This is a genomic window from uncultured Thomasclavelia sp. (assembly GCF_944324745.1).
In the GTDB taxonomy this organism is placed as follows: domain Bacteria; phylum Bacillota_I; class Bacilli_A; order Erysipelotrichales; family Coprobacillaceae; genus Thomasclavelia.
In genome coordinates this window covers 1-47,113 of record NZ_CALUXO010000011.1, presented here as the reverse complement: position 1 = coordinate 47,113, position 47,113 = coordinate 1, and the positions used below count along the sequence as shown (strand labels likewise).

40 protein-coding genes are annotated in these 47,113 nt (G+C 30.8%); 30 read left to right on the top strand and 10 right to left on the bottom strand.

The genetic code is table 11. The features are described from left to right. Positions 1-173 precede the first annotated feature (173 nt). From Q0K54_RS01070 to Q0K54_RS01020, 11 genes are all read left to right on the top strand, one after another. Positions 174-1,790, top strand: coding sequence for a glycoside hydrolase family 1 protein (locus Q0K54_RS01070; RefSeq protein ID WP_294577993.1), 1,617 nt, complete (start codon positions 174-176; stop codon positions 1,788-1,790). A gap of 111 nt (positions 1,791-1,901) precedes the next feature. Continuing rightward, positions 1,902-4,016, top strand: coding sequence for a glycerophosphodiester phosphodiesterase family protein (locus Q0K54_RS01065; RefSeq protein WP_294577992.1), 2,115 nt, complete (start codon positions 1,902-1,904; stop codon positions 4,014-4,016). 118 nt (positions 4,017-4,134) lie between these two features. Continuing rightward, the gene (locus tag Q0K54_RS01060) at positions 4,135-4,806 is read left to right on the top strand and encodes a response regulator transcription factor (protein ID WP_294577991.1); all 672 of its coding nucleotides are present in this window, start codon (positions 4,135-4,137) and stop codon (positions 4,804-4,806) included. Next, positions 4,799-5,794 carry a HAMP domain-containing sensor histidine kinase gene (locus Q0K54_RS01055; protein ID WP_294577990.1) on the top strand — a complete coding sequence of 332 codons (996 nt, stop codon included), beginning with the start codon at positions 4,799-4,801 and terminating at the stop codon, positions 5,792-5,794. The genes Q0K54_RS01060 and Q0K54_RS01055 overlap by 8 nt, the downstream gene beginning before the upstream one ends. A 96-nt stretch (positions 5,795-5,890) precedes the next feature. Continuing rightward, positions 5,891-6,646 carry an ABC transporter ATP-binding protein gene (locus Q0K54_RS01050; protein WP_294577989.1) on the top strand — a complete coding sequence of 252 codons (756 nt, stop codon included), beginning with the start codon at positions 5,891-5,893 and terminating at the stop codon, positions 6,644-6,646. Beyond that, the gene (locus Q0K54_RS01045; RefSeq protein WP_294577988.1) at positions 6,643-8,541 is read left to right on the top strand and encodes an FtsX-like permease family protein; all 1,899 of its coding nucleotides are present in this window, start codon (positions 6,643-6,645) and stop codon (positions 8,539-8,541) included. Before Q0K54_RS01050 ends, Q0K54_RS01045 begins: the two co-directional genes overlap by 4 nt. Positions 8,542-8,646: 105 nt before the next feature. Further along, the gene (locus tag Q0K54_RS01040; protein WP_294577987.1) at positions 8,647-9,903 is read left to right on the top strand and encodes an HAD hydrolase family protein; all 1,257 of its coding nucleotides are present in this window, start codon (positions 8,647-8,649) and stop codon (positions 9,901-9,903) included. A gap of 74 nt (positions 9,904-9,977) precedes the next feature. Beyond that, entirely contained in the window at positions 9,978-10,418 is a 441-nt protein-coding gene (mscL, locus tag Q0K54_RS01035) for a large conductance mechanosensitive channel protein MscL (protein ID WP_294577986.1), read from the top strand. 178 nt (positions 10,419-10,596) lie between these two features. Continuing rightward, positions 10,597-11,370, top strand: coding sequence for a ZIP family metal transporter (locus Q0K54_RS01030; RefSeq protein WP_294577985.1), 774 nt, complete (start codon positions 10,597-10,599; stop codon positions 11,368-11,370). Between the two features lie 79 nt (positions 11,371-11,449). After that, positions 11,450-11,629 (top strand): hypothetical protein, encoded by a 180-nt coding sequence (locus Q0K54_RS01025; protein ID WP_294577984.1) that lies wholly within the window; start codon positions 11,450-11,452, stop codon positions 11,627-11,629. Positions 11,630-11,915: 286 nt separating this feature from the next. Continuing rightward, positions 11,916-12,086 carry a hypothetical protein gene (locus tag Q0K54_RS01020; protein WP_294577983.1) on the top strand — a complete coding sequence of 57 codons (171 nt, stop codon included), beginning with the start codon at positions 11,916-11,918 and terminating at the stop codon, positions 12,084-12,086. Positions 12,087-12,105: 19 nt separating this feature from the next. Here Q0K54_RS01020 and Q0K54_RS01015 read toward each other — a convergent pair whose 3' ends face one another. Then, positions 12,106-12,837: a bifunctional 2-polyprenyl-6-hydroxyphenol methylase/3-demethylubiquinol 3-O-methyltransferase UbiG gene (locus Q0K54_RS01015; protein ID WP_294577982.1), complete on the bottom strand. Its 732-nt coding sequence runs from the start codon at positions 12,835-12,837 to the stop codon at positions 12,106-12,108. An 11-nt stretch (positions 12,838-12,848) separates the two neighbouring features. Next, on the bottom strand, positions 12,849-14,033 hold the full coding sequence (locus tag Q0K54_RS01010) for an O-antigen ligase (RefSeq protein WP_294577981.1): 1,185 nt from the start codon (positions 14,031-14,033) through the stop codon (positions 12,849-12,851). A gap of 63 nt (positions 14,034-14,096) precedes the next feature. Between Q0K54_RS01010 and Q0K54_RS01005 the strand changes: the two genes are divergently transcribed. From Q0K54_RS01005 to Q0K54_RS00990, 4 genes are all read left to right on the top strand, one after another. After that, on the top strand, positions 14,097-15,032 hold the full coding sequence (locus Q0K54_RS01005) for a TRM11 family methyltransferase (protein WP_294577980.1): 936 nt from the start codon (positions 14,097-14,099) through the stop codon (positions 15,030-15,032). 63 nt (positions 15,033-15,095) lie between these two features. Continuing rightward, the gene (locus tag Q0K54_RS01000) at positions 15,096-16,814 is read left to right on the top strand and encodes an ABC transporter ATP-binding protein (protein ID WP_294577979.1); all 1,719 of its coding nucleotides are present in this window, start codon (positions 15,096-15,098) and stop codon (positions 16,812-16,814) included. Beyond that, complete coding sequence (locus Q0K54_RS00995) at positions 16,807-18,549, top strand: ABC transporter ATP-binding protein (RefSeq protein WP_294577978.1); 1,743 nt, start codon at positions 16,807-16,809, stop codon at positions 18,547-18,549. Before Q0K54_RS01000 ends, Q0K54_RS00995 begins: the two co-directional genes overlap by 8 nt. 166 nt (positions 18,550-18,715) lie before the next feature. Continuing rightward, positions 18,716-20,431, top strand: a complete 1,716-nt coding sequence (locus Q0K54_RS00990) for a carbon starvation protein A (protein WP_294577977.1) — start codon at positions 18,716-18,718, stop codon at positions 20,429-20,431. Between the two features lie 27 nt (positions 20,432-20,458). Here the strand turns inward: Q0K54_RS00990 and Q0K54_RS00985 are convergent, their stop codons facing one another. Beyond that, on the bottom strand, positions 20,459-20,983 hold the full coding sequence (locus tag Q0K54_RS00985; protein ID WP_294577976.1) for a TetR/AcrR family transcriptional regulator: 525 nt from the start codon (positions 20,981-20,983) through the stop codon (positions 20,459-20,461). Positions 20,984-21,118: 135 nt separating this feature from the next. Here Q0K54_RS00985 and Q0K54_RS00980 point away from each other — a divergent pair, with 135 nt between their 5' ends. After that, a complete protein-coding gene (locus tag Q0K54_RS00980) occupies positions 21,119-21,754 on the top strand; it encodes a hypothetical protein (protein ID WP_294577975.1) in 636 nt (211 codons plus the stop codon). 46 nt (positions 21,755-21,800) lie between these two features. Here the strand turns inward: Q0K54_RS00980 and Q0K54_RS00975 are convergent, their stop codons facing one another. Both Q0K54_RS00975 and Q0K54_RS00970 read right to left on the bottom strand, forming a co-directional pair. Then, positions 21,801-23,021, bottom strand: a complete 1,221-nt coding sequence (locus tag Q0K54_RS00975; RefSeq protein ID WP_294577974.1) for an OFA family MFS transporter — start codon at positions 23,019-23,021, stop codon at positions 21,801-21,803. Positions 23,022-23,035: 14 nt separating this feature from the next. Further along, positions 23,036-23,812 carry an SDR family NAD(P)-dependent oxidoreductase gene (locus Q0K54_RS00970; RefSeq protein ID WP_294577973.1) on the bottom strand — a complete coding sequence of 259 codons (777 nt, stop codon included), beginning with the start codon at positions 23,810-23,812 and terminating at the stop codon, positions 23,036-23,038. A 160-nt stretch (positions 23,813-23,972) separates the two neighbouring features. Here Q0K54_RS00970 and Q0K54_RS00965 point away from each other — a divergent pair, with 160 nt between their 5' ends. Further along, entirely contained in the window at positions 23,973-24,782 is an 810-nt protein-coding gene (locus tag Q0K54_RS00965; RefSeq protein ID WP_294577972.1) for a MerR family transcriptional regulator, read from the top strand. 337 nt (positions 24,783-25,119) lie between these two features. Here the strand turns inward: Q0K54_RS00965 and Q0K54_RS00960 are convergent, their stop codons facing one another. The 4 genes from Q0K54_RS00960 to Q0K54_RS00945 are packed head-to-tail and all read right to left on the bottom strand — an operon-like array spanning position 25,120 to position 27,960. Next, positions 25,120-26,235 (bottom strand): hypothetical protein, encoded by a 1,116-nt coding sequence (locus Q0K54_RS00960; protein WP_294577971.1) that lies wholly within the window; start codon positions 26,233-26,235, stop codon positions 25,120-25,122. Then, on the bottom strand, positions 26,235-27,233 hold the full coding sequence (locus tag Q0K54_RS00955) for a hypothetical protein (protein ID WP_294577970.1): 999 nt from the start codon (positions 27,231-27,233) through the stop codon (positions 26,235-26,237). Before Q0K54_RS00955 ends, Q0K54_RS00960 begins: the two co-directional genes overlap by 1 nt. Positions 27,234-27,245: 12 nt before the next feature. Continuing rightward, positions 27,246-27,725 carry a phosphatase PAP2 family protein gene (locus Q0K54_RS00950; protein ID WP_294577969.1) on the bottom strand — a complete coding sequence of 160 codons (480 nt, stop codon included), beginning with the start codon at positions 27,723-27,725 and terminating at the stop codon, positions 27,246-27,248. A gap of 10 nt (positions 27,726-27,735) precedes the next feature. Next, a complete protein-coding gene (locus tag Q0K54_RS00945) occupies positions 27,736-27,960 on the bottom strand; it encodes a Smr/MutS family protein (protein ID WP_294577968.1) in 225 nt (74 codons plus the stop codon). 105 nt (positions 27,961-28,065) lie between these two features. Between Q0K54_RS00945 and ychF the strand changes: the two genes are divergently transcribed. From ychF to Q0K54_RS00910, 7 genes are all read left to right on the top strand, one after another. Further along, positions 28,066-29,166, top strand: a complete 1,101-nt coding sequence (gene ychF, locus Q0K54_RS00940; protein ID WP_294577967.1) for a redox-regulated ATPase YchF — start codon at positions 28,066-28,068, stop codon at positions 29,164-29,166. Beyond that, positions 29,166-29,969 carry a class B sortase gene (gene srtB / locus Q0K54_RS00935; protein ID WP_294577966.1) on the top strand — a complete coding sequence of 268 codons (804 nt, stop codon included), beginning with the start codon at positions 29,166-29,168 and terminating at the stop codon, positions 29,967-29,969. Before ychF ends, srtB begins: the two co-directional genes overlap by 1 nt. Before the next feature lie 672 nt (positions 29,970-30,641). Continuing rightward, positions 30,642-31,181: a DUF4405 domain-containing protein gene (locus Q0K54_RS00930; RefSeq protein ID WP_294577965.1), complete on the top strand. Its 540-nt coding sequence runs from the start codon at positions 30,642-30,644 to the stop codon at positions 31,179-31,181. A 305-nt stretch (positions 31,182-31,486) separates the two neighbouring features. Beyond that, positions 31,487-32,839 carry an O-antigen ligase gene (locus tag Q0K54_RS00925; RefSeq protein WP_294577964.1) on the top strand — a complete coding sequence of 451 codons (1,353 nt, stop codon included), beginning with the start codon at positions 31,487-31,489 and terminating at the stop codon, positions 32,837-32,839. 165 nt (positions 32,840-33,004) lie between these two features. Further along, complete coding sequence (locus Q0K54_RS00920) at positions 33,005-33,436, top strand: MarR family winged helix-turn-helix transcriptional regulator (RefSeq protein ID WP_294577963.1); 432 nt, start codon at positions 33,005-33,007, stop codon at positions 33,434-33,436. Positions 33,437-33,445: 9 nt separating this feature from the next. Further along, a complete protein-coding gene (locus Q0K54_RS00915; protein WP_294577962.1) occupies positions 33,446-37,690 on the top strand; it encodes a 2-hydroxyacyl-CoA dehydratase in 4,245 nt (1,414 codons plus the stop codon). Positions 37,691-38,061: 371 nt separating this feature from the next. Next, the gene (locus Q0K54_RS00910; protein ID WP_294577961.1) at positions 38,062-38,814 is read left to right on the top strand and encodes a helix-turn-helix domain-containing protein; all 753 of its coding nucleotides are present in this window, start codon (positions 38,062-38,064) and stop codon (positions 38,812-38,814) included. Positions 38,815-38,864: 50 nt separating this feature from the next. Here Q0K54_RS00910 and Q0K54_RS00905 read toward each other — a convergent pair whose 3' ends face one another. Further along, positions 38,865-40,853 carry an FAD-dependent oxidoreductase gene (locus Q0K54_RS00905; protein ID WP_294577960.1) on the bottom strand — a complete coding sequence of 663 codons (1,989 nt, stop codon included), beginning with the start codon at positions 40,851-40,853 and terminating at the stop codon, positions 38,865-38,867. A gap of 106 nt (positions 40,854-40,959) precedes the next feature. Between Q0K54_RS00905 and Q0K54_RS00900 the strand changes: the two genes are divergently transcribed. From Q0K54_RS00900 to Q0K54_RS00875, 6 genes are all read left to right on the top strand, one after another. Then, on the top strand, positions 40,960-41,514 hold the full coding sequence (locus Q0K54_RS00900; RefSeq protein ID WP_294577959.1) for a TetR/AcrR family transcriptional regulator: 555 nt from the start codon (positions 40,960-40,962) through the stop codon (positions 41,512-41,514). Positions 41,515-41,526: 12 nt separating this feature from the next. Then, positions 41,527-42,609 (top strand): metallophosphoesterase, encoded by a 1,083-nt coding sequence (locus Q0K54_RS00895; protein ID WP_294577958.1) that lies wholly within the window; start codon positions 41,527-41,529, stop codon positions 42,607-42,609. A 105-nt stretch (positions 42,610-42,714) separates the two neighbouring features. Continuing rightward, the gene (locus tag Q0K54_RS00890) at positions 42,715-43,671 is read left to right on the top strand and encodes a sugar ABC transporter substrate-binding protein (protein WP_294577957.1); all 957 of its coding nucleotides are present in this window, start codon (positions 42,715-42,717) and stop codon (positions 43,669-43,671) included. Beyond that, complete coding sequence (locus Q0K54_RS00885; RefSeq protein WP_294577956.1) at positions 43,671-44,984, top strand: sensor histidine kinase; 1,314 nt, start codon at positions 43,671-43,673, stop codon at positions 44,982-44,984. Before Q0K54_RS00890 ends, Q0K54_RS00885 begins: the two co-directional genes overlap by 1 nt. Continuing rightward, the gene (locus tag Q0K54_RS00880) at positions 44,977-45,651 is read left to right on the top strand and encodes a response regulator transcription factor (RefSeq protein ID WP_294577955.1); all 675 of its coding nucleotides are present in this window, start codon (positions 44,977-44,979) and stop codon (positions 45,649-45,651) included. Before Q0K54_RS00885 ends, Q0K54_RS00880 begins: the two co-directional genes overlap by 8 nt. Continuing rightward, a complete protein-coding gene (locus tag Q0K54_RS00875) occupies positions 45,644-46,936 on the top strand; it encodes an ABC transporter substrate-binding protein (RefSeq protein ID WP_294577954.1) in 1,293 nt (430 codons plus the stop codon). Before Q0K54_RS00880 ends, Q0K54_RS00875 begins: the two co-directional genes overlap by 8 nt. The last annotated feature ends 177 nt before the right edge of the window (positions 46,937-47,113 follow it).

Here is a 47,113-nt window from a genome sequence, read left to right as displayed (position 1 = left end):
AAACAAGTATAGCACGGAATCTTCATCTTTTTTAGTAAAATCATAAAAAAGATGATCAAAGAAATATAATCAGTGATCATTTTTACTGTTTATATATACAAATTGATATGGGAGTGTATTTGTATCGCTTAACCGATTTTTGACACTACCATATAAGATTAGAGGTGAAAAGTATGAGACAAGATTTTTTATGGGGTGGTGCTTTAGCGGCAAATCAATGTGAAGGTGCTTATAATGAAGATGGTAAAGGTTTAAGTGTTAGTGATTTACTTTTAGGAGGTAGCAAAAATAAAAAACGAGTAAAAACTGATAAAATAGATGCTAATAAGTATTACCCAAGTCACCAGGCAATTGATTTCTATCATACATATAAAGATGATATCAAGTATTTTAAAGAAATGGGTTTTAATTGCTTACGAGTCTCAATTGCTTGGAGTCGTATTTATCCTAATGGCAATGATAAAAAGCCTAATGAAAAAGGACTTCAATTTTATGATGATTTATTTGATGAGTTATTGAAAAGTGGAATTGAGCCAATCGTGACATTATCACATTATGAAATGCCTTATTATTTAAGTAAATGGTATAATGGGTTTTATAGTCGCAAGTGTATCAAGCTTTTTGAACAATATGCCATTACCTGTTTTAAAAGATATCGAAATAAAGTTAAGTATTGGCTGACTTTCAATGAAATAAATGGAATGTTGCTTAATCCATATACCGGTGGTGGTGTCGAAGTTGCAAAAGATAATAATTATTTGAAAAAAGTTTTAACTGCCTGTCATCACATGTTTGTTGCTAGTGCCAAGGCCGTAATTGCTGGTCATCAAATTATTCCAAAAGCTAAGATCGGTTGTATGATTGCTTTTACAACTTCATATAGTGATACTTGTAAGCCCAAAGATGTTTTACTTAATAATAGTTTTATGGATATTAACATGTTCTTTAGTGATGTTCAAGTGCGCGGATATTATTCAAGTAAAGCAATTTCCTGGATGAATCGTTATGGGATAAAGTTACCAATTAAAGATGAAGATCTGCAAATTTTAAAAGAAGGTACGGTTGATTATATTGGGTTTAGTTATTATCAAAGTATTGTCGTTTCCAGTGATATTTTAACTAAAATTAAAGACAGTAATAATATTTATGAGGCAATTAAAAATCCGTATTTAAAAAGCAGTAAGTGGAATTGGCAAATAGATCCTCAAGGCTTACGATATGCTTTGAATTATTTATATGATCGTTATCAAATGCCAGTCTTTGTAGTTGAAAATGGTTTGGGAGCTAAAGATAAGGTTAGAGATAATCATCGAATTTATGATACTTATCGCAGTGATTATTTAAAGCAGCATGTTTTACAAGTAAAAAAAGCCGTGGAAGTTGATGGAGTCGATGTCATGGGATATACCTGGTGGGGACCAATTGATATTGTTAGTTATTCAACCGGTGAAATGGAAAAACGCTATGGTTTTGTCTATGTTGATAAAGATGATCAAGGTAATGGAACATTACAAAGATATGTAAAAGATTCTTTCTATGTTTATCAGCGAATCATTAAAACTAATGCTCGTTGTTTAAAAGAATTACCTAAATATACTCTCGATACGCAAATTAAAGATTTAATGAAAATTGATGGTTTAAAAGAAACTATTAAAATGATCACCGATGGAAGGGTTAATGATCTGCAGTTAAGATTGATCGGTCGCTGGAAACTAGGCCATTTATTAGATAAAATTGGAGTTGATGATAATAATCGGTTATTGATCGTTGATTTATTAAATCGTTTATAATTTAAAGAAGAAGGAACTTCCTTCTTTTTAGTTTCTTTAAGAAATTTTTAAAGAATATTAATTAAAAAAAGGTGGTAATAATGATAGAATATCATTATTGGAGGCGATTTGATGATTAAAAAGATTAAAAGATTTTGGTTACTGTTTATCAAAATATTGAAATTCGAATTTGTTTATAAACTAGGTATCATCATTATTATCACGCCATTATTCAATAAAATAATCCAAATTTATTTAAATGAAAAGTCACATGGTGGTGCGTTTAATTTAAATATCGTTTTTGATTTTTTGAATCTTCAGGGAATTTTAATAATATTACTACTATTTATTGGAACATTAATAGTAGTTGGCTATGAAATAAGTGTACTAATTAATATCGTTACTTTAAGTTACCGAAAAATTGAATTTCGAATCTATGAAGTCATGAAATCATCGCTTTTAAATCTTAAATGTTTAAAAAACCCCAGTTTTATTTTGGCTGGATTATATTTTTTACTCTTATTGCCATTAGTGCATATTGGTTATCTTAATTCCTTTGTTCCTAGTCTTTCAATTCCAAATTTTGTTACGGGAGAATTGCAGTTGACAATTGGTGGAAATATTTTAATTATTATTTTTTATTTATTTTGTTATGGCTTATATTTGTTGCTGTTATTTGTTCCAGTAATTATGATTTTAAAACATGAAAGCTTTATTAAAGCCTTTAAAACTAATTTGGATATTCATCGTCATCTGACAATTAAACAACGATTGATATTATTAGTAAATGTTGGTGGCTTTGTTTTAATTGAATGGGGACTAGGAAAATTGTTGTCAAATGCCATCATTAAAAATAGTGATTTTAATCGATTCTTTTTAAGAAATCTAATCATATCATCACGTTTTCGAATTTATTTATTACAATACTTAATTACATGTATTGCTTTAATCGTACTTATGATAGTTTTTTATCTGGTGATTATTAAAATTGTCGATGATTATGATTCAGCGATTGTCACGGTCAACATCGATAATAGTTTTAATCAGGCTTTTGATGAGACGGTGTTAGAAGCTAAAATACATGGAAATATTATTTATCAGTCACTGGATAAATATATTTTTCAAAATAATTTTTATCAAAAGCATTGGGGAGTTATTAATATTGTTTTCTGGAGTGTATTGTTGCTGGTAATTACGTATCTTTTCCCTAATTCAATCTATATTTTATGTATGATTTTAATTGTAGTGATTATTATGTATTGTATTGCCAGTATAATTAATCACTATGAACAAAATAAGAATAAACAAACGATCAAAGAGAGTAAGTCATGGTTGTTTTTACCCTATCGGATAATTAATAATATTTTAAATCGTTCTAAAATTTATAATCGCTATCCCCGGTTAGTCTCTTTTGTTTTGATTGGTATTTCATTGTTGATTATCGTTGCTTATCTAGAACCGGCGACAATGCTGCACCAACCTTGGGTAATTGGACATCGGGGCAGTCGTTATGGTGTTGAAAATACATATAGCGCAATTGCTGCTGCTGATGAAAATGGTGCCGATTATGCCGAAATCGATGTTCAGCTTTCCAGTGATGATCAAGTCATGGTTGTTCATGACAATGATTTATCGCGCTTAGCAGGTGTCAATCTTAAAGTAAATGAAACGCCAGCTAAACAGTTGACAGATATTGAAGTATCGCAAAATGGTTATACTGATAAAATTAATACCCTTGATCAAATTATTGAGAAAATGAAGGATGATGATTTAGAAGTAGGTTTATTAGTAGAATTAAAGACTGAAAATTGTGATGGTGAAATATTAGCACAAACAGTTATTGAGATAATTGAAGAAAATGATTTTGAAGAGCAAGCTATTTTCATGTCATTAGATTATGATGTTGTTTCTTATTTGCAGCAAGTTCATCCAGAATGGTGGGTCGGTTATTGTATTTATGGTAGTGCCGGTGATTTAGATATTTCATTATGGAATCTAAATATTGATTTTTTGGCAATTGAAGAAAATCGGGCTACTGTCAACTTCATTGAAAAAGCAAATTATAATATAACACCAGTATATGTCTGGACAGTTGATACAACTGATAAAATGTTACAATATCTTGATATGGGAGTTAGTGGTATTATAACTAATTATCCTAATCGTGGTAAAACAGCAGTTAATCAATTTTTGGACAAGAAGTATCGATATTATTATTATCAAGATAGTGGTTATCCAAAATACTAAGCAGACGCTTAGTATTTTTATATAATTATCATAAATTTTTTTGCTTAAGAGATAGCGCTGTTTTGATATTATTTTATCAAATTATTAGCTATAATAAATACATAAGGAAGTGATGACAATGAAAATAATGATTGTTGAAGATGACAGTACCTTAGCTCATGAATTAGAATTATTATTAGAAAAATGGGATTTTCAAACAAAAATAATTAATGATTTTAAACATGTCGATCGTGAGTGTTTTGAATATCTTCCCGATTTAATTTTATTAGATATTAATTTGCCATTTTATGATGGTTTTTACTGGTGTCAAAAAATTAGAGCTAATTCGACTGTACCCATCCTATTTATTTCTAGTCGAGAACAAAATGCTGATAAAATTATGGCTTTATCTAGCGGCGGTGATGATTATATTGAAAAGCCATTTGATTTAGAAGTTTTATTATTTAAAATCAAAGCTATCTTAAGAAGAACTTATGAATATAAACAGACGGAAAAAGAGTATTTAGATGACAATACAAGTTATGACATTTTAAGTGGCCGTTTGATTCATAATAACCAGATCATTGAATTGACAAAATCAGAAAGTAAAATTATGTCAACTTTACTAGAACATCGAGGTAGCTGTGTATCTAGGGAACAATTAATGATGGTTTTATGGAATACTGATGAATTCGTTACTGATGCCACTTTATCAGTTCATGTCTCACGATTACGAAATAAATTGAAGGAATTGTTGCAGGGCCAGGAAGTAATTAAAACAAAAAAAGGAGTTGGTTATTATATTGATTAATTATATAAAGCAATCCGGTTTGAAGATTCTAGCTGGAATCTTGATCATTATTTTTATAAATATTTATTTTTTAGTTTTATGTGCCAGTCGTTTATATTTGGTTGATTTGATTTATCTAGATGTGATCCTTATTTTTGTTTTACTTTTAGCGATTGGCTATGATTTCTATAAATTTTATCGGCTGACAAAACAAGTAGAGGCATTGCAACATATTGAAGTGGCAGAATTGACGAATTTAGTTACTCCACCAATAATTAATTTAATCGAAAAAAATAATCAATACTATGATCATCAGCTTAATTATTTAACTAATCAGATTCAGGATTTAGTTGATTATATTTCTAAATGGGTTCATGAAGTAAAATTGCCATTAGCTGCCCTTAGGTTAATGAATGAACGCCTCCAAGATCAGGGACTAAAAAAAGATATGCGGGCAACTATTGAAAAAATACAGCAGCTGTTAAATACAATGTTAATGAGCAGTAAATTAAGAAATCCCGAAAATGATTTTAAAATCGAAAGAATTCGCTTGAATCAGGTAATCAAGGAAGCAGTTAAGCATCAATCTTATTTTTTGATCAATCAACATTTTGAAATTATTTTAGACATGGATGATATCTATGTATATTGTGATCGACGCTGGTTAACTTATATGCTAGATCAGTTTATCTCCAATTCAATCAAATATCGTAGCAGTAAACAACCACGGTTAATTTTTAAAGTAGCCGATAATCAAAAAAATACTTTAATTATTGAAGATAATGGAATAGGGATCAAAGAAATAGATTTACCTTATATTTTTGATCGTGGCTTTGTCGGTAGTAATCTTCGCGATGGTGATTATCGTTCTACCGGAATGGGTTTATATTTTGTCAAAGACATTGCCAAAAGATTAAATATCGATGTTAAAGTAGATGCAACTTATAATAACGGGACGCGTTTTTTGCTTATTTTTAACGACAACCGTGAGTATTTCATCCTAGATTAAGAAAATGTAAGATTAGCAGGTTAACTGTTATTTAGACGTTAGGATTTTTTAGATTATAATTGATAGAATTTAGTTGTAATCTAAGGAGGGCTTGAAATGAAAAAAGTTGTCGAAATTCAAAATTTAGTTAAAACATATGGTGGTAAAGATTATCAAACTAAAGTTTTAAAAAATATTAATTTAGATATTTATGAAGATGATTTTATTGCCATTATGGGACCATCAGGAGCAGGTAAATCAACGTTATTAAATTTAATTTCTACGTTAGATAAACCGACTCATGGCCAAATCATTATTGATGGTGAAGATGTGACTAATGTCAATAATAAGCGTCTATCAAAAATCAGACAAGAAAAAATAGGATTTATTTTTCAAGATTATAATTTGTTAGATAATATGACATTAGCTGATAACATTGCTTTGCCACTTAGTTTAAATGGAGTCAAGAGTAAAGAAGTAATGCGGCGAACTAAGGAAATGGCTGATTTGTTTGGTTTGAGTGGTCATTTAAACAAATATCCCTACCAGTTATCAGGAGGTCAAAAGCAAAGGGGAGCTAGTGCTCGTGCTTTAATTACTAGACCACGTATAATATTTGCCGATGAACCGACCGGAGCGCTAGATTCAAAGTCAAGTACAGATTTATTGATGTCATTAAAAAATGCTAATGAACATAATCATGCAACAATTCTAATGGTTACTCATGATGCATATAGTGCCAGTTATGCTAAACAGGTCTACTTGCTTCGTGATGGGATGATTCAATGTCGTTTAAATCATACTGGTAGTCGTCAGCAGTTTTATGATGAAATCTTAAGCTTACTTGCAACGATGGGAAGTGAACAAGGATGAGTTTGGTTAAATTAGCTTATTCTAATTTTAAGCGCAGTTTAAAAAATTATCTTTCATTAATAATTTCATTGTCTTTTTCTATCTTTGTGTTCTTTAATTTTCAAAATATTGCTTTTTCTAGTGCGATGGACACTTTAAAAGATAAAAACAGTGATTATATTACAATTATTATTGAAGTTATTTCGATTGTTTTTGTTATCTTTGTTTTCTTCTTTATCTGGTATGCTACTAATGTTTTTCTAGCTCAAAGAAAAAAGGAAATTGGAATCTATACTTTTATGGGATTAGATAATGGTAAAATTGGTCGCATGTATGTTTTAGAAATATCAATGATGGCTTTATTATCATTAGTTATTGGAATTGGCTGTGGTGTGATTTTTTCAAAACTATTTACAATGTTGTTACTATCAATATCTAGCACCAGTGTTGATGTTGGTTTTGAATTATCAGTAACTCCTTTTATCTTGACGATTGGTATTTTTGTTTTAATTTTTGCAATTATGATTATAAAAGGATATGTTAATATTGTTAGAAGCAGCGTTTTGGAAATGTTATCAGCTTCAAAACAAAATGAACTGCAAATTCCTAAAGGATGGTGGTCAACACTTAAGGCCATTATTGGTGTTGTATTGTTAGGAACTGGTTACTATTTTGCTTTGCAAGTTGGTGATATGTCTTCATTTATGTATATTTTATATGCAGTTGTTTTAGTTATTGTCGGTATCTATTTTCTTTATGATGGGGTCATCCCTTATGTGATTTATAAATTAACTCAAAATAAAAAATATTTATACCAAAAACAACGTGTCTTATGGATAAATAATTTAGCGTTTCGTCTAAAGAAGAATTATCGAACTTATGCAATGGTTACGATCTTGATGATTTGCTCAGTTACCGTTTTGGCCACAGCTTTTGCCATGAAACAGCGTTATGACAATATTGCTCATTTTCGAGATACTTATACCTATACTATTATGTCTAATGGGAGTTTAAATCAAAAGGAAATCAAAGATGAAATTGCCAAAACTAATCAGATTGATTATGCCAATAGTTATCAAATGCTTTCAATCAATAGTCAGGATGTTAGGTCACAAAGTATTTATAGTAGTTATGGAATAATCTCTTATAGCCAATTACAACAGCTGGCAAGTGCTGCGGGATTAAGCTTTGATTTACCAGCATTAAATAATGATCAAGTTATTCAATTGACTAGAGTATATTTATTAGATATTTCTGATCCGGATCCGAATCCATCAGTAGTTATTAATGATCAAGAATATCAAATCGTTGAAGAAACAAATGTATCATATTTAGGAATAGTTCAGGAAAATATAAATACTTATGTTGTTAATGATGAAATATATGATCAATTAAAGCCAATTGGCAATGAATACTATATGTATAATTTTAAAATTAACGATCCAGCTAATTACCAGGCTTCAATTAGTTATTTAGATAGTATTGTAAATGATACAACTAGCTATGTAGCTGTTGATCCTGAATATAGTGATATTGCCTGGGTGCGGATATTATATTCTATTTGTGTCTTTTTATTCGTTGTCTTTATATTAGCTAGTGGCAGTATCATTTTTATGAAAGTAAGTAATGAAGCGTATGAAGATCGTCAGCGCTATCAAGTGTTAAAGAAACTGGGAATTAATGATAGAGTGTTATCAAAATCAATTCGCAATGAAATTAGATTTGCTTATTATTGCCCATTTATTCTAATGGTCATTACCTCATATTTTTCAGTATCAGCTTTAGCGCATACAATGAAAACAGAATTATATAGTATCAATATTATTAGTGCGGTGGTAATTTTAGTTATCTTCTATTTAGCATATCAAATATCAGTAATAGCTTTCAAAAAGAAATGTTTTAGCATCTATATTTAAGCAGTAAGTTCCTAGCTTACTGCTTTTTTAGTGTTATTCTTGACAGAATAATTATAGCACGATAAGATAGTTTCAACTTAATAAATAATTATTGATGGAGGGAATATGAAAAAAATACCATTACCAGGACTAAGGATAATTAAATCGAGCGTTGCGGTTATTTTATGTTTTGTCATTTATGTTATTAGAGGGGAAACTGGAACCCCATTTTATAGTGCTATTGCAGCTTTATGGTGTATGCGACCATTTGTAGCTAACAGCTATCAAATGGCACGGCAAAGGATTTTAGGTACTTTTATTGGTGCGATATATGGATTATTAGTTGTAGCTATGAAGATATATCTAGGTTTGTTTAATGAAGTAACATATTATTTTATTTCAGCAGTATTAATTATTGCGGTTTTATATACTACGATTTTAATTAATAAAAAAGAAGCGTCCTATTTTTCATGTGTCGTATTTTTAAGTATTACAATTAATCATATTACTGATGTTAACCCGTTGATTTTTGTGTTTAACCGTGTTCTAGATACTATTATTGGAATTGTGGTTGCTGTTTTAGTTAATCGGTTTCGAATCCCTTATCATAAAAGAAATGATATCTTGTTTATATCAGGATTAGATGAAACACTACTTACTATAAGTGAAACATTAACACCATATAGTCAAATAGAATTAAAAAGAATGTTAGATGATGGTATTAAGTTCACGGTATCTTCTTTAAGAACCCCGGCTAGTATTATGGAAGTATTAGGTGGCATTAAGTTAAATTTACCAGTTATCGCAATGGATGGGGCGGTTTTATATAATATCAATGAAAATCATTTTGAATATGTTATTGCCATTAAACCGCAAACAGCTAAGCAATTAAAATCATTCTTGATGCAATATGAAGTTAATTATTTTAGTAATGAAATTATTGATGATCGTTTAATAATCTATTATGGTGATTTTAAAAATGAAGCTGAATTAAACATATATCAGCAATTAAAAAAGAATCCTTATCGAAATTATATTAAACAACACTCTAATAATAATGATAATGTTGTTTATATAATGTTAATTGATCATCAAGAAATAATTGATCAAATAGAAATGGCATTGAAAAAAGAATTTGACGATTTAAAGATCTTAAAATATCCATCAACTGATTATCCTGGTTATTATTATCTAAAAATCTATGATATTAATGCTACTAGAGCTAATATGAATGAGTATTTAAAGCAACAGATCAATGCCAGCAAGATCGTTACTTTTGGAAGTATTCCTGGTAAATACGATGTTTTAATTGCTAAGGATGATAGTAATAAAGTCGTCAGAACTTTAAAACGAATGTATGAACCATATTTTTTTGAAAAATGAATAATAAATGAAAAATAGTAAGAATCATGTTATAATTTTTTCTAGCTTTATTTAAAGAAAGAGAGTGGGACAGCATGAAAAAAAGAAAAGCATTTATCGAAGAATTCAAGAAGTTTATTACACGAGGCAATGTGATTGACATGGCTGTTGGGGTTATAATTGGGGGCTCATTTACGACAATAGTTACCTCATTAAACAATGATATTATTGCACCAATCTTAGGAATATTTGGTGGTGTTGATTTTTCTAACTTAAAATTAAAATTAGGAAGTGGTAGCAATGCTCCAATACTAGCTTATGGAAATTTTATTACTGCCGTTATTAATTTCTTGATAATTGCACTGGTGATTTTTGTACTTGTTAAAGTAATAAATTCAATTAACGATAGCATTAAAGCTAAAATCAGTAATGAAAGTGAAGAAAAAGTTATTAAAGTTAAAGTTTGTCCTTATTGTAAAGAAGAGATAGCCAACGAAGCAACTAGATGTCCGCACTGTACATCGATATTAGAGTAAATTTTTGGATGCGTATAACGTATCCTTTTTATTTTTTAGAATTATTATCATATTATTTGCTGCTATAAATTTATTACGATAGAATAGTTCAAAAATATAACTATGTTATATTAAGTTGTCTAAAACAGTAATTAGTAATAATTTAATTAATAAAAAATAAATGAAAGGAAGTGGAAATATGGAAATATTTTGGGGAATAATTACACCATTTATTGGAACAACTTTAGGAGCAGGTTGTGTTTATTTTATGAAAGATAAGATGAATACTTATATTCAAAAAGTATTATTAGGCTTTGCCTCAGGGGTAATGGTCGCTGCTTCTGTCTGGTCATTGTTGATACCAGCAATGGATATGTCAGCCTCAATGGGAAAATTAGCCTTTATTCCAGCAGCTGTTGGTTTCATGTTAGGCATTTTATTTTTATTATTTTTAGATCGGATGGTACCCCACATGCATTTAGATAATAAATCTGAAGGTCCTAAAAGTAATCTAAAGAAAACAACAATGTTAGTATTAGCGGTGACCATGCATAATATTCCTGAAGGAATGGCGGTAGGTGTCTTGTTTGCCGGTCTGATTTCTGGAAGTCAGGGGGTTACTTTTGCCGGGGCAATTGCTTTATCATTAGGAATTGCTATCCAAAACTTTCCTGAAGGAGCGATTATTTCGCTGCCGTTAAAGGCAAATGGATTATCTAAAAATCGTTCTTTTTTATATGGCACATTATCAGGAATTGTGGAACCGATTGGAGCTGGAGTTACTATCTTGCTTTCATCATTTGTTGTTCCATTTTTACCTTATTTATTAGCATTTGCAGCTGGGGCTATGATCTATGTTGTCGTAGAAGAGTTGATTCCTGAAGCTTCTCAAGGAGCGCATAGTAATGTTGCGACGATTGGATTTGCCGTTGGTTTTGTTGTAATGATGATCTTAGATGTTGCTTTAGGCTAATATTTACATAATCTTAATTATCTTTGTCTATTTACTTTATGGTATTTGATTATAATAAAAACCATAGAAGGTGAAAAAGATGATAAAAAGAGTAGTAATGGTTGTATTAGTCCAGCTAATGTTTTTAAGTTTAAGTGTTTCTAATGTTTTTGCATTAACAAGTAGTGAAAATACTAATTTACCTAGTGGGGTATTGATTTTGTTAGTACCGTTTATGTTAGGGGTTATTTATGTGGCATTGAAAAATGAAACAAAGTAAATAAAACTTAACATAGAATTAAGGAAAATTAGCTATTTGCAGAATTTAAAAGTTGTAAAATTAAAGCAGGTATAAAAGATAATGTTTTTAGTCCTTTTATGCAAATTTTATACCTATTTGTTTTTGAATAACTTTCCAATATAGAAAATGGTAGCTAATTAGCTACCATTTTCTATTTACCCATAAAATTAACATATTATTAATACATTGATGATATTATTATTGCATATAATAATAGATAAAGAAGGTAAGTTAAACATATTGATAATTTAATAAGGAGGCTTATATGAACAAAATAGCTTTGGTTACATTGAGCTTGTTTGCTATAATAGAAATATTAATCAGTAATATTTCTATTTATGAAGTTCCACTTTGGTTAATTGGTTTGATGATATTTACAGTAATATGGATGGCAATTTTGAAATTGGCCGAAATGAAACATTTTCAAGATTTTTAAAAAAGCATGAAAATTAACTTCATGCTTTTTTGGCGCTTACCAGCAACATCATTGGTCGTCGCATCTCATCTTGCATCCCAGGTAAATCCATCATATCTTCAGGTGGCATCGGTTCAATGACATTGGTAATTGTAAAATTATATTTTAATAGTGTTTGTAAATATGAAGTAAGGGTTCGATGATATTTGGTTACTTTTTCATCTAGGAAAATAGCTTCACGTTTACCTTCATAATAATAATTATCAACAGGAAAATGTTGAATGTTGCCATTATCATCGTATATCCAGTCCTGGTTTCCAGCAGCCGTAAAAACCGGATGTTCAACTGAGAAAATAAAGTCCCCGTTTGTATTTAACCAGGAATAAATATTTTTCACTAAGGTATCAAAGTCTTCAACATAATGAAAGGCTAGTGAACTAAAAACAATATCAAAACTATTATTGGCAAAAGATAAATCTTCCATTGCCTGATGAAAGTATTTAATATTAGCAGCTGCATTGATCTGTTGCGCTTTTTCTAACATCCTCTTTGATATATCAGTTCCTAAAACTTCTTTGGCACCGTGATCACTGGCATATTTACAATGCCAGCCCATACCACAACCTAAATCTAATACTTTTTTGTCTTTAAAATCAGGTAAAATCTTTTTTAGTGCTGACCATTCGCCGGCGCCGGCTAAACCGTTAATTGAACGATTCATTTGTTGATATTTTTCAAAAAATTCTATTTGATCATATTTGTTTTCTTTCATGTCTAACCTTCCTATAAACGAATGATTTGTTGATTGTTTTCATAAATACCAAAAGATGATGCGATTAGTAAAAATAAAATACCAGTATGAACCCAGAAAATAGTATAGTCAAAAATACCGTGTAATAAAATTACTGTGATACATGAAATAACTAAGGCAACATAACGATTGTTTAGTTTTTGACGATAAACTTTGATTAAACGTTTAAAGTTATCAAAAACATAAGGGACTAATGAAGCCAGTCCAACGATTCCAAAAGATAAAATCGGATCTAAATAAACACTATGAGCATGCTGGGTAACGTGACCACCATATTTTTCATAAATCATCATATATGTCATTGGACCTTGACCAAACAGGGGATGGGCTTTAATACCAGCGATAGCGGCTCGCCAGATTTTTAATCTAACCGTAAAATTCTTAACGATACGCTCGATACGTGGAAATTGTTCCGGATTGAAAATAAAATAAATTCCAGCTAGAACACAGCCAATTCCAATTACAGTACAGATACGATAATTTTTATTTACAATTAAAAAAACAAGCATCGCACCAGCAGTAGCAATTAAAGCGGTACGACAGCCAGTCATATATAATAGGAAAAAATTGATAATTGCCACAATGAAATAATAAACTTGTTTTTTGAAATTTTTAGTTCCAAAAATCTTGTATCCAATCATCATAATAATAAATTCAATCATCATTGCATAATAATTGGCGTTATAAAAGACGGAGTTTAAACGATTCTCACGGCGACTAAATACTTTTAAAGTGAAATGGTCATAGCCTAAACGCGATAATATCTGTGTTTGTTCATATAAACCATATAATGCCCATAAAACTGACAAAGCAATCAACAAATCAAGAATTAATTCAAAGACTTCCTGATTTATATGTTGACGATAAAATAGCATTAATGAAACAGCTATAAAGATTAAAGCCAGACAGCCAACCCCGATCCAGTTTTGATAAAATAGCGATACGATTAAAGAAATAGTCATAAAGATTAAGAGATATTTAGATTTTGGACTATTTTTATATGCATAAATGATTTTTTTAGTATACAATAAATATATTGTTTCTATTAGTAGAATCGGAACACAAATATAAAAAGGAGTCGATAAACTTAAGGCACTAATAATAATAAGTAATTGCTCTTGAGAAAATCGATTTTTTAGTGAATTTATTAGTTGCATAACAAACCTCCAAGTAGAACTAATATATCACATATTTAATCTAGTTACAAATAAGGAGACAGTATGAAGAAATATTTATATGTATTTAATTATCCACCAGAAGATCAAGAATTATGTGCTTTAGAATTTGAAGCGTTGTTTAATGATCGCTATTCAGGTAAGATATATCTTTCAAATCTAGATTATAGTGTTAATCAGAGTGTTTTTATGAAAGCTAAGGTTGATTTATGGGGTGAAAGTGAAGATTTTAAACAATTGATTCATAAAATTACCAAGTTAAAGAAAAGCTATGTAGATTTTAAAGTTATCTATTTAAAAAATGAACAGACACATGTCGATTATCAGGAAACTTTAGATAAATGCCGTGATATTTCCTGGGGAATTGGTGGTAGTGTTAATATGAATAAACCTAAACACATCATTGCAATTACAAAATTAGATCATAAATGGTATTGTGGCTATTATCACCATGGAATTCCTGATTGGAAAAAACATGATAATAAACCCTATACTTTTTCGAATTCACTAGATATTCGTTTAGCTAGGACCTTGGTCAATCTGGCAGCTAAGGGTGATAAAAGTGTTTCAATTGTCGATCCATGTTGTGGAGTAGGAACAGTGGTATTAGAAGGATTAGCATTAAAGTTAAAGATTGTCGGCTTTGATATTTCTCGAGATACTTCATGGCATGCTCGGAAAAATTTAGAATTTTATGGTTATGATGGTCATTTGATCAATAAGAAAAGTATACATGATCTAGTTGATCATTACGATGTAGCTATTATTGACTTACCCTATAATTTATATACGCCAATAACCTATGAAGAACAAGTAGCAATAATTACTTCATCACGAAAAATATGTCAACAGTTAGTACTGGTAACTTATGAAACTATGGATGAGGAATTGAAAAATAGTGGTTATCAAATTGATCGTAAAGTTTTTCGAAGAAAGAGCGAGAAAAGTAAATTTGGTCGCTATATTTACTTATGTCATTAAAATAGGGTTTCTAAATTATTAAGAGATAGGGTATAATAATTCCAGAATTTGGGGGGTTAGGTAATGAAATTATTAAAATATATTAAAGCGTATCGCTTCCCGGCAATTGTCGGTTTTATTTTCAAGATAGCCGAAGCAGCGCTAGAATTAATGGTTCCTTTAGTAATGAGTGATATTATCGATATTGGTATTATCAATAAAGACCAAAATTATATTTTATCACGAGGATTGATTTTAGTAGCTTTAGCAGTATTTGGTTATATGTTTGCTTTGGTTTGTCAATATTATGCTTCAGTCACTTCACAAAGTGTCGGAACAGAATTAAGAAGAGATATGTATCATCAAATAAACAGTTATGATCATCGGAATCTAGATAAATTAAGTGCACCAACATTAGTTACTCGGTTAGTTAACGATGTTGTTCAAATTCAATTGGCAATAGCCATGACTATCAGACTAACATCGCGAGCTCCCTTTATTATGTTAGGTTCTTTATTTTTAGCATTTTTTATCAGTGGTTCTTTGGCTTCTATTTTTGTCTTAGGCGCAATTGTGCTTGCAGGAGTTATGTTGGCAATTACAATTGTATCGATGCCTTACTTTAATCGTATCCAACAAAAGCTTGATAAAATTAGTTTGATTGTTAGAGAGAATCTTAATGGGATTAGAGTAATTCGGGCTTTTGCTTCTCAAGATAAAGAAATTAATAAGTTTAAACAAGAAACAAAGAGTCAAAAAGAAATCCAAGTTAAAGTTGGAAGAATACAGGCATTATCAAATCCACTAACTTATTTAGTTGTAAATATTGCCATTGTTTTAATTGTTTATTGTGGTGGGTTTCAAGTCAATATTGGCGGTTTATCCCAAGGGGAAATTATCGCTTTAGTTAACTATATGAATTCGATTTTACAGGCCTTAATTGTTTTTGCCAATGTTTTGTCAATTTATAATAAAGCCGGGGCTAGTTATACTCGAATTTTTGAAGTTTTGGAAACGACTCCTGAAGTGGTAAACATTAATGATGATAAACAATGGCATCAAACACCGGTTTGTCTAGAGTTTAAGAATGTTGATTTTGCTTATGATAAGAAAAATGTTTTAAATCAAATTAATTTTAAGATTTATTCTGGACAAACAATTGGGATTATTGGTGGAACCGGGGCTGGTAAAAGTTCTTTAGTTAATTTAATTGCGCGGTTTTATGATACAACTAGTGGTGAAATCTTATTGAATGGAAAATCAATCAAAGATTATGATTTATCAACGCTTAGAAGTTTTATTGGAATTGTTCCGCAATATGCTTCACTTTTTTCTGGAACAATTAGAGAAAATTTACAGTTGGGTAATCAACAAGCCAGTGATGAAGAATTAATGCAGGCTTTGGAAGTTGCTCAAGGAACTGAATTAATTAGTGATAAAGCCGCAGGATTGGATACAATGATTGAACAGGGTGGTAAAAACCTTTCCGGTGGTCAAAAGCAACGTTTGACGATTGCCAGAGCATTAGTTAAAAAGCCAAAGATACTAATTCTTGATGATAGCTCTAGTGCTTTAGATTATGCAACTGATTATCGTTTAAGACAGGCATTGAAACAATTAAAGATGACAAAAATTATTATTTCACAACGTACGGCTTCAATTGAACAGGCTGATAAAATTATTGTTTTGTATCATGGTGAGTTAGTTGGTTTTGATACCCATCAAAATTTAATGAAGAATTGTCAGATTTATCAAGAAATCTATGCTTCACAACATAATAAGGATGGTGATCGTCATGAATAGTAAAACAATTAAACGATTGATGGCTTATTGTCAGCCATACCGATTGATATTAGTGGGTATTTTAGTATTATCTTTTATAAGTGTTTGTTTAACTTTATTAACACCAATCTTATTAGGATGGGCGATTGATTTACTTGTTGGAAAGGGAAAAGTTGATTTTAACGCCTTAGCTAGTCAATTATTATTTATTGCTTTGATTATTGTAATTGAATCACTAGTTCAATGGTTATCAGGCCAGCTAACAAACAAGATTACATATAGTATTACTAATGATTTGAGAGACCGGGTATTTGAAAAGATTCATTTATTACCATTAAAATACATTGATGGTCATCTTCATGGAGATATTATTGGTCGCGTTATTAATGATATTGATTTAATTGGTAATGGACTATTGCAAAGCTTTACTAGTTTATTTACTGGGGTAGCGACGATTGTCGGAACGATTGCAATTATGTGTACTATTAATATAACTATTGCAGTTGTAGTCATTGTTTTAACACCACTTTCATTATTAGTAGCCTCATTAATCGTTCGTAGAACTAGTATCTATTTTAGAGAACAATTGGATATTCGTGGTGATATGAATGGTTATATTGAAGAAATGATTGGAAATCAGCGGCTGATCAAAGCTTTTAATTATGAAGCTATTAATGAACAGCGATTTGATGATATTAATCAGCGTATGCATGTCAGTGGAGTCAAATCACAGTTTTATGGCGCCTTGATCAATCCAACTACTAGAATCGTTAATAGTTTAGTTTATGCAGCAGTAGGGGTCTTTGGAGCTTTGAGTGTGTTAAATGGTCAATTTAGTGTTGGGCTATTATCAAGTTTTTTGACTTATGCTAACCAGTATACAAAACCATTTAATGAGATATCTTCAGTAATGTCAGAAATGCAAACAGCATTAGCTGCCAGTCAGCGAGTTTTTGATCTTTTAGATGAACCAATTGAAGTACCAGTGGCCAATCCTAAAACGATTGAAAATGTCACTGGTAAAGTAAGTTTGAAAAACATTTGTTTTAGTTATGATCCTAAAGTTAAATTAATCGAAGATTTAAATTTAGAGGCTAAACCGGGTCAGACAGTGGCGATTGTTGGTAAAACAGGTTGTGGTAAAACGACGTTAATTAATTTACTGATGCGTTTTTATGATCAAAATCAAGGAACGATTGCTATTGATGATGTTAATACTTTAGAAATGGAACGTGATTATTTACGTAAATTATATGGAATGGTTTTACAGGAATCATGGATTTTCAAAGGAACTATTAAAGAAAATATTACTTATGGTAAAGACAATGCCACTGATGAAGAAATAATTGCAGCGGCGAAAAAAGCTCGGGTTCATAAGTTTATCATGAAGTTACCAGCAGGTTATGATACCATGGTAGAAGAAGATGGTGGCAATTTATCTCAAGGTCAAAAGCAATTATTGTGTATTGCTAGAATTATGTTGACCAAACCACCGATGCTTATTTTAGATGAAGCAACTAGTTCAATTGATACCCGGACGGAATTACAAATTCAAGAAGCTTTTGATGCGATGATGGAAGGACGGACGACCTTTATTGTAGCGCATCGTTTATCAACGATTCAAAATGCTGACTTGATCTTAGTTATGGATAAGGGAAGAATTTTAGAGCAGGGTACCCATCAATCATTATTAGAAAAACATGGTTATTATTATCAGCTATATAATAGTCAGTTTAATTTAGGAGAAGATCAGTAAGCTGATCTTCTTTTTATATGTTTAGCTTTTTAATAAAATTTAAGTACTTTTTTACTTTTTGACTAAAAAAAGATAAATATTTTTAGTTACAAATAAATTATTATATTGACAAACAACAATTACAATAGTATTTTAATAGAGATTAATAATTTAAGGGGGAAGAAAAATGAATGGTTTAATCTTATTAGTTCTAGCCATGGTAGTTTTAGTCCTTGCCTATGTAATATATGGACGCTACTTGGAAAGAACTTGGGGAGTCGATCCAAATGCTAAAACCCCTGCAGTTGAACAAGATGATGGTGTTGATTTTGTACCTAGTAATAAATGGAACGTTTTCGCCCATCAATTCTCTTCTATTGCAGGTGCGGGACCAGTTACTGGACCAGTCATGGCATTGATGTTTGGATGGGTTCCAACAGTATTATGGATTTTAGTTGGAGGTATTTTCTTTGGTGCTGTCCAAGACTTTGGATCACTTTATGCTTCTGTAAAATCTAATGGTAAATCTATGGGTGGAATCATCGAAGAGTATATTGGAAAAACAGGAAGAAAATTATTCTTCTTATTCTGCTGGTTATTTACTTTATTAGTTATTGCAGCATTTGCCGATATGGTTGCTGGTACATTTAATGGTATTGCTGCTGATGGTTCACATGTTGCTGCCAATGGGTCAGCAGCTTCAATTTCAATGTTATATATTGTAGTTGCAATTGCTTTTGGCTTCTTCTTAAGAAAAACAAAAATTAGCGGTAAATTACAAGCAGTTATTGGTATTGTTTTAATTATTTTAATGTTAGCTGCTGGTATTGCTTGCCCAATTTTCTTTAGCAAAACAACTTGGATTTATATTGTTTTTGTTTATATTTTCTTTGCATCAATCACACCAATGTGGTTATTAAAACAACCTCGTGATTATTTAACTACTTTCTTATTTGTTGGTATGATTATTGCTGCTGTTGTTGGGGTATTAATTTATAACCCTACTATTTCAACTCCAGCTTTTACTGGATTTGTAACTGAAAGTGGAAGTTATTTATTCCCAACATTATTCGTTACTATTGCCTGTGGTGCTGTTTCTGGTTTCCACTCTTTGGTTTCTTCTGAAACTAGTAGTAAACAAATTGAAAACGAAAAAGATATGTTACAAGTAGGATATGGTTCAATGTTATTAGAATCATTATTAGCTATCTTAGTAGTAGTTGTTGTTGGTTCATTATCTTCATTAATTGCTGATGGAACTTTAATAGATCAATTAGCTGCAATGGTTACAGTAGAAGGTGGTGCTACTCCATTTACTCAATTTGCAGTTGGAGTTACTGGTTTTGTTTCTCAATTAGGGTTACCACAAGAATGGGGAATTTGTATCATGACAATGTTCGTTTCTGCTTTGGCATTAACTTCATTGGATGCCGTTGCTAGAATCAGTCGTTTATCATTCCAAGAATTCTTTGAAGTAGAAGCTGGACAAGAACAATCTGGATTGAATAAATTCTTAACAAATAAATATGTAGCAACATTAATTTCATTGTTCTGTGGATACTTATTATCTTTAGGTGGTTATAATAATATCTGGCCATTATTCGGTTCTGCTAACCAATTATTGGCTGCAATGGTATTAATCAGTATTTCAGTATTCTTAAAAGTTACTGGAAGAAAAGGATTTATGTTATATATTCCAATGTGCATTATGTTAGTTGTAACATTAACTTCATTAGGAATGTCTATTTATAACATTGTATTTGCTTGGATGACTACAGGATCAATTGATTTCTTAACATCTGGATTACAATTAATTGTAGCAGTATTATTAGTTGCTCTAGGTATTTCAGTGGCATTCTTTGATTTCAAAAAATTATTTGAATCTAAAAAGGCTACTGCATAGTTAAAGATAAAGTGCTAATTATTAAAATTAGCACTTTTTTTTACTAATTAAATATGGAACAAAATTATCAGGTAAAATTTCTAAACTAATTTGAGCCATTTTTTCTGGGGTATCGATCATATTTCTAGAAAACCACAGTAGTGAACAATTAAAAATACCACCAATATGATAAGCGTTTAGGTATGCTTGATGACTGGAAATATCTAGATTTTTATTTAAAGCAGTTAAATAAAAAAGTGATAGTTTGTTTTGACAAAGTAATAGAAATTCTTTTTGGTATTTTTTTAAATGGCTAAACAGTTGGAGTAAATAATGATATAAATCAATATTAGTTGAGATTGTCTTAGAAAATTCATCAAGTACTTGTTCAACAAAATAATAAACTATTTCTTCTTTACTGTTAAAGTGTCGATAGTATGTCGAACGATTAACCCCAGCTTTTTTGGCAATATCACTAATAGTGATGGCTGTAAAAGGCTGATGTTCCATTAGTAAAAATAAACTGGTAACCATATATGTTTTTGTCATTTTAGTTGTAGCATTACGTTTCATAAGCGACAATTTCCTTTCTTTGTTGCATTTAAAGTTTGAAAACTTGAAAAATTGATGAAGTTAATTATAATTTTATCAGAATATATTATTAAATGTTAATTATATTGAAAAGATAGATAAAATTAGGAGGTCATGATGAAACAAATAATAAGTGATTTATATCAGTTTACAACTCATATTAAACCGATTGATTTTTCAATTAATCAATATTTATTAGCTAGTAATCCAGCCATATTATTTGCTACTGGGACTAAAATTATGGCTCTTGATAATTTACCAAAAATTAAACAGATTCTAAAAGACCAGCCTTTAAAATATTTATTTATTTCGCATTTGGAATCTGATGAATGTGGTGGTTTATCAATTTTTAAAGAAGAATATCCAGATTTACAAATTATTTGTTCAAATTTGGCTAGTCGTGAATTACCTGGTTATGGATTTTGTGATAATTTGATGCCAGTTTATGGTGGTTTTGAATTAGAAGATGGTAATTTATGTTTACAAATAATAGATTATCCTTCAGAGGTTCATTTACAAAATGGAATTATTTGTTTTGAAAGTAATCGAAAGATCATCTATAGCTCAGATTTAATGCAAGAAAAAAGAATTAGTAAAGTAATTAATGGTAATTGGCAACAAGAAGTTGCTGCTATTGATGATAAACGAGTTTGTAATCAGGATTTATTAAATAAATTAAAGACTGATTTAGCAAAGCTAGAGCCTGAATTTGTGGCCACAGGTCATGGTTCTTTTATTAAATGTCAAAGTTAAAATAAATAAAAAAATCATCGAAAGTAAAATTTCGATGATTTTAATTTTAAGCATTCAGCATTTTATCAGCCATTTTTTTAGCGATTATTACCAAGGCGATAGCTAAGGCTGCTAAGATTGCTGAACCAAGATATCCCATAACATATGATCCAGTTGCATCATAGAAGCTGGCCGAAATTTTTGGTCCGACAAAAGCTCCGATACCATAACCAATAAAAATTAAACCATAGTTACGATTATAGTATTTTGATCCAAAAATTATTTTAACCATTGGGGCAAAAACAACTAATAGACCACCAAATGAAAAGCCAACCAAAGCGATACACAAGATAAAGTAAATATATGAATTAGCAATCGTTAGCATCAACATAGAAATACCGTTGATCACTAAAACCAATAGTAATGAATTCCATCCTTTTAACTTATCATAGATAAAACCAAAGACAATCCGTCCAAACATATTAAATAACGTCATTAAGCTTACACATAAAGCAGCATCCATTGCTGATAGACCAATTTGATTTTGAGCAATTGGTGATGTGGCACTAACCATCATTGTTCCTGCAGCATTGGCAAAAATAAACATAACTAATAAAACCCAGAAAATAGGCTTTTTGACCATTTGTGGAATATTATAATCTTTAGTGTTTAATTCCTTGCTTTGTTGAGTTGAAGGAACCCAACCTTCAGGTGTCCAGCCATCAGGGCAAGGAACGATCATCCAGGCTACGACACCAACTCCAATTAAAAAGATCACCCCTAAAATCTTACAAGCACTTTGAGCTCCAAAGTTATCAATTAACATTTGAGCAATCGGTGACATGATAAAAGGACCACAAGCAGCTCCAGCTTGAACTAAACCAGAAATAGAACCACTTTTATCAGGGAACCATTTTAAAGCTGTCGGTAAACAAGCTGGATAAATCATTCCAGCGCCAGCCCCGGCAATGAAACCATAGGCAATATAAAGAAATGGAATTGTATTGGCAAAGCCAGTTAAAATCCAGCCACCAGCGAATAATACTAAGCCGATATAAATTGCTACCCGCGGTTGTAATTTTTCAGCTAAAATACCACCTAAAAAACCAACTGCACAATAAATAAACATATAAATGGTATAAGCCATGGAAAAGTCAGAACTGCTCCAGCCAAATTGATCACATAATGGTAATGCAAATAAACTAAAGAAAGCAGTAGCTGATGTAAATAAACTTTGAATCCAAACACCGGCAAAAACACGCCAGCGAGTTGCTTTAGTAATTTTCATTTTTTTAACCCCCATTATTGTAAAGTTCCTAGATCTAATGGGATATCACGACCATTGAATTTACCAGCTTCGCGACTAGTTCCCATCCAATATACCATATCAGTGATGTCTTCAACATCTAAAAATGGTACTCCAGCGTACATTTGAGCAACTGATGTAAAGTTATTACCAGTTAGATCATTAATAAACTCAACGTAATCCATTGTCTCACACATTGGAGTTTTTACTTTCGTTGGACACAATGCATTTACAATAATACCTTTAGGACCAACTTCTTTAGCTAAAGTTCTGGTAAGTCCAATAATTCCCCATTTAGACATACAATATGTAGCTAGTTTTGGTGTTCCATATAATCCTGAAGTTGAAGAAATATTAATAATTCGTCCAAATCCTTGTTTTAACATATATTTGGCAGCATATTTGTCAGTTCTCCAAGTTCCAATCAAATTAATATTAATAACTTTTTCAACTTGCTCATCAGTTAATTCCCAAGTATAACCAAAGTTAATAACTCCGGCATTTGCAATGACAACATCTAAACGCCCAAAAGTTTTCCAGGCTTCACTAAATAATTTTTCCATATCATCATTATTAGTGATATCACAGCGCATTGCTAGTACTTTAGCTCCTTTGTTTTGACATTCTTGAATAGTTTCTTGAAAACTTTCATTTTCTGGTTCCAGCATATCGCCTAAAACTACATCAAAATTATTTTCAGCATATTTATAGGCATGACCACGCCCTTGTCCCATTGCTCCTCCGGTAATTAGGACAACTTTTTTATCGTTCATATTAATCCTCCCTTGTTATTTTTTTCACGTAATAAGTATAATCCTTCAAATTATTATAAAGTCAATTAGCTATTTTGTTGGGATATTTAGTAATTTTCAGCAAAAATATGCTAAAATAACGATGTTAACTTTAAAATAATTTGAAAGTTGAGGAATGTGAATGTATAAAACTTATACGATTGGGGAATTAGCTAAAATATTAGGAATTACTGCTGAAACGATTCGTTATTATGAAAGAAAAAAGATTATTACGCCGATTCATGATGAAAATAGTGGATATCGTTACTATACCGCCTGGGATTTACATATGATTATACGAGCTCGGTGTTATTTAGGATTTGGTTTTACTATTGAACAAGTTTCTAACTTATTACAAAAAGATAATATTGAACAAATTGATGATATTTTAGCCAGCCAGGAACAAGTTTTACAAGAAAATATTATTTATCAAATGAATGTTTTGAAGAAATTAAGAATTAATCGGATGTTAATTAATGATTCTAAAAACAATGATCATAATCTTACAATAAGAAGTCGTCCTGGTATTTATCGAATTGATACCCAAAAATGTTACAATTTGGTTTTATCTAAAGAGGAACAAGAAGAATTGAAACAATTCTGTCAAAAAGTACCTTTCATTTTTTCAACAGCATTATTTCCTAAAGAACATGTTATAAATGGCAATACTGATTTTTATTTTGGCGTTGGAATTGAAGAACAGTTTGCTTTGGGGTTAGATATTCATGAAACCGAATATATCAAATATTATCCTCCGTGTAATTGTCTTTATATGTCAGTTCCATCACGTTCAAGTCAATTTTTAACTTATCAAGTTTTGCAGCCAGCCTTTGATTATATGAAAGAACATAACTTGCAATTAGCTGGTGATATAATTACTCAAATAGTTTCGATGTGTAAGCCTGAAGATGAATATTTTAATTGGCATAATATTTGGGTTCCAGTAGTATAATTGCTGCTTAAAATCGACTAAATCATGAATAATTCTTAAGAAATATTGCTTATAAAATAGCGACATTATAATATAATTTATAAGGGAAAATAGCATTAAATATTGGTGATTTTGATTGAATGGGAAAGATTAATATATAAAATATTGGGCAGTGATATCAATGGGTAATTCAGGTATTGGATTTTGCTATAAGCCAGTGGAAATAACTTTTTTCCACATCGTTATAGCAATAGCTGTTCTAGTAATAATAGCCTGTTCAATTCTATTTTTGATACAAAAAAGAAAGAAGAAGAAAATATAGTAAAAATAAATCAAAATCACTAAATAAAACAAGCCTTTAATTACAAAGGCTTGTTTTATTTGTATGTTCAACACTAATTTGTTTAATTAGAGCTAGAATTTGTTTTTCAGTTTTAATTACATTAGGATATGGGTAGCTTGGAATAATATTTTCGATTTTTGTATAATAGGTCATTGCTTCTTGATAATCATGATTGATCAGTAATTCATAAGCATACATAATACGATAACAATTAATAATATTATTTTTTAATGTCTGATTAATAAATGGTTTTAATTCATAGAATAAATCTTTAGCTTTAGAAATTTCATCTTCAATGATCAAATAAAATAAATATTCTAATTTTAATGAATTCGAATAATATGCAATTAATTGACAATTGTTTAGTATTTGTTCAATTAGTATTTTTGCACCATGAAATTTAAACTGCTCATGCAAAGAATCTACCTGAGCAAATAAGATAGCCTGATTTAACGGGTTATTTAAATTAGCGTCTTTTGGTAGCCAAAATAAACAAGCATCCATATCTTTGAAAGGAATATTATTTGTCTGTAGATAGTTTATTTGTAACTGACTGTAAAAAGAGTAGCGACTTTCAGGGTTTTTGATAATTGATAAAATATTATAACCATCATTAGGAACTGCTAACCGTAAAGGAATTAGATTAACTAATCCAAGATACAAGTTGATAATGCTCAGTGAAATTAACCCGATTTTGATAATTTCATTAGTTTGATCTAACAACAGAATAAAAGATAAAAAACTAACTAAAAGATTAAATAAACCACCACCAGCATTATATAAAAAATAAGGAAAATCAACAGAGTATTTAGGTGGTTGTAATAAACATTGGCCACCGGTGCCACTAATTGCCAGTTTTTTAATGTTTAAATGATTATTTTGTTTAATTATAATAATTTTTCCAATTCTAAAACTATTAAATTGATAACCTGTCAATAATCCGAAGAAAAGATGACCGCTTTCGTGAATGATGATTCCTAAAGTAAACGCAATGATAATAGAAATTACAAAAACAATTATCGTGATATAAAGAGGCGTATTATTACTGTTAGCTGCAACAATCAGCCCAAATAAAAATCCGATTACTAGACCTACAATTACCGCAACAACAGTTGATAGAAATTTTTTCATTAGTCCATAAACTCATTAAATTCATCGATAATCTCGTCAATTAATGGTAATGGCGAAACAATGTCTAGTTTGATGCGACATTCTTCACATAGATTATTGATGGCTGCCCAAATTGTTGGATTTCGAATAATGATCTGTTGTGGACGGTCATATTGTAAAATGAATTCAACTATAAAAGATAGTACAATACTAATTTCATCATCATCAACAGTTAATAATTTTTGATAAATAATCATTTCACTTTCTTCATCTACAACTATAAACATTAATGGATTGATTGGTCGTTTTGAATTTTCATCAAAGTAATAAGTATTTAGATAGAATAAATCTAAACAAAGATTAATATCACTTTGAGGACATTGTTTTAATTGTTGTAAAAGTTCTTGATCATCAAGATCAACAGGCATAAATTTATCTTGTTCTGTAATACAAATAGCTTCATAAATCCAATTGTTATCTTCAACATGAGCATAAATCATTTCATCGTCATCAAAGATAACATCAATTTTTGATTGTGTATAAATATCAACGATTTCCAATAATTTAGACATTACCTTGGTTAATAATATTGCTTGTTGTTCATTGATGCTATCAGGAGCATAGTGCTTTTCAAAGGAAATAAAGTAAGGCCAGTTTCCATTGCCGCGAAATCGCATACCTAGTTGTTTAATGATTTTCTTTTGAGCTTTAGGAACTTCATCTCGGTTTCCTAGATAAAACGTAATACATTTTTGTTCGTACATTAGATATTGAATTAAATTTGTATCGGTACAATCAATTGAAATTGACATTAAGTCAGCAAGTCCCTGATCACCTTGATAGATTGAAAGACCGGTACAAGTACCTAGATTTCCCATGATTGAACAGTAAATAGTTTCCTCGTCTGGAAAATCAATTTGAATCCAATCGTTACTACGTAAATAAAACCAAGGTTGTTGACTTTTCCAGGCTTTAGCTGTTTCATATAAGCTTTTCCATACATTTAAATCATGTTCCATATAATATTTCTCCTATATACTAATAAATCCAATAATAAAGGCAATGATGATAGCACTAATAACATCGCTGATATAGTGAACACCGCACAAGATTCTAGAACTACTAACGATAATAGCTAGAATAGTCATAATAATTCCCAATGGTAAGTAAATATGTAGACAAGCAAACGCAATGGCAAAAGCACTGACAGTATGCCGGCTAGGAAATGATTCACCATGTTTATGTTTAATTAATGGCTCAATATTCATCGCTTCATAAGGACGTTGGCGATTGATAATTTTTCTAAATATAGTAACTAAAACAAACGAAAGGCAGGGACGAACCAAGGTGTCTAAAAATAATGGATTTTTAGTTATTAATAACCAAATTAAAACCGTCGGATAAATAATAAAAGTTATAACTGGAATATAACGAGTAAATCCAATTAGGATTACTGGTAATTTTTTATGTTGTCGAATAGTCTGCAACATATTTTGATAAAAACCTTCCATAAAAACTCCTTTATTTTAATATTAATACCGTTTGACCAGCATTGATGGTCAAAATTTTTCTTTTAATTCGTTTATGATGATATCGTTTGCGGACGTATTGTTGTAAAACAGTACTCGAATAACCATGAATTACAGTTACTTCTGAAACTAAAGGACTCAAACCATCAAGATAATTATCAAGCATCACTTTGGCTTCACTGGTATTACAATTATGAATATCAATTTCATTAAACACTCTTAGTCACCTTCTATATTAAAAATATTATACATGCAATTAAACAAACTTGCAATTTAGAAAGATATTAAGTAGAATAGATACAGATGAATGGAGTGATATAAAATGGCACTGACAGCCGGAATTGTTGGTTTACCAAATGTAGGAAAATCAACGTTATTTAATGCAATCACTAACGCTCAAGTTGAAGCGGCTAATTATCCGTTTGCAACTATCGATCCTAACGTTGGTGTTGTCGAAGTACCTGATTATCGATTAGATAAATTGACAGAAATATTTAATCCTAAAAAGACAGTTCCAACTACTTTTGGATTTACGGATATTGCCGGGTTAGTTAAAGGAGCTAGTCGTGGTGAAGGATTAGGAAATAAGTTTTTAGGAAATATTCGTGAAACTGATGCTATTTGCGAAGTTGTTCGTTGTTTTAGAGATAAGGACGTTACTCATGTTGATGGTGATGTAGATCCTATTAGAGATATTGAAACAATTAATCTAGAACTTATATTTGCTGATTTAGAAACCGTTGAAAGAAGAATTGGTCGAATTGGGAAAAAAGCTCAATCAGGTGATAAGGGAGCTAAAGAAGAAATTAGCATTTTAGAAAAACTAAAAGCTGCCTTAGAAGCTAATCAATCTGCACGAACAATTGAATTTTCTAAAGAAGAAATGGCAATTGTTAAACAGTACACATTATTGACAATGAAACCAATTATCTATGTTGCTAATATTGGAGAAGAGGATCTTGATGATCCTAACAGTAATCCTTATTATCAAAAAGTGGTTAAATTTGCTAATAATGAAGGAGCTAACGTTGTTCCAATTTGTGCTAAAATTGAAAGTGAACTAGTGGGGATGGAAAGAGAGGAGAAAGCAATCTTTCTAGAAGAACTGGGAATTGAAGAAAGTGGACTTGATAAATTAATCAAAGAAGCTTATACATTATTAGGACTAAGAACATTTTTTACTGCCGGACCTCAAGAAGTTCGAGCTTGGACTTTTAAAGAAGGAATGACAGCTCCAGAGATGGCGGGAATTATCCATAGTGATTTCCAAAGAGGTTTTATTAAAGCTGAAACATATAGCTATGATGATTTGATTGCTTATGGTAGTGAACATGCTTTAAAAGAAGCTGGTAAAATTCGTCAGGAAGGAAAGCAATATGTTGGTCAAGATGGTGACGTCATGTTGTTTAAATTCAATGTCTAATGGCTAAAGAAAAAAAGAGTTTACTTGATCGAATCAAACCATCTGGTCCTATGGATTTTGTAAGGAAAGTTATTTTATTAGTTTGTATTTGTGTATTTTGCTATAGTGCTTATAATCTAGCATCTATTTTATGGGAATATAAAGAAATGGATGATAGTAATCAGGAAATTGAAGAAACTTATGTAACTGAAAATACTGAAGATGATAAGAGCTATAAGATTGTTGATTTTGATGCTTTGTTAGCTCGTAATCCGGATGTTAAAGGCTGGATTGATATTCCAGATACTAATGTCTCTTATCCAATTCTTCAAGGGGAAACTAATGATACATATATTCATAGTGATATCGATAAAAACTATTTTAGAGCTGGTTCAATCTTTATTGCCAGTGAAAATGCGGATCCATTCAATGATCTAAATACTGTTATTTATGGACATAATATGAAAAATGGTTCTATGTTTAATAATATAAAATCATATACTGATCAAACGTTTGCCAATGAGCATCCATATGTCTATATTTATTTACCTGACGGAACAGTGAGTCGTTATAAAGTAGTAGCTGCTCATATTATTCCTGAAGAAAGTGTTTTATATAATACAGCAATTACTGATATTCAAGCGTTCTATCAAGAAATGCTAAGTACTAGTGATATTAGTGTTGATTTTGATCAAAGTGCTAATAATCCGGTAATTACGCTTTCAACTTGTACTTCAGCAGGTAGTGAAAGTGGTAAGCGAAATGTAGTTCATGCGGTCTTAGATCGAGCTGGAATTGATCCAAAAACTGAAAAAATGGAATAACTGATAAAACTGTTAACTCTAAGTTAACAGTTTTTTTTCAAACGAGATATTGTATGGAAAATACTTATCAACAACTACAAGAACTTACTAAGTCACTTTCACTTTTAAATAAGGGAGAAAATGTTACTAAAATAGATTATCTAAAAATATATTATTATTTAAATCATAAAATACAAAAGTCCCAAATAGAAAATCCCCATATTTATATTTTGTTTTAAATGGTTCAATTCGTTTATAAACTCTATCAGGAGTTAAAAATTAAAATTAGTTTTGCTTGCTGTGATGAAAACAGATTGTTTCAGGCTTGTTGTCGTTTTAAGTATTATATTATTACTTAGAAAAAGCTGATATTGCTGTTGTATTTGTGACTTGAACAACTGATAAAATAATAAAAAACTAATTATGAGTGGTAATCTTAAAGGAGGCACTTTTTGTTATAAAAGGAATTATGCCTGATAGCTATTTTTAGTGATTGATCATAAGTATTAGACAGATAATTTTAGACTCGATAAAATTATATTAAATAGTCTAATAATTTTATCAGGAGGATTAAGCAATGAAAAAATCTTTAGTAATAAAAATTGTTATTGATGTAATGATGACATTAATCTTACTTTTTTAATGGGATATCAGTTTTTTGGGGAGTCAAATCATGAATGGGCTGGAATGGTGATGTTTGTTTTATTTATCGGGCACCATTTGTTAAATCGAAACTGGTATCGAGGATTGTTTAAAGGACAGATGACTTTATCAAAGCTAATTAGAATCAGTGTAATCGGGTTATTGTTGATTACTATGTTTTTACAGATGTATAGTGGAATAGTTATGTCACGGTATGTTTTTGGCTTTTTAGGGCTTAATGGTGGTTTATCTTTGGCACGAAGATTGCATATTTTAGGAGCTTATTGGGGATTTATTTTAATGGCAGTTCATCTAGGAATGCATTGGAATATGGTCATTAATCTTTTAAAGAAACAGATTGAATTAAAAGTGAATAAGAGATTTTTGTTTATTATTAGTTTAATTATTGCTGGATATGGATTATTTGTTTTTATTGATAGGAATTTTTTAACGTATCTGTTTTTACAATCAGAATTTGTATTTTTTGATTTTCAAGAACCAGTTTTATTATTTTATCTTGATTATCTTTCATTAATGGGGCTTGGAATATTTATTGGACATTATGGTTTTAAATGGTTACAAAAAAGATAAAACTAACTATGAAATCCCAGTTTTGATTATTCAGTGTTGATCATTAATACAGTTTAGCTAGTGCTTTGTCTAAGATAATAGGTATATTTTTTGTTTCTAGGATAAATTAATTTTAGCTTTTTTTATTAAAAAGTTGTTATTTTAATACTAGTAGCAATTTATATTTAGGATTCTATTTCTTTTTATATATTATTTAAATAATTGAAAATTTATGGAATTTTTTGTTTAAAAGATAAAAAGGGTTAGTATTTAATTTTTTTGAAGAAATGGTATAATAGTTGTTAAATATATTGGAGAAATAGAAAATGGTTTTTAATCGTAAGTATTTTAAATTATGTTTTATTATATATATGTTTATTAATACCTTAGCATTAGGCTATTTAGGAATTGAAATAAATTACTTATTTGTCCCGATATTAATCTGGGCTGGATTGATATTTATACATGATCTTTATAAAAAAGAATTTACAATTAAAAATAACTATAGCATTTTAATGATCTTACAGGGATTGGTTTTATTGCTGGCAACTTGTTTAAATGATTATAGTGATTTAAATTCATATGTTATTGCTATTATGCAATTAGTGATATATCTGCTTATTTTTAATAATCCATCCTCGATGACAAAAAAACAGATTCATCAGGAAGTAAAACCGATTATCATGATTGTCAACATTTTAGTTGGAGTTGCTTCTTTAATATCGATTGGGATGTATGCAATCAATTTTTCCAGTGTGGCTAATGGCTGGAATTTAGGAGTGGTTGCTGGTCGTTTATCAGGAATTTATTTTAATAGTAATCCGGCGGCTTTTCTAGCTTGTATTACGATAGTTCTGGCGTTAGTGGCTGTTAGGCAAAAATATCGTGGTCGCTATTGGTATTTATTGAATATCGGAATTCAAATAATTTATATTTTGTTGACTAAATGTCGGATTGCCTTAGTAATTCTAGTTATTATCATTATTATGGTTGGCTATTATTTTTTAATCAGACGCAAGCCCTATAGTATGCTTAAACGGATTTCTTTAATTGGAGCCTTGGTCATTGTAATCGCGGGTACTGGTTTATTAGGACAATACTTAGTTAATATTGTTCCATCAGTTGGTGAATTGACGATACATGAAACTAGTCGTTTTCAAATGGATGAACTAGTTGAAGCTGGACGATTATTAGTTTCTGGTAATTATGATGATTTTAATCAGGGATTGCAAATTATTGATGAGGTATCAAATGGACGGATATCCTTAACGAAAACAGCTCTAGAAATCTGGCAAAATGATCCGGTAATTGGAATTGGAGCAAATAATTTTAAAAAGATTGGTAGTCAGGAAACAGATGTTTTAGATTATTGGGCGATTCAAGTTGTTCATAGTCATAATGTCTTTTTAGAAGCTTTAGTTTCAACGGGAATTATTGGATTTATCTTGTTTGTTCTGTTTTTTGTCCAATCGATTGCAATGATTTTTAAAGTATTGAAACGTTGTCGGGGAACTTCACTATATTTTGTGGTGCAGATGTTTACGATGATTGTTTTATGTGAATTTTTAGGTAGTTTAACCGATTATGGTGTTTTTTATATTTATTCATTATCGGCAACATTGGCTTGGTGTTTTTTAGGGTATTTATATGCATATCAACGAATAGAAAAAACAGATTGAAAGAAAAAGGTTCATTAAGTTGAACCTTTTTTAATGCAATAAAAAGAAATTAAGTCAAAAATAGAGAATAAAAAAAGAAAAATTGTCTAATATTTTAAGCATATCCGTTGACAACTTTTGACATTAGTATATAATGTTAGCAACCTAACAAAGTGGGGTGAAATGATGCAGGAGATGCAAATTGGTATTGAAATAAAGGTTTTAGCTAATTTGATTGGACGCTACTTAAATGAAATTGGATATTTAAATAGTGGATGTAATCTAACAGGGCCACAGGGTTTGCTGCTTTGTTATTTATATGATCACCAGGGTGAAGATATTTTTCAAAAAGATCTAGAAGTGATTTTTAATATTCGCCGTTCTAGTGCTACTGGATTACTTCATTGTTTGGAAAATAATGGTTTTATTACTAGAGTTGGTGTTGATTATGATGCTAGATTAAAGAAAATTATTTTGACACAAAAGGCTTTGGAATTTAAGGATTCTTTGGAACAGCATATTCAAGAAATGGAACAAACTTTGACAAAAAATCTTGAGCCTGAAGAAATTGAGCAATTTTTAAAAATTATAGGTAAGATAAAGAAAAATTTAGAGTAGGAGAACAAAATGGATAAGAAGTATTACATGGGAATTGACGTTGGGTCAACTACGATAAAAGTTTATATTACTGATCAAGATGATAATTGTATATTTTCAAAATATGAAAGACATTATTCGGATATTCAAGCTACAATTGATACTTTAATAAAAGAAGTTAAAGAAAAATTTGGAAATCTTCCAATAACAGCGGTAATGACTGGTTCCGGTGGGTTGGCTTTATCAGAATGTTTAGGAATTAAATTCGTTCAAGAAGTTATTGCATGTACTAAAACAGTTGAAACATATATTCCTGAATGTGACGTTGCAATTGAATTAGGTGGTGAGGATGCCAAAATTACATATTTCCAGGGTTCATTGGAACAAAGAATGAATGGTACTTGTGCTGGGGGAACTGGGGCATTTATCGACCAAATGGCATCATTATTACAAACTGATGCAGCTGGTTTAAACGAACTAGCTAAAAACTACACAACTATTTATCCAATTGCATCACGTTGTGGTGTGTTTGCCAAAACAGATATTCAGCCATTAATTAATGATGGAGCAAATAAAGAAGATTTAGCAATTTCTATTTTCCAGGCAGTTGTTAATCAAACAATCAGTGGTTTAGCTTGTGGTAAACCGATTCGAGGAAATGTAGCTTTCTTAGGAGGACCTTTATATTTCCTTGACCAATTAAGACAATGTTTTATTGATACTTTGAAATTAAAAGAAGATGAGATTATTTTCCCTGATAATTCTCAATTATTTGTTGCTATGGGAGCAACATTATTAGCTAAAGAAGAAACTGAAAGTACTGATATTGATACTTTGATCAATCGATTAGAAAATATTGATGAAAGTAAATTATCTAAAGGGAATACGTTAGACCCGCTATTTAAAAATGATGAAGAATTAAATGAATTTAGACATCGTCATTATATTGATAAAGTTAGAAAAAATGATTTAAAGAGTTATATTGGAAATGCTTATTTAGGTTTAGACGTTGGTTCTACAACTACAAAAGCAGTTTTGATCGATGATAATGATTCGATTTTATATTCATTCTATGATTCTAATGAAGGTAATCCATTAGGTGTCGTTCAAAAAATCATTAAAGAGATTTATGATATTTTGCCACCAAATGTAAAATTAGCATATAGTGGGGTTACTGGTTATGGTGAAGCCTTAGTTAAAGCAGCCATGAAAGTTGATATGAGTGAAGTTGAGACAATGGCTCATTATAAGGCAGCAACATATTTTAAAGAAGATGTAAGTTTCATTTTAGATATTGGTGGTCAAGATATGAAAGCCATCAAAATTAAAGATGGAATTATTCAGGATATATTATTAAATGAAGCATGTTCTAGTGGTTGTGGTTCATTTATTGAAACTTTTGCTAAATCATTAGGATACAATGTTAGTGACTTTGCCGCTATGGCTTTAAAATCTAGAGCTCCAATCGATTTAGGTAGTCGTTGTACTGTCTTTATGAATTCAAAAGTTAAACAGGCGCAAAAAGAAGGGGCTAAAGTCGAAGATATTAGTGCCGGATTATCATATTCAGTCATTAAAAATGCTTTATATAAAGTAATTAAACTAAGAAGTAAAGAAGAATTAGGAAATAGTATCTTAGTACAAGGTGGTACTTTCTATAATGAAGCAGTTTTACGTGCTTTTGAAAAAGAAGCCGGAGTCAATGCAATTCGTCCTGATATTGCTGGTTTGATGGGGGCTTTTGGGATTGCCCGTTTAGCTCGTGAAAGTTATCATGGACAACCAACAACGTTATTAAACAAAGAACAATTAGAAGCTTTCACTTGTCAAAGTGAGATTCGTTATTGCCAAAAATGTACTAACCATTGTATGTTAACTGTTTCAACTTTCAATGATAATAGTGAATATATTAGTGGTAACCGTTGTGAACGAGGGGCTAATTTACCATTAAAATCTAAAAAGTTACCAAACTTATTTGATTATAAATATCGCCGAGTATTTAATTATCGTTCTTTAACTGAGGATCAGGCTAAAAGAGGAACTGTTGGAATTCCTCGAGTATTAAATATGTATGAAAATTATCCATTCTGGCATACATTCTTTACTAAATTGGGATTTAGAGTAGCGTTATCACCACGTTCTTCTAAAGCTATTTATGAAAAAGGAATGGAATCAATACCATCTGAAAGTGTTTGCTATCCTGCCAAAATTTCTCATGGCCATATTGAAGCTTTAATTGAAAAAGGAGTTCGCTTTATTTTCTATCCAAGTGTAGCTTATGAACGCAAAGAATTTGATACTGCCAATAATCATTACAATTGTCCAGTAGTTACTTCATATCCAGAAGTAATTAGAAATAATGTTGATAGTTTACAAAGCGATGATGTAATTTTTAGAAATCCATTTATGGACTTAAGTAATCCTAAAACATTATTTAATGTTTTAAAAGATGAATTAAGTGCTTTTAATGTTAATGATAAAGAGTTAAAAGAAGCTATTGATGCCGCATATGAAGAATTAGCTAAATGTCGTAAAGATATTCAGGAACAAGGTGAATTAGTTCTAGGATATCTAAAAGAAAATAATATTAGAGGAATAGTTTTAGCTGGTCGTCCTTATCATGTGGATCCAGAAATTAATCATGGATTAGCAGATTTAATTACAGCTGAAGGAATGGCTGTGTTGACTGAAGATAGTGTTTGTCATTTGGATAAAGAAGTTGATCAATTACGAGTAGTTGACCAATGGACTTATCACTCAAGACTATATCGAGCTGCTTCATTTGTTTCTACCCAACCTAATCTTGAATTGATTCAATTAACATCATTTGGTTGTGGTCTTGATGCTGTAACTAGTGATCAGGTAGCTGAAATATTAAAAGCTCGTCATAAAATTTATACTTTAATTAAGATTGACGAAGGAAGTAACTTAGGAGCAATTAGAATTAGAATCCGTTCTTTAAAAGCCACTCTTTTAAAACAAAGTGCTGAAAATCGAATGATTTATCCTAAATTCCAGCCGTTAAAAGTACCATTTACTAAGGAAATGAAAGAAGAAGGGTATACTATTTTATGTCCACAAATGTCACCAATCCACTTCCAATTTGTGGAAACAGCAATGAGAGAATCTGGATATAATCTCGTCGTTTTACCATCAGTCGATAAAGGGGCTGTTGATGCCGGATTAAAATATGTTAATAATGATGCTTGCTATCCAAGTATTTTAGTAACAGGACAAATAATGGAAGCACTATTGAGTGGTGAATATGATTTAAATAAAACAGCTGTAATCATATCACAAACAGGTGGTGGTTGCCGGGCAACTAATTATATTGCCTTTATCCGTAAGGCATTAAAAGATGCTGGAATGCCACAGGTTCCGGTAATTTCTGCCAACTTGCAAGGGTTAGAAAATAATCCAGGTTTTAAAATTACCTTACCATTAGCGAAAAAAGCTATTATTGGAGCAATGTATGGTGACTTATTTATGCGTGTTTTATACCGAGTACGTCCATATGAAGCAACGCCAGGAAGTGCTAATGAATTATATGAATCTTGGGTTGATCGCTGTCAAGCTAATGTTAAAGATGGTAGCATCACTAAATTTAGAAAGAATGTTTATCAAATTGTTAAAGAATTTGATGAGTTACCATTATTAGATATTAAAAAGCCACGAGTTGGTTTAGTTGGGGAAATCTTAGTAAAATTCCATCCAACGGCTAATAATGAAATTGTCGAAATCATTGAACGTGAAGGTGGCGAAGCAGTAATGCCAGATTTAATTGATTTCTTCCAATACTGTTTCTATAGCACTGATTTTGAAAATAAACATTTCCATGCTTCTAAAAATAGTGTTCGTATTTGTAATTTAGCAATTAAATTTGTTGATTTATTGCGTCATGATATGATCAAGGCATTGAAAAAATCAAAACGGTTTGATCCACCAGCTTCAATTGCGCATTTAGCTGATAAAGCCAGCCAAATTGTTTCAATTGGAAACCAGACTGGTGAAGGTTGGTTCTTAACAGGTGAAATGATTGAATTAATTGAATCTGGAGCACCGAATATTGTATGTATGCAGCCATTTGCCTGCTTACCAAACCATGTTACTGGTAAAGGAGCAATCAAAGCTTTACGTAAAGCTTATCCACAAAGTAATATTGTGGCAATTGACTATGATCCAGGAGCTAGTGAAGTTAACCAATTGAACCGAATTAAATTGATGCTTTCAACGGCTTTTAAAAACTTAAAGGCCCAAGAAGAAAGTCAAGCTTAAATATAAAAATTAGCCGAAGGTTATTAGTCCTTCGGTTTTTTGTATTTCCTAGGAAATATTGATTATTATCAAATAATTTTGTCAAAAAACGATGTTAAAGATATTTGATAGTCAAATTAGATTTAAACTGACATGATGAAAGGAGCAAATCGTGGAAATAGCTAAGAAGAAAATATCTAATCAAAAATGGGTTTGAAAATTAAAAAGTAGGCTGGAATCGGATTAGTTTTTATGGTAGCAGGAATTGATTTGTTTATTATTTCATTGATATCACGAACGTGTTAATAATATTTGCGTTGATGTTACGTTTAATTGATAGACAATAATTAGTTTTTCTCTTAAAATGATGGATGTCAAAGGAGAGATAGACCATGAGTTTAGGAGAAAAACTAGTATCATTACGTAAAAAACAAGGGTTATCCCAAGAAGATGTTGCTCAAAGAATAAATGTAACTAGACAAACGTTGAGCAAATGGGAAAGTGATTTGACAATTCCCAATCTTGAACAGGTAAAACAATTATGCCGTATTTATAATGTAAATTTATCAGAGTTTGATGATGATAATCAGCAAAGGGAAACTATAAATTTATTTCGTCATTATCGCTGGAGTTATGAATATCAAAGCAAAACAAAAATATTTAATTTACCATTAGTTCATATCAATATTGGTCGGGGATTGAAAAAAGCTAAGGGAATTATTGCCATTGGTAATATTGCTTATGGTATTTTTGCGATTGGTATTGTTTCAATTGGTTTGCTGACATTTGGCTGTGTATCTTTAGCTCTTGTTGCTATTGGCGCCATTAGTGCTGGTTTATTACTTGGAATCGGTAGTATAGCTGTTGGAACGATTGCGATAGGAGCAATCGCTATTGGATATCTGGCAATTGGAGCGGTGGCCATTGGAATCTATGCTGTTGGTGGTTTAGCAATTGCTAATCAAATTGGTTATGGATCTGTAGCTCGAGGAAAAATGACGATTCAGCCAATTGATAATGGCATGGTCAAAGTGATAATTAATCAACAGGTTCAGTTTATAAAACATAGTGATCTAGTCAATTTTTTACGTAATTATTTTCCAGATTTAAGTCAATGGTTAATTGATTTATTTACAATGGGATAATAAAAACCTCTAAAGCTAATTTACTTTAGAGGTTTCTTTAAATTTAGAATTTATAAATTTCTAGCGATTTCATAACTATCCCAGATAGCACCACGAATATTACGAACTTCACGACTATCACCAACATTATAAACTTCAGGATAATCATATTTGATTTGATTAAATAATGTGTGATTAGAGCGATAACCAATAGCTAATACGATTTGATCACAAGCAATTGTTTCATCACCTAAAGCAACACCATCAGTTTTAATTTCTGTAACTTTAGCATCAGCTTTAATATTAACATCATTAAATGCTAATAAATCACGAAGCATAAATTCATTCATTGGAGGTAATGGAGCTCCTGATTTCAAAATATCTGATAAGGCTTCAACAATAGTTACATGTTTACCAAGTTTTGCAAGATGCAATGATAATTCGCAACCAACTAAACCGCCACCAATGACGACAATGTTATCTTTAGCAGGAACATTTCCTAATAAAACATCTTGAGCTAAGACAGCATTTTCAACTCCTGGTATTTTAGGAATAACTGGATTAGAACCTTCACTAACAAAAACAGCATCAGGTTTTAATTCATCAATCATTTCTTTAGTAGCTTTAGTATTTAAATGAACATCAACTTTTAATTCGTTTAATTGATTTGTATACCAGGCTACTAGAGCACGGTCATCTTCTTTAAAGTCAGGAACACCGGCAATAGTTAAAGCCCCACCTAAACTGTTTTTACTTTCAAATAAAGTTACATCATGACCACGTAAGGCACTAACACGAGCGGCTTCCATACCAGCAGGACCACCACCGATAACAACAACTTTTTTCTTGGTTTCGGCTGGTTTAATACCAACTAAAGATTCACGACCACATTCAGGATTGACAGCACAACTTCCTAAACCATGTTGTAATAACCGACCAAAGCATCCATCATGACATCCAAGACAAGGGCGAATGTCAACTTCGTGTGCGTTTTTAAGTTTATTAACATAATCAGGATCAGTCAATAATGGTCGTCCTAAACCAACAGCATCAATAGTACCGTCATTTAAGGCTTGAACAGCCATATCTGGATCATCCATTCTTCCAGCAACCATTACTGGAACTTTAGCTGCATCTTGAATTTGTTTAGCTAAAGGCAAATACATACCTTTTTTAAAATACATCGGTGGATGAGCCCAATACCATGAATCATAAGTACCAGCATCAGCATCAAAAGCATCGTATCCAGCTTCTTGCAAGATTTTTACAGCTTCAATTGCTTCATCAACATCACGACCTAATTCTTCAAATTTTTCACCAGGTAGACCACCTTGGCGCAATGCTTTAATATAGCTTTTAATTGAAAAACGTAATACAACAGGGAAATTTTGACCACATTTTTTCTTAATTTCCTGTACGATTTCAATTGCAAAAGTTAAACGTCCTTTTAAATCACCACCATATTTATCAGTTCTTTGATTAAATAGGCTCATTGTAAAACAATCTAGTAAATAACCTTCATGGACAGCATGAATTTCCACACCATCAAAACCAGCTTCTTTAGCAATTAATGCCGCACTACCAAAGTCTTTAACGATTTTTTCAATTTCTTCAGTTTTTAATTCACGACATTCAACATTTGGCAACCAGCGATTTGTTGTCTTGCTTGGAGCAACAAAATTTTCTGGTGCTACAAAGTTTGGTAAGGCACTTCTTCCTAAACCAGCTGTTAATTGTAAAAAAATTTTTGTATCATAAGCATGAACGCGATCAGTCATTTCTCTTGCCATTTTAGTATATAAGTTTGGAACTTTGTTTGGACAAGGGAATGATGAAGGAGCATGTGGTTCGACTTCATTATCAACCCAGTTAGCACCAGTGATAATTAAACCAACTCCACCTTTGGCTCTTTGGACATAATACTCAACACTTTGGGGAGTATAACATTGATTCTCGTCAGTCATAACGATTGTTGCCATAGGAGCCATAAAAAATTTGTTTTTGATTTCCACATCCGCAATTTTAAATGGTTTGAATAACGGTTTAAATTTTTCCTTCATAATATTCCTCCTTAAACATGAACTTGTTCATTTTTATGATAGCACTTGCAACTTGTCTTTTCAAGCATATCAATGTAAAATGAAGCTAAATTTATTGGAGGTAAGCATGAAGGACATTGGGAAACAAACACAAACAAAAATTATTCAGGCAATAGAAGATCTAGTCAAAGAAAAATCATTAGATAAAGTATCTATTCGAGAAATCTGTCAAAAAGCGCAAATAGCCATAGGAACATTTTATATTTATTTTTCTAGTAAAGAAGAAGCCCTTTTATATGTTTATCATCAATTGGACGAACAGTTTCATAGTTTAAAATTAGAACAAGAACCTCTTGATAATATTAAATTAATTCTTGATACTTATTATAATATGGTTAATTTGGAACCATTACCAGTGTATCGAACTTTATATAGCTGTCATCTTAATTATCATGATGATTATTATTTTGATGAAAAACGGGATGTTTTTGTTGTTTTGTATAATGAAATTTTACGTATCGTCAATGATGAAGAATTGGCAAAAAATTATACATGGGATATCTTAGATTTTTGTCGAGGGCGAATTTTTAATTTTTTGATTAAAGATAATAATGATATTGAACAGTGGATCGAAGATTCATTGGAGTTAACATTAAAGTACTTTTTATTTTTAACTCATTAATGTGGAGGTTATATGTTTCGATATTTAGGTCTAATTGCTGTAATACCAGGAATTATTTATTTTACTTTTTTTATTAATCGTTTTTTAAGAAAAATATTAAACGTGCATACTAACTTTATTATTATTTTTACCATTGGCTTACTTGTAACGATTATTTCTTTTCCAGCTATTAATATTATTGATCTGTATGGTACGATTTATTATCACTTTTTGGTAATTATGTTAGTGTTAGAAGTGATGAATTTAGGTTTTAAACGTTTTTTGGCATATCGCTTTTTGTTTACAAGTGGCATTTTAGGAATATTGATTACCGCAATGTTTCTAGGTTATGGTTATTATAATATTAAACATGTCGTGGCAACAGATTATCAGCTGACTAGTGATAAGCTAGATGATTTTAAAATCGTGGAGATTGTCGATTTACACATGGGAACGTCAATGAATGTATCAGAATTAAAACAGCATTGCCAACAAATAAGTGCTGAAAATCCTGATTTAGTAGTTTTGACTGGGGATATTTTTGATGAAAATACTACATATGATGAAATGATTGGTGCCAGTAAAATTTTAAGCCAAATTAATAATCGATTAGGAATTTATTTTGTTTATGGAAATCATGAACAGGCTGATTATCCAGGAACGATTTTTACACCGCAACAAATAGAAAATATTTTAGAAAGTGATGGAATCGTGGTATTGGATGATGAAGCAGTGGTTTTAGATGAGATTAATATTATTGGTCGTAGTGATGCTAGTTTTTATGGAACCAGTGACCGAGCTACAACGGCTGAATTGTTAGCACAAATACCAGCTGATAAAAAAGATAATTATACCTTGCTATTAGATCATCAGCCACTAGATTTAAATGAAAATGCCAGTTTAGGAATTGACTTACAATTATCAGGACATACGCATGGTGGTCAGCTATTCCCAATGCGTTTTTTTCAAACTTTGATTTCGGATACTTTAGTTTATGGACGTCGGGATATCGGTAACTTTACGGCAATAACAACCAGTGGTATTGGCGGTTGGCGTTATCCAATTAAAACTGGAGCTCGTAGTGAGTATGTGGTTGTAGAAATAGATAAGACTTGATAAAAGCATGAGGTTGATAATTTCATGCTTTTATTTTAAATATTACTTTTGTCACTTTGATTCTAGTGTACTATCATGATAAAATGTGATTAAGTGGGTGAAAATATGAAAAAATACAACCAGAAGATAATAATTTCAATCGTTTCTATTACTTTGATAATTGCAGTTAGCATCGTTTATTATAATTATAGCTATAATAATAATCGTAGTTATCGAATGTTTGGAGTCACTTATATGACAATGAATAATCCTTTTTATGAAGTAATCAATAATGAATTGTTGAAAACAATTGAGTCTAATGGTGATCAATTAATTACTTTAGATCCAGCCCTCGATGTTGAAAAGCAGATTGATCAAATTTATTATCTGATTGATATGCAAGTTTCTGGTATTTTTATTAATCCGATTGATTCAACCAAGATTCGACCAGCATTAAAAGCAGCTAAAGAAGCTAATATTCCTGTTATAATAATTGATGCGCCAGTTGATGATCCAGAATTAGTCAATTGTACAATTGTATCCGATAATTATGATGCTGGTGTTCAATGTGCTCGTGATATGATGACTAGAATGGCTAGTGCTAAGATTGTTTTGCTTAAACATACGGCTGTAAAATCGGCTAAGGATCGTATTGATGGTTTTTTAGATACTATTGCCAGCTATCCGCAATATCAAGTTATTGACGAAGGAGAATGTGAAGGACAACTAGAATTGGCTATGCCTTTAATGCAAGATATTCTTGATAAAAATACAGATGTTGATGTAGTGATGGCCCTTAATGATCCTAGTGCGTTAGGAGCATTGGCAGCATTGGAATCAAAAGGTCGTGAGAATGTAATTGTCTATGGCGTAGATGGAACCCCTGATGTCAAATCTTTAATAAATCAAAGTACTATGGTAGCTGGTACTGTTGCTCAATCACCAATTTCCATTGGGCAAATTGCCAGTGAAAAAATGTATCAATATTTATCAGGCTCAAAGATTGAAGCCGAAGTTGTTATTCCGGTAACATTAATAAATAAAAATAATATTAGTCAATATGATGAAACGGGGTGGCAATAATGAAATATTCATATTTTAAGTCACTTTCCTTTATTAGAACGCTGATGACAATTTTAAATTTGATTATTATTACTTTTTTAAGTAGCGTATTGTTATTTTCTACTAAATATATTGTAAGTGAACAGTTATCTCGTGATTTTTTAAATCAGATTTCCCATATTCCTCATCATCCATTGTATACTTTTTTTGGGTCATTATTATTGTTTTTGGTTCTTGTTTTTATTATGTATAATCGTGGTGTAGATTTTATTAAGAATGATAAGAAATTAAATATTTTATCTAGTGTTATTGAAGTAGTAATTTGTTTAGGTTTGATATATTTATTATACATGGGATATAATGGAATTTTATTTTTGGTTTTTTGTGACTTTATTTATCATTTAAAAGATGAGCGTTATTCAAAATGGTTTGTCATTGCATTAATTTTTATCTATCTGGTATCTAGTTATGATGTTTTTTCAGCGTTAGTACCAATTACTAATATCAATGCATATTTTGAAGTTTATGGTTTTCAAATCAATGGCTTGTTGATGATTATAAAACGCAGTTTAGAGACAGTAAATATAATTTTATTTATAGCTTTTATTATCATTTATATTGCTGATGAAATTCAGGAAAACAAGAATATAACTGAGGAGTTGAGCATGGTTTCTCGGGTAAATCAGGAATTAAAAGATTATGCTGCTATTACAGAAAAAATTGGTGAGAGCAATGAACGTAAACGTTTAGCTCGTGAAATTCATGACACGCTTGGTCATGCTTTGACAGGAATTGCAGCTGGAATAGATGCCTGTATTGCTATGGTTGAAAATAATCCTCAGGCAACTAAAAATCAACTTGAGATTATTTCTAAAGTTGTTCGTCAGGGAATCGGTGATGTTCGAAATTCTTTAAATAAACTAAGACCAGGTGCTTTAGAGGAACATGGTTTTAAAGGGGCAATTGAAAAGATGATTTCAGAGTTTTCTGGTGTTAGTGATTTGAAAATAAATTTGGATTATCGTTTAGATAATGTGGATTTTGAAAATACCAAAGAAGATATCTTTTTTAGAATTATTCAAGAGAGTATTACTAATGGTTTGCGTCATGGAGGAGCTAGTATCATAGATATAGCTTTATATAAAGAAAAGGAGTCTGTTATTTTAAAAATTCAGGATAACGGTATTGGCTGTAAAGAAATTAATTATGGTTTTGGCTTAAAACAGATGCAAGAGCGGGTGGCCATGATTAATGGTCAGGTTCATTTTGATGGAACCAATGGATTTTTAACAGTTGTGAAAATACCGATGCAAAGGGGCGAGTGTAATGATTAAAATTGTAATAGCTGATGATCAGGAGTTAATCAGAGAATCATTAAAAATTGTTTTAGGTACGCATGATGATATTAAAGTTGTTGCTACGGCAGCAGATGGTTTTGAAGTTTTACAGATTTTAAACCAGGAAGCGATAGATGTTATTTTAATGGATATTCGGATGCCAGGAATGGACGGGGTGCATTGTACTAAACTGGTAAAGGAGCAATATCCTAATACTAAAATTATTATTTTAACTACTTTTGATGATGATGATTTTGTCTTTAGTGCTTTAAAATATGGAGCTAGTGGTTATTTGTTAAAAGGAGTCAGCATGGATGAGTTATATCAGGCGGTATTGACTGTTAACAGTGGTGGTGGCATGATTAATCCTGATATTGCTACTAAAGTATTTAGTATGTTTTCAAAAATGTCTCAAAACAATTATTCAATTCAAGTTTCTGAAGATGCAGTTAATGATATAAGTAAACCAGAATGGCGTGTTATCCAACAAGTGGCATTTGGTTTATCAAATCGTGAAATAGCACAAAAACTTTATTTATCAGAAGGAACCATTCGAAATTATTTAAGTTCAATTTTATCGAAACTAAACCTTCGTGATCGAACTCAGTTAGCTATTTGGGCTGTTCAAACGGGTCAGACAACAAAGGATTTTAGTGATGATTAAAAAATTAGTAGTAGTTATTTTAAGTTTTGGGACTATTTGTTTATTGTTGCTATTGTGTTTTCCACATAAAATTGTATTAAATATTGGAATTTTTGCTGGAAGTAATTGGGATGTTCCTAGTGGTGATAGTTATAAGGTGATTGATCAGGCGATTGAAACATTTGAGGCTAAAAATCCACTAGTGGAAATCGAGTATGTAAGTGGAATTTTAAAAGATGATTATTCTAATTGGTTATCTAGTCTCTATTTGCAGGGCAAGGAACCGGATGTATTTATGGTATTGAGTGAAGACTTTAATACTTTAAGTTCTTTAGGAGCATTACAGGATCTATCAGAATTTATTGATAATGATCATACTTTCAATAGTGACGATTTTTATAAAAGTGCTTTAGAAGCAGGAAAGTATCAAGGAAATCAGTATGCTTTGCCATATGAAAGTAATCCCACTTTGATGTTTGTAAATAAAACTTTGTTAGGAAACGAAAATATTGCTCTTCCCGATAATAGCTGGACATTAGATGATTTTTATCAAATTTGTAAACAAGTAACTAAAGATACTGATGGTGATGGTCAAATTGATCAATATGGATGTTATGATTTTGATTGGTTGGATTCTATTTATAGTCACAATGTTGAATTATTTAATAGTGATGGAACTGAATGTTATCTTAATCAGGAGTCAGTTAAAAATGCTATTACTTTCATTACTAAATTGAATGAATTAAATCAAGGGCATACTGTTACTTCAATTGAGTTCGATGAAGGTAAAGTGGCTTTTTCTCCAATGCCTTTTTCACAATATCGAACATATAAACCTTATCCATGGCGAGTAAAAAAATATTCACAGTTTGAATGGGATTGTGTTAAGATGCCAGGAGTTGCTACCAGCAGTCAAAGTGAAGTGTCTTCTTTACTGATGGGAATATCTTCTCGGACTTCATATAGCCAAACAGCATGGGAGTTTTTAAAAATGCTGACATATGACCAAGAAACCCAGCAGAATTTATTTCAATATTCTCAAGGGATTTCTTCCTTAAAATCGGTTATGAGTTCATCAGAGACTTTGGCGTTATTAAATGAAGAAATTTTAGGAGATACTAAAGTTGATTTAAGTTTACTAAATGAAGTCATGGAAAATACTGTTGGTCAAGACAGATTTAAAAAATATACATCGGCTTTAAATTTAATGGATACAGAAATCCAAAATATTATTCGTGATAATGAAGATATTGATCTTAGTTTGATGGATTTACAAAAGGAAATAAATAAATACTTAGAAGAGTAGTATTATCTTTAATAAATATTTTTAAGTTTGGCTTAATATGGAGTCAAACTTTTTTTATGACAAATGTCATAAAAAACAGTGAAAAATGTAAGTATGATCTTATGACAATCGACAGATGGAATGTAACCGCTTTATTGTTAGAATATAGGTGTCAAATAGAGAAGGGGATGAAATAAA

Coding starts and splice junctions, on each gene's coding strand:
- Q0K54_RS01030 (WP_294577985.1), top strand. CDS start 10,597: ATGGAAATATTTTGGGGAATAATTACACCATTTATTGGAACAACTTTA.
- Q0K54_RS00975 (WP_294577974.1), bottom strand. CDS start 23,021: ATGAAAATTACTAAAGCAACTCGCTGGCGTGTTTTTGCCGGTGTTTGG.
- Q0K54_RS00900 (WP_294577959.1), top strand. CDS start 40,960: ATGAAGGACATTGGGAAACAAACACAAACAAAAATTATTCAGGCAATA.
- Q0K54_RS00955 (WP_294577970.1), bottom strand. CDS start 27,233: ATGGAACATGATTTAAATGTATGGAAAAGCTTATATGAAACAGCTAAA.
- Q0K54_RS01070 (WP_294577993.1), top strand. CDS start 174: ATGAGACAAGATTTTTTATGGGGTGGTGCTTTAGCGGCAAATCAATGT.
- Q0K54_RS01015 (WP_294577982.1), bottom strand. CDS start 12,837: ATGAAAGAAAACAAATATGATCAAATAGAATTTTTTGAAAAATATCAA.
- Q0K54_RS00885 (WP_294577956.1), top strand. CDS start 43,671: ATGAAATATTCATATTTTAAGTCACTTTCCTTTATTAGAACGCTGATG.
- Q0K54_RS00915 (WP_294577962.1), top strand. CDS start 33,446: ATGGATAAGAAGTATTACATGGGAATTGACGTTGGGTCAACTACGATA.
- Q0K54_RS00950 (WP_294577969.1), bottom strand. CDS start 27,725: ATGGAAGGTTTTTATCAAAATATGTTGCAGACTATTCGACAACATAAA.
- Q0K54_RS00890 (WP_294577957.1), top strand. CDS start 42,715: ATGAAAAAATACAACCAGAAGATAATAATTTCAATCGTTTCTATTACT.
- Q0K54_RS01040 (WP_294577987.1), top strand. CDS start 8,647: ATGAAAAAAATACCATTACCAGGACTAAGGATAATTAAATCGAGCGTT.
- mscL (WP_294577986.1), top strand. CDS start 9,978: ATGAAAAAAAGAAAAGCATTTATCGAAGAATTCAAGAAGTTTATTACA.
- Q0K54_RS01060 (WP_294577991.1), top strand. CDS start 4,135: ATGAAAATAATGATTGTTGAAGATGACAGTACCTTAGCTCATGAATTA.
- Q0K54_RS01000 (WP_294577979.1), top strand. CDS start 15,096: ATGAAATTATTAAAATATATTAAAGCGTATCGCTTCCCGGCAATTGTC.
- Q0K54_RS00905 (WP_294577960.1), bottom strand. CDS start 40,853: ATGAAGGAAAAATTTAAACCGTTATTCAAACCATTTAAAATTGCGGAT.
- Q0K54_RS00960 (WP_294577971.1), bottom strand. CDS start 26,235: ATGAAAAAATTTCTATCAACTGTTGTTGCGGTAATTGTAGGTCTAGTA.
- Q0K54_RS01010 (WP_294577981.1), bottom strand. CDS start 14,033: ATGCAACTAATAAATTCACTAAAAAATCGATTTTCTCAAGAGCAATTA.
- Q0K54_RS00995 (WP_294577978.1), top strand. CDS start 16,807: ATGAATAGTAAAACAATTAAACGATTGATGGCTTATTGTCAGCCATAC.
- Q0K54_RS00895 (WP_294577958.1), top strand. CDS start 41,527: ATGTTTCGATATTTAGGTCTAATTGCTGTAATACCAGGAATTATTTAT.
- Q0K54_RS00880 (WP_294577955.1), top strand. CDS start 44,977: ATGATTAAAATTGTAATAGCTGATGATCAGGAGTTAATCAGAGAATCA.
- Q0K54_RS00990 (WP_294577977.1), top strand. CDS start 18,716: ATGAATGGTTTAATCTTATTAGTTCTAGCCATGGTAGTTTTAGTCCTT.
- Q0K54_RS00875 (WP_294577954.1), top strand. CDS start 45,644: ATGATTAAAAAATTAGTAGTAGTTATTTTAAGTTTTGGGACTATTTGT.
- ychF (WP_294577967.1), top strand. CDS start 28,066: ATGGCACTGACAGCCGGAATTGTTGGTTTACCAAATGTAGGAAAATCA.
- Q0K54_RS00910 (WP_294577961.1), top strand. CDS start 38,062: ATGAGTTTAGGAGAAAAACTAGTATCATTACGTAAAAAACAAGGGTTA.
- Q0K54_RS00985 (WP_294577976.1), bottom strand. CDS start 20,983: ATGAAACGTAATGCTACAACTAAAATGACAAAAACATATATGGTTACC.
- Q0K54_RS00965 (WP_294577972.1), top strand. CDS start 23,973: ATGTATAAAACTTATACGATTGGGGAATTAGCTAAAATATTAGGAATT.
- Q0K54_RS00980 (WP_294577975.1), top strand. CDS start 21,119: ATGAAACAAATAATAAGTGATTTATATCAGTTTACAACTCATATTAAA.
- Q0K54_RS01045 (WP_294577988.1), top strand. CDS start 6,643: ATGAGTTTGGTTAAATTAGCTTATTCTAATTTTAAGCGCAGTTTAAAA.
- srtB (WP_294577966.1), top strand. CDS start 29,166: ATGGCTAAAGAAAAAAAGAGTTTACTTGATCGAATCAAACCATCTGGT.
- Q0K54_RS00925 (WP_294577964.1), top strand. CDS start 31,487: ATGGTTTTTAATCGTAAGTATTTTAAATTATGTTTTATTATATATATG.
- Q0K54_RS00920 (WP_294577963.1), top strand. CDS start 33,005: ATGCAGGAGATGCAAATTGGTATTGAAATAAAGGTTTTAGCTAATTTG.
- Q0K54_RS01020 (WP_294577983.1), top strand. CDS start 11,916: ATGAACAAAATAGCTTTGGTTACATTGAGCTTGTTTGCTATAATAGAA.
- Q0K54_RS00970 (WP_294577973.1), bottom strand. CDS start 23,812: ATGAACGATAAAAAAGTTGTCCTAATTACCGGAGGAGCAATGGGACAA.
- Q0K54_RS01050 (WP_294577989.1), top strand. CDS start 5,891: ATGAAAAAAGTTGTCGAAATTCAAAATTTAGTTAAAACATATGGTGGT.
- Q0K54_RS00930 (WP_294577965.1), top strand. CDS start 30,642: ATGTTTGTTTTATTTATCGGGCACCATTTGTTAAATCGAAACTGGTAT.
- Q0K54_RS01065 (WP_294577992.1), top strand. CDS start 1,902: ATGATTAAAAAGATTAAAAGATTTTGGTTACTGTTTATCAAAATATTG.
- Q0K54_RS01025 (WP_294577984.1), top strand. CDS start 11,450: ATGATAAAAAGAGTAGTAATGGTTGTATTAGTCCAGCTAATGTTTTTA.
- Q0K54_RS01005 (WP_294577980.1), top strand. CDS start 14,097: ATGAAGAAATATTTATATGTATTTAATTATCCACCAGAAGATCAAGAA.